Here is a 57671-nt window from a genome sequence, read left to right as displayed (position 1 = left end):
CAGCCGCTGTCTTTCATTGATGCGCTCTTTACCGCGACCAGTGCTGTCTGTGTGACTGGTCTTATCGTGGTAGATACGGCGACTTATTTCACAACTTTTGGGCAAGTCATTATCATGGGGCTGATACAGATTGGCGGCTTGGGTATTTTGACTTTTGTGACGTATTTTAGTTATTTCTTTAAGGGCGGTGTCAGTTATGAGACGCAGGCGAGCATCAGTGAGATGTCTTACATGCGCGGCATGGGTGATGTGGTATCGACCCTCAAATCCATCTTATATGTGACATTTGCCGTTGAGGCAGTGGCTGCGGCACTCATTTATATCAGTATTTATGACATACCAGATATGGATTGGTCTGAGCAGTTATTCTTCTCTGTTTTCCATGCAATTTCTGCGTTCTGTAATGCTGGATTTTCTACATTTAGCGCTGGCATGTATGATGACGCGCTACGTTTTAATTACCCATTACAACTGATTATCGCTACGACCTTTATCTTTGGTGGTATGGGTTTTGTCATTGTGGTCAATGTGCTGCGTTATTTGCGTGATCGTGCCGAGCGCCTGATCTATCGCCATGATCAGCGTTATATTTATCGACCATGGTTGCTCAATATTAATAGCCGCATAACCTTGATTACGACGGGCGCTTTATTGTTGGTAGGTCTCATCGGTGTGATGATATTTGAATATAACAATGTGCTGGCAGACCATCGCAGTTTTTTCGGTAAGCTTGTCACAGGGCTGTTTACTGCTGCCACGCCGCGAACCGCAGGATTTAATACCATCGACATGGGGGAACTCGCGTTTCCCACGATTATGTTGACGATATTTTTGATGTGGATTGGTGCCTCGCCAAACTCGACGGGCGGTGGTATCAAAACCAGTACGTTTGCGATTGCCCTGTTAAACACTTTGAGTTTGGCACGTGGTCAGACCAATGTTGAGGTCTTTAAGCGCCAGATTGCTGACATCTCGATTCGCCGTGCATTTTCTATTATGTGGCTGTCTTTATTGGTCATCGGTATGGGGGTGACGCTCATCAGCTATGATCAACCAGAGCTTGATTTAATCAAGGTGGTTTTTGAATGTTTTTCAGCTTACAGCACGGTGGGATTAAGTCTGAATTTGACGACAGAGTTATCAGATTTTAGCAAAATAGTGGTGTCAGTCATTATGTTTGTTGGGCGTGTCAGCATGTTGACCATCTTTATTGCCCTACTCAAAAATAGACGCCAGCGCAATTATCGCTATCCAACTGAAGAAATCACGATCAATTAAATGGTCGTAAATAAGCCATTTCATCATTAAAAAATACTGAAAAAGGTTAATAAGGTTATGAAATATATCATCGTAGGGTTAGGGAACTTTGGCTCATCGCTAGGCATGGCGTTGACCCGTCAGGGGCACGAAGTGATTGCCATTGACAGCAGCATGCAAAAGGTTGAGGCGTATAAGGAAGTCATCTCTCATACCATCTGTATGGATGCCACGGATGAATATACCGTCAATGGATTACCGATTATCGACACCGATATCGTTATTGTCGCAATCGGTGAAGACCAAGGCGCAAACGTCATGGCGACGGCATTATTTAAAACCCTAAAAGCGAAACGTTTGATCAGTCGTAGTATCAATCCGCTGCACGAAAAAGTGTTGCAAGCTATCGGTGTGGACGACCTTATCCACCCTGAAAAAGAGGCGGCCAATCGCTGGGCCAAACGGCTGTCGCTACGTTATTTCGTCGACTCGTTTGAGCTGAGTGATCATTTCAGTATGGTAGAGATTAGCATTCCCAAGTCGTTGATTGGTCAGACCGTTGATGACTTGCAGTTGGAGCAAAAGTTCAATATTCGATTGCTTAGTACCCTGCGCTATGAGTATTATGAAGACAGCTTTGGTCGTACGCAAAGTAAGCCTAGTATTAAAGGTTTGGCTGCGCCTGAGCAAGTATTGCAAGATAAAGACGTATTGGTCATCTACGGTGCTAACAAACATATCAACGAGTTTCTGCGTAGTGTCGGTGTGAAAATCAAATAAACATTTGCAACAGCCGTGACATGAAAAGGCAAAGGGGAAACTTATGAGTAAGCGCACTATATGCATCTTGTTGCTTGCGACGATGGCATTGTTGTCAGGTTGTGACCAGACGCCGCAAGACCCGAACGTGTTGTATTCAGAAAAACATCAAGACCCCATTCAAGAGCTGGAGATGACAACAGCGGTTGATCGTAGCCAGTTTGCCTATAAACAAACCTTTTATGTGCCCATTTATTCTGACATCTATACCGATAGAGACAATCGTAAAGTCTTGCTATCAGCGACTTTGAGTGTACGCAATACCACGCTAAAAAAATCGCTGTATATCAATAAAATTGATTACTATGGCACTGATGGAACCTTTATAAAATCCTATTTAACCAAACCGATTGAGCTTCCAGCAATGGCCACGCTCAATTATATCGTCGAAAAAGAAGAGGATAAAGCGGATCGGGCGCCAACTTTATCATTGAAGTCGAAGGGATAGACGAGACGGTCAAGCCCGTCATTGAGGCGGTGATGATCGGTAATTTTAGCAATAAAGGCTTTGCATTTAGTACAGAAGGTACGCCAGTGGTGCATTGATTAAGGATAATAAAATCCAAGGAAAGGATATGTCTGCAACCAAAGAAGAAATTGTCGCCTTTATGGCGTTGGAATTTCCACAAACTAAATGTGTCATCGAGCAGTCGGTGACAATCGCTCGACCTTATCACACGATATTGGGATCAATGAATTGCGTCCCGGTGGTACGGTCTCTGGACCAGTATTGATGAGCATCGCTGATGTGGCTCTCTATGTGGCGATACTTGGTAAAATAGGTATTGTGCCATTAACGGTGACGACGAGTTTGACCATTAATTTTTTGCGCAAACCCTCAGCAGAAGCACGTATTATCGCTGAGTGTACGTTGATAAAAGTAGGCCGCACGCTAATCGTTGGCGAGGTTGCGCTTTATTCTGAAGGCTCTCGCGATATGGTGGCTCACGTAGTTGGCACGTATTCCGTACCGCCTCAGCACGTTTAGCTATTTTTAGCCCAGATTTAAAATGAGGATAGACCCTAAAAAGCAGTGCTATAAAAATTAATGTCATAAAATTAACGCTGATAAGGACTGCTACTGTTTGGTTGCCTCGACCTGAATGTTTAAGTGAAGGTTTTTAGTAACGCCAAACCACGCATATTTATCGATATTCCATTTGGTGCGATCAATCATCGCCGTAAAATCCCCACCACAAATATCTTTCTTGAGAGTGGGATGTAGATAACAGTCAAACTTAGTCGCTGTTAAGCTAATAGGGTGGGTTTCGCCATGTAGTGTTAGATGACCGTCTACTTTTGTGACCATTGGGCGTGATTTGTCTTGGCTAAAATACCATTTGTTAGAATCAAAACGTGCCAATGGAAAGCGCTGCATATCAAAGAAGCTAGGTCCTGTCAAAGTCTGGTTAAATGCTTTATTTCCCGTATTTAGAGAGCTGATCGGAATGACCAAGGAGATATTGCCAGTTTTTAAACTTGAGTCATATTGCAGTTGACCTTGGACATTATAAAAGCCGCCCGCAGTGGCAGGAGATTGGAAGCGTTCAATGGCAAAGCGCACATGGGTGCCAGCAGGATTGATGGTATAACTGGCGGCATGGCTGCTATGTGCAGCGCTTATTATTAATAATGGTAGTGTTAATGTCAGTAAAGGGTAGATATTTGATTTTTTTAGAATAAAAGATAGGATGCTCATAGCTACATTCCTTTGCGGGCTATTGATAAATAAAGAACGTCGTCGACGAGCGCAATCCATGCTGTTACTCAATGTTAAGTCAGGCAGCAATAACTATTTATACATTATTTATCAAATGCTTAGTAGCTTTATTTTTATAAGGATACCATTGTTAATTTGGCTATTATTCAACAGCTAAGATTGGGTTTTCGACGATTTTTGAAAGCTTGCCGTATCAGATTTTTTGCCATTAGTATTGATACTGTTGGCTTTGTTCGCTACTGGATATTTAAAAAATAGCGTTGCAAGTGCGCAGGTTATGGTCAATGAAAGAAGCATCGATACTAATGTATGACTAAAAAATGATCACCAAACAGCATCTTATACAGTCCCATCGTCCATCCTACGACTGTGACTATTTCAAATATTCTATAGCGATACTGATGCAGAGTGGGTAAAAAGGCCAAGCCATATAGAGAAAATCCAGCACTGGCATGAGCTGCTGGGAAGCACTTGGCAGGCGTATTAGCAACTATATTTTGCCAAATATTTAGATAAGGCAGTTCGCCACCAAACAGTATTAAATGATTGGGGCAACTGACATGAGTCATATCTTTGAGTAGCGCAATCATACTGGGAACGGCAATTAAAACAAGCAGTAGATAACTTATTTCACGCGTGGATAAAGGCGTGAGCAATTTATCGTACTTAGCATTTTTTATTACCAGATTGATGTCTGAATCCTGTTTATGTCTCAGAATTAGAACGGCTATGAGATAAATGCCAAGCAAGATGAGTAGCAATTTAGGCAAATCATAAAAAATAAAGGCAAAAGGTTGTGTGCCTTTTTCTAGTAGCCAGTGTCCATTAGTGTAAAAAAGCTCGCTAATATGAATGTCTAATTGGCTGTGCTCAAACAGCAGTGTCGCTATGATGGTCAAACATAGGAGTTTAAGCCAGACTCCATTGGCTGAAGATGTTTTCAAAATACAACACTCAATAATGCCATCATCCACAAGATAAATAGCAGCAGTAATGCCAAAAATTGTGCCGCAGAGCCAACATCTTTGGCTATCTTTGCCAGTGGATGCTTGGCGGTCGATGTATGATCGACACTGGCTTCGATTCCAGTGTTAATGAGTTCGACGATTAATGATACGAAAGAAGCGACGACCAGCAGCATTTTGATGCTGATAGTGAAAGGCACAATATAATAGCCATGAATAATATGAGATTGAGCCAAAATACTTGTCGAAAAGCCGCCTCAAATTTGTAAGCTGCTTTAAAGCCGTCCAGAGAGTAACCAGCGGCTTTTATAATACGGTAAAATCCTGTTTTACCCTTGGCGTCACTGGCATAGCTATGAGGTAGCAGTTGTTTTTTGCCTGCTATTGGGCTTAAAACCCCACGACTGGCCGACTGGTTTTCAAGATTAATAGGATTTGCTTTATTCATGTCAAATGCTTCACAGTCTATTAATATCAAGGTATGCGATAAATTTTAACCATTTAATCGTGGAAAAAATAAATGGACGAAATAAATCAGCAGATATTAAGTATAAGCGGGCAGGCATTAAGAAAACGTTAAGCTTTTTTAAAATAGAGATCTTCTCTAATGATAATTGATGATAAAAGTACTGCCACCTAACGGATTGACTTGATGGGTAAGCTGCCAGCCATATGTGTCATGATGCGCTGTACGATACTGAGCCCCAAGCCTGTGCCTTCTACTGGATAATGGGCGTCAGCTGCCGATGACGATTCTGTATCCAATGAGATGTCTTTATACTGCTGCTCTAGACGCTCAAATCTCTCATATAGCAGCGGCATCATCACCTCAGGAATACCTAGACCAGTATCAGTGACGGTGATTTTTTCAGCATCGATAGTGATGATGACCTCACCCTCATCGGTGTACTGAAACGCATTTTTTATCAAATTACCCAGTGCCATTTTTAGCAGTTCAGGTCGTACATGTGCGACATACAGCTGTTCTGCGACTATTTTACAAGTGACTGACTTATGGCGAAGCAAGTAATTTAAGCGCTGTACTTCATTTAACGCGATGTCATTGATAGACGTTGGCGGTGCATCCAGTTTTTCAGGAGCACGAGACAGCAATAATAAGGCGCTGATAATCTCCGAGGTTTCTTTGGCGGTCGTACTGATACGAGTGGCAAATGCGCTCAAGTGAGGGTCGTTTTCTAGTTGTGAGGACAATACTTCTGATGCCCCCATGATAATCGTTAAAGGCGTGCGCAGCTCGTGACTGACATCACCAGTAAATAGCTGCTCGCGTTTGAGGTACTGCTCAAGTTTGTGGTTTTTTTCATCGATTGCGCGTGCTAACACGCCAACCTCGGAAGGCAGATGCGTCAATTCCGTCAAGTTGCGATGATCTGTTTCTACAGCTTGTTTTAAGTCTAATAAAGGCTTAATGATTTGCTTGGAGGACAGCGATGAAAATATCACTGCAATCAATAAGCTCAAAATGACCGCTACTTTTAGGGCGTTGGCAAATATGTCTTCTAAATGCTCAAATATGGCCAAAACAGGGTAATTCCCCATCACCATTTCAGTGTTTTCTAGGTAGGTTAAAATATAGTTTTCTTTGTCTTTTTTATAATTAAAAAAAATGTAACTCTGTCGTCGATTGACCATTTTTAGTGGGGACAGTGACGGGCATCTCTTGTACGGTTTGGGTGGCCAGTTGTTGCAGATTGCTCGGTGCGTTATCGAAGCGATAAATCTTAATACCCGGTTCAGCGCTATAAATAGGCTGATCGCCTTCTTTTTCTTGGCTAAGCTCTAACTGCTGCAATAATCGAGCTTTGACCAGTTGTTGCTCCATTCTGACTTCGGCATACATGAAGATACTGACGAAAGTGGCACACAGTAATAGGGCAAATAACAAGTAGGAGAGTCGAAACTTATTGGCGATGGAGTCGATATTAAACATGGTATTTACTTAGTTGTGAAAGACGATATGAAAGACGATATGAAAGACGTTGAGAGTCAAATAAGGACATCAGCCGCTGATTTTTTAGGCCTTATCTGGATCAATAATCTGATAACCGACACCAGGCAACGTGACTATCATGATTTTATCGAACGGCTTATCTACCTGCGCACGGAGCCCATGCATGTGAGTGCGCAGTGCATCACTGCTTGGTATGTCTTCGCCCCATACTTTTTCTTCCAGCTCGGTTTTGCTAACCACGCGCGGCGCCGCACTCATCAAGGTATGTAGTATTTTGAAGCCTGTTGGTGTGAGTTTTAGCGACTTACCTTCACGTGTAATCGTATGCTCACTATGATTTAAAGACAATGTGCCAACAGTTAAACCATGCTCAAAATGATCATCTTTATGTCGGCGTATGAGAGCCTTAATACGAGATTCTAATTCCACCAATGAGAAAGGCTTAACCAGATAATCGTCAGCGCCACTATCGAATCCTGCCACTTTATCTAAAATCGTATCGCGAGCGGTCAGCATCAATACTGGCGTTTTGTCATGCAGCTCTTCCCTAAGCTTTTTGCACAGTTTAGTGCCGTCCATACCCGGCAGCATGACATCTAACAAGATGACGTCATATCGATTATTCGATGCGAGCGTTAAGCCACTAATGCCATTATGGGCATTGTCTAGCTCAAAGCCTTTCGGCTCAAAAAAAGCATAAATATTGGCGACGATATCGGGATTGTCTTCAATGATGAGTATCTTGTACATGAGGATTATTACCTAAAAGGCGGAGCGATGATAAAGAATTCAATTAGTCACTTTAAAAAAGGTGGGCGCTGCTTTGGTTTCGTCAGTGGTGATACCAAAAAACTGAAGCAAGGTTGGCGTAATAAAATCATGTGATACGGGCTGATCAATCATGTTAGCTAGGCTACTGTTAGCAATAGTGCTGCTATCAATGCCGTTGCCAGTCGGTGACCAAATAATCACTGGCACGTGCTTTTGAGCATTTGGCGCAATAGCGTATGGCAGACCATGCAAGTAAATATTGTTTTCGCCCAAACTTTCTCCATGATCACTAATATATACCATCACCACCTCATAATCTTGCTCATAGGGTTTTAAAGTGTCGATCACGCTATTTAAAAAATAATCTGTATAACGAATGGCATTGTCATAACCATTGATAACCGACTGGTTGTCGCATTTTGATAGCTCATTGGTCATACAGACGGGCTGATATTCTGCAAAATCTTTAGGGTAACGCTTAAAATAGGCGGGTCCATGATTGCCCATTTGATGCAGCAAGATAAGTGTGTCTTTAGGTGTCTCTTTCTGTGAGCTGCCTGACTTAACCAGTTTATAAAAACCATCAAGCATGCCTATGTCTCGACACTCAATATCACAATCTGGATTGAGCACGGCTGTTTTATAATCCTCAAAAGTTACGCGGTCAGCCACTCCTTTGGCGCTAGAGTTATTGTCTCTCCAAACGACATTGACGCCTTGCTTGTGTAGCGTATCGAGCACGTTTTCATTATAGCTAGCGCTATCAGGGTTATAAGTTCTTCTATTGGCGTAGCTAAACATGCAAGGTACTGAATAGGCGGTGGATGTGCCGCATGACGAGGCGTCTTTAAAGCTGTAGATGTTTGATTGTTTTGAAAGCAAAGGTGTGGTGTTGCGCGCATAACCGTTCAAGCCAATATGGTCAGCGCGAACGGTTTCTCCTACTACAAATACCATCAACTTAGGTTTTACAGCGCTGTTGCTAGTGTTGCTAGTGTTAAAAGTAATACTGCGTTTTGCATCTGTGCCATGAGGAATTAGCGTATCGGGACGACGGCGCTCAGCGATATAATCAGTACCCAGTTTGATAACAGAGTAAACAGGGGTAATAGGATTGACATAACTACGGACTATTTTGTGCTGGCGAAAAAAGCTGGCGTATTGATCACCAAATGGCATCAGACACACCGCTATCAAGACGATAGATAATAATAGGGTGACTGATTTTTGAAGGGTTGCTTGTTGCCAAGACAATCGCTTTATACGAATGTTACCAATCATGAAAGCAGGCACTATACCTAGTAAAAACAGGCGAATAAATAGACTGGGTGCCATCAATCCCATGGCTTCTGCTTGATCGGTTTGTAAGCCGTTAATGAGCATATCACGATTAAATATCGTCCCGTAGCGTCGGTAAAGTAACCACAGATAGCTGCAATCAGCACCATTATGATGAGCATTACTTTTGCCGTTGAGCGATAACACAGCAGTGACAACACCAACCACATCAGCCCAAATAATAAGCCTGTGATGGAAAAAATAAAGCCCATGTTTGTGCTCAATGGATAAACGCTGAGTACCTGCTCAAAAAAGCCAATATTCGCCGTCGCTACTAAATACAGAGCCACGACTATGATCAGATGATTGAGATTAATCTCACGATCATAGAGCTTGCTCAGGGAGCGGCTTTTTTTATTAGCTTTAGGCGCATCGATTTTGGCGGCTTGAGATATTGACATACAAGTACTTCTCAACAGGATGGTAAGGAGTGTAATGCCTTACAGTAACAAGTACGCTGTTAAGAAGATGTTAAGGTGGTTGAATTCAATAAGATATTAGGACATATCAACAACCTAAACGATGACACGTCCTAATTTAAACCTGTGCGAAAGAGCGTGCCAACGACAACAAAGGCGACAGAAAACAAAGTGACCAATATGATATTGATTGAAAACCCTTTCAGGGTCTGAACAGACAGTCTGGGTATTCGATAAAAACGAGCGTGCAGGGCAACCAGAACAGTCATTAGCAATAATAGTAATTTGAGACTAATAAGAATACTAAAATCATTATCAAGTTTAAACCATGCAGCAATGTTGGGTAATAGCTGGTAGGCCATCCAAAGTCCAGTGATTATTTGCAGCACCAAAGCCGGCATCCCAACCCTCTCAAATAGCTGCTCAAATTGCATCAGACCATCAATATTTCGGGATGATAGCGCTTTTGGTAAGACCACCAAGATCAAAATCAGATGACCACCTGTCCAGACAGTAGCGCCTAACAAGTGTAGTATGAGTATATAGTTAAGCATAGATAACAATCCTTAAATGCCACTGACATAGGCTTTATGTCGATTAACTGAGGTACTTAATCATGAAACGCGCCGCACAATTACAACCATTATCTCGTCAACATCATCTAGGTCTAAATCTATCTCGCCATGCTAAAGAGTGTGCTGATGGACCTAACGCAATTGCCGAGCATTGGCTAAATATCACGTCTTATATTAACGAGATGCAACAGCATTTTCAGATTGAAGACAATCTAATGGCTCATGCCTTACAGCCTCATCGCAGCTCCAAACCTGAGGTGGCATCGGTACTGAATACACTTGATGCGCAGCACAAGTCCCTGCATGAACTCATGGCAGAGGTTCAAGGTTTGCCGCACTCTCAAAGCAATCACGTCACCGTTGGACAAGTCAAAAAACTCGCCACCTTGCTATACGATCATATTCGTTTTGAAGAACGAGAATTATTTCCTATCGTTGAGCGCTATCTGACAACAGAAGAATTAGAGGTCATTTATGATGCCAGTCCAGACAGTATCAAACGCTCAGATGAGAACCGCTAAAGCGCATTTTTTATCAAAGTTGTCTTACTCTATAGCGAGATAACCTGCGTCAGAAAAATACTGTTGTCCAGCAGGCGAGCGCAAATAGTTTGAAAAATCTGTCGCGGCAGTAGTCTCACTAATCACCAACCCGTCTTGCAAAATAGGGGGATAAGTGTCTGGCGCTAACGTATAGAACTGCTCAGGCGTGGCTTTAATCGCTGTCAGTTGTGATTGAGCGACAAAGCCATAATCGACATTACCAGTGTGCGCATATTGAAACGCTTGCCCGATATTTTCAGCTTGAATAATGCGACTTTGCTCAGTGAGCGTGTCAAAGATATTTTGCGTTTGTAGATAGGCTTGTGCCGACTTGCCATAAGGAGCAAGTTCTGGATTGGCAATGGTGATTTTGCTATCAGACTCCGACATTAATAATGCATTTAAAGTAGTAGTATTGAGTCCTTTAAGGGATTTGTTAACACTATAAAGTGCCAGCTGACCTTGGGTATAAGTAAAGGGCTCGTGGGTTGCTTCGTCAGCAGATTTTGCGTTATCTAGTTTTTCTTTGGCAAGCTTGGCAGGAAATTCTTGATTGGCGGATAAAAATATATCGTAAGGTGCGCCAGAGGTAATCTGCGCATATAACTTACCTGAAGAGGCATAAGTCACGTCAATCGCTTGTGCAGGCAAATTCTTATCCATTTTATAACCCGCAATAATCTCAGGCAATACATCTGATAAGTTGGCAGCCGCTGCGATGCGCAGTGTTTGACTTTGCTCAGTGGCATTGTTGGCGTCCGATTGAACAAGCTCAGCGGTTTGCTCTTTGCTACAAGCGGTGAGCGTTAACGCTAAGCAAGCTGATGATATTGTTATTAGTTTAATCATTATTATAAAACCTTCTTATTATTGCTCTCCAGTGTCGCTCACTGTTATTGCTAAAGGTTAGCTATCGCTTTGAGTAGTCATTTGAAGCGCATTATTACCCATTATTACTAAGCCATTTAGAGGAATCATCTTGGTAATATTCTTGCTTCCAAACCGGAATGTCGGCTTTAATAGTATCCAATATCCAGCGACAAGCATCAAAGGCAGGATAGCGATGGGCAGAAACCACGCCAACCCAAATAGCGACATCACCAATCTCTAATGCACCGATACGATGAATGGCAATGGCATGGGTATCTCAAGCGCTTTTTGGCTTCTTCGATAATGGCGCGACCTTGATTGATGGCAAGATCTTCGTAGCCATAATAGGTCAAACGATTGACGCTACTGGCATTATTATGATTGCGTACCCGTCCTTCAAAGCAGACAAACGCGCCGCAACTGTCATTATCAAGGGTGCTTTTAAGCCGATTTTCATCAATATCGGTATCTAACAGCGCAAAACCATCACGTTCAGCGATGAGGTACGCCTCATCAATGGTACGTTTAATGCTCATCGATTGACCGTGTACATTGTCTGTCATATACCTTTTCTCTTATTGTTTTTAAGATTCTTAGTGATGCAAATGATAGTGTGGTTTTAACCGCCAGCCACTGGGGTGATAAAAACCACACTATCACCCTCATAAATCTCATCTGTCCACTTGGCAAAATAGTCATTGACAGCCACGCGTAGCTCCGACTGCGGACGACTGAAGCGATGTTTTTGGCGTAGTTGTTCGTACAGTTCGGTCAATGAAGTCGACTGAGGCACAGTGATTGTTTCTTCATGACAATCGGCTTCATCAGCTAAGCTAGCGAAATATAAGACGTTAATATTCATCGTGGTGTCTAGCTTAGAATTTGTATTGCTTTCTACTAAAGTGCTCATAGAAATCTCCATTATTTATTCATTACTAAGCTTTTTGTAAATGATATGCATAAAGCCAATTTAAGCATGTTGATAGTCGGACTTACCGCCCGTTTTTTTCATTAAATGAATATTATCAATCACAATGTCATGCGAGATGGCTTTGGTCATGTCATAAATGGTCAAGCAAGCGACACTGACGGCGGTTAATGCTTCCATTTCTACCCCAGTTTTATGAGTAACTTTAACCGTGGCAGTCACAGTAATGCTATGGTTTGCATCATCGTATGCAAAGCTTAAGCTGATTTTATCTAAGGGCAAAGGATGGCAAAGTGGAATCAAGTCGTGGGTGCGTTTGGCTGCCATGATACCGGCAATATGAGCAGTCTGAGTGATGCTACCTTTTTTGGTCATGCCGTCAGCGGATTTGATTTGCGTATAAATGTCTGCAGGAAAAACCACTTGTCCGCTTGCATGTGCTTCTCTGGTGCTAGCCGTTTTACCACTCACATCGACCATGGTGATATCACCGTCGCTGTCTAAATGGGATAAGCCGGATTGGTTGCTTGGTGGATTACTGTTTTTTTGACTGTCGCTATTCATTCTTTATTTCTCTTAAATGGCAGATTTTTCTTAAAGTTGCTTTCTTTAAATAAACCTTTTTATAAGTTGTTCAAAGCTAAACAAGCACGTGCAAAATCTTTAGGCGTATTAAAATTGGTCAAATACTGCCAATCTCTTGCGAAAGGGACGGGCTGCACAATCGGCTGAATAAACTTCATCACTTGCCGCTGCTCATCGTCAATATAATGCTTCAAATCAGGCTCCATATCCAAGCGGTATAGACCTAACAATGGATATAAATGACTGTCATCGGTCAGGCAAATAACAGTTTTATCAGGATTTTTCGTCATATAAGGTTGCAGTTTTTGCCATAAATCGGTGACAGGAATTAAACTGTCACAGCTGATAACCATCAACCAAGATTGCTGCCAGCTTGCTTCTTTTATTAATTGGTTTGAACTTGCTAAACTCTTTAATGATTGCAGCGCTGCTTCAATCGCTACCAACGCGCCACCTGTTTCAATCGTCTTATCATCATTGCTTGACAGAATCTTGTTAGAAAGATCGTTAGCAGATAGATAATCATTAATATGAAAGACTGGCGATGGCGAATTCTTAAGCAAATCTGGATTGATGCTAAAGCCGCGTCCGTTATCGGCAATCATAATAGGTAAGTTGCTTGTCAATGCAGCACTCAATTCAAGCGCTTGTCTAACATGATAATCAAGCAAACACTCGCCTGTCGGGAGTATCAACTCAGCTTTTGGCGTTCCCATACGTTTGGATGCGCCGCCCGCCAAAATTACGATACCTGCTAAGCGATTGCATTCCTCTATGCTGATTAAGCTGTCTGCCACTTCCAGCATGAACTAGTCATGACCTGGGTTGGTACGCATAAAGTGTGGCACAAAGTTACAAGGACGTGTGCGGCTATCGAGCTGCTCTTGTAAGATACCTTCCCACGCAGTGCGACAAGCGCCTGATGAACCGGGTAGCAAAAAATGCCTGTACCATTTGCCATGCCAGCCACGGCGCGAGATTGGATGGTAGACATACCAATATCGTCTTTTGAGATTAAGCGGAACATTTCACCAAAACCATCAACCGATTTATCAAACAATACGCCAACCGCCTCTGGCATACTGTCTCGGATATAAAGCCAGTACCGCCAGTGGTGATAATAGCGTGCACATTTTGGTCGGCAATCCAACCGCTGATGACGGCTCTGATTTTGTAAATATCATCAATAATCAACTGACGATCGGCAAGTTGATGCCCTGCTGCGGTCAGTTGGTCAACCAAATACTGCCCTGAGGTATCTTCTGCAAGAGTACGACTATCAGAAACCGTTAAGATGGCGATATTAAGCGGGGTAAAGGGTGCTTGCAGCTTACTCATGAATAATCCTTAATAAATACGCTTGTTATGGAAATAAAAGTTTTTATTATTGATACATTATTGATTTTATCCACCAATCATCGACAAATTATTCATCATGCCGCTGTTTGATTCGTGAAGATGATGATGTTCAGGTTTGATTGGCATAAAGCTATGCAGGGTATTAACAAGTCCTGCGACATCATCTTGTTCCAGATGCTGACGAATATCGTAGTTACCTTGGTCAAATAGACACAGATGCACCTTGCTTGGCTACTGACCCGCAGGCGATTGCAGCTGTCACAGAAATGAGCAGCGTAAGGGGCAATCATGCCGATACGACCTTTATAATCTGGATGGCTATATTCTATCGCTGGACCATCGTTGCTGCCACGTATATGAGTTTGCCAGCCATTTTTTAATAAGTAATTGGTAATAATATCGGACTGTGCATGCTGCGCAAAAAATAAATCGCTATTATCACTGGTCTGCATAAATTCAATAAAGCGATAAGTGACCGCTCTGTCTTTGATGTATTCGATGGCATTCATCAGATTTTCAAAGGCCGTTTCTGCCATTAAAATACTGTTTATTTTTAGCTTAATATCTGTGGTTGTAAGTAAAGTATCCATATCAGCCAAGAGCTGCGGCAACATGTCAAAGCCAGTCATCTTATGAAAAGTAGCAGCATTAAAGCTATCCATACTGATATTGAGCTGATTAAGCCCAGCTGCTTGCCAGTTAGCCAAATGCTTGCCAAGCTTATAGCCATTGCTGGTCATGGCAACGGTTTCAATGCCTTCAGTGTTTTTGATGGTTTTAATAATATCTACCACATCACGCGTATAGAGGGTTCACCGCCCGTAATTCTGACTTTTTTAGTACCAACTTCGGCAAATCCGCGGATTAACGTGGCAATTTCAGTAACGCTAAGCTCGTTTTGTGGTGGTTTGCCTTGATAGCCGTCTGGCAGGCAATATTCACAGCGAAAATTACAGAAATCAGTAATCGATAGACGCAAATAGGTGAGACGTCGTGCGAAACCATCGGTTAATGGTTGAGAGAGCGTGACCGGAAAATACGTCGACGTGCTAGCAGCTCTCATTGCAACGTTCGATGATGAGTCACCATCAAAAATAACGGGTGCAGCGGCAGGCGAATACAATTGCGCATTACCTAGGGTAGGGGCAAGATGGTTCATAGATGATTACCATTAATATTAAGTATAGTGTGTACTTTTAGGCGTTGCCTCAGGTTGTGAGTGGAAAATTCTATTTAGGTATGATTATGACAGTTTACACGCAAATAACCATTCACCGTAAGTGACCCAAAAACTACCACTAAAGTAGTAGATGCTACTTGGTTATGATTTTCAAAATCAACATACGCCCCAAGCAGTTTCTCATGATTCATGGCTAATCAACAGTATAAAGAATGATTAACTGTGTAACGCTTTATACCATTGATTAGCCATGCAGCTTTTTAACTATACCGTTATTAATGATGCAATTATTTAGCTGTTGTTTAGCTATTATTCAGCGATGCAACCAAGGGAAGGGCTGCACTTTTACGGTTTCACCAGCGGCTACATTGCCAGAATCTTGTGCTAGTACAATGAAGCAGTTGGCGTGGCTTAGTTGTTTGATACGGTGCGATTGTTGCTTGGTAAAGCTTTCAACTTGGAAATCACCAAGTTCGTTTTGGGACAATATGCCTCTTTGAAAATCCATCCGTCCTGCTGATTTTTTGACATCATTTTTAAGCGTTGCAGTGAGACTTAACTGCATAGGTCGCTCTTGTGGCGCAGCGCCTGCCATTTGCCACAAGGCTGGGATCACAAATTGCAGACTACCAACGATGGTCGATAGCGGATTGCCGGGTAAGCCAAAATACAGCACGGGCTTGGCAAGATCTTTAGTTAGCTCGCCAAAGACAAATGGCTTGCCGGGTTTCATCGCCACTTTATAGTGGTTAATCTGCCCAAGCTGCCCAATGACGGTGGTTAAAAAATCATAGTCGCCAACCGATACCCCAGCCGTGGAGATAAGGACGTCGCACTCTTGCATCGCTTGGGTTACGGCGGTGGTGGTTTTATCTAAATCATCAGCAATGATGCCATAATCTCGAATAGTGATGGGCAAGTCAGAGAGCAAGCTTTTTAGGGTAGGCGTGTTCGAGTTATAGATTTGCGCCAAGCTGGTCAGCTCATTGCCAATGGCAACTAGCTCATCGCCTGTTGCGAGTACACCAACGGTTAAAGGCTGATATACCGTCACTTGACCAAAGCCCAAATTCGCCAATAAGCTAATATCAGCAGGATTTAGGCGTTTACCCTTTAATAGAACCGCTTCGCCAACTTCAATTTCTTCGCCTTGTTTACGGATATTGTCATCATGCTTAGCGTCTTGACTGAGGGTAATAGTATAAAGCTGCGATTTATCAATGCTGCCTTTTATGGCGGCAAAGTTGGTGTTTTCTTGCATGATGACCGTATCACAGCTATCAGGAACGACCGCACCGGTAAAGATACGCACCCCTTGTCCTGCTGAAATGTCGCCACTATAAGGACTGCCCGCTTGTGATTCACCCACGATATCAATCGTGCTGTCTGCTGAGAGTAGGCTGTCTTTAGCGATCGCATAACCATCCATCGCCGATAGATTTTGTCTTGGTATAGCAAAAGGCGAGACAATATCTTCTGCCAATATATGATGACGGCTGTCTAATAAATCGTAGCTTGCGACCGCTCTTTTATGTAGCGGATAGTCGTTAGTATTATAAGCTCTATACGCTGCTGTATTTCAGAGATAAGTCCTGCAACCGTAATCATAAACGTCTACTCATTTTATTAATATTGAACTGTGTTATTGATATTGAACGACACATAGCATAAAAAGGGTGCTGTATCACAAGAACCTTTATACCATAGCAGCTACTTTATAACATAAGAATTAAGTGACCGACAGTGGACTGCTTAGCCGCGGAATATATTCTCTTGCTCAAGCGTCATCTCGATACCTTGGATATCAGCCTCATACGCTAAGGTAAACAAGTAATCGCATAATGATTGGTGAAAGGCTTGTTGGCTCAATTTATTATGGATCGCAGGGCTGACTTGCTCATAAGTCATCTGTATCCCAGGTTCTTTATTGAGCACCTCAACGATATGAAAACCGTAACGGCTTTCGATAGGGCTTGGCGCCAGTCCTTTATCGAGCTTAAATAATACACCTTCAAATTCTGGTACGGTTTGACCTTTGCTAATCACACCCAGTTCGCCGCCTTGCTCTTTTGAAGGGCAAGCAGAATGCTGGCGTGCTAACTGAATAACTCGGCATCAGGATTGGCGTTATTTTTGATTTGTTCGATAAACTCATACGCGGTCTTTTTGAGCTTTAAGCGCTCATCGCCATCTTCAGGCGGGCATGCCAATAAAATATGGCGTACAGTCATGATGGGATCAGTCTTAAAGTCAGTCATATTCTGCTTATAATAGCGCTCACAAGTTGCCATATCTGGCATCGTTGCTTGAACGTTTTTGTCTATTAAAGTAGAGATAGCTTGCTCTTCGTCGTTTTCCCATGCCGCTTCACCCAGGCTTGGCTCATCTAAAACTGCCAATCTCAGTAATTCGCGCACAACCAGCGCTTGTGTCGCTAAAAAGACGGCGTCTTCTTTGTTTTCTGCTGGATGATATTGCAGCTCTTGGGCGATATTGGTTCTATCTATCATCACCCATTGACCGTCACTGAAGCAGCTCATCACGCTAGAGGCAATCAGATTTTTATGGTTGCTGCGCTCTTCCGCCATCGCTTTTTCGATGAACTCTTGGTCAGAATGCGGTTTTTGTAAATCAGACAAGGTTGGCATTACTCTAAGAATATCATCACCGCGACCAGTAGGAGTGTGATCGGCATGACTGTGACTGTGACTGTGATTATCATTATCATGGCTGTGATGATTACCACTGTGCACATGAGCGTTTTGGTTGGTCGCATGGTCGGCTGGATTGTAGGTACTGACAGTCATGGCTTTGCTCCACTAAGGATTCTGGTAATAGAAATTCTAAAATATAGGGCGTGTTGATTTATCGTTAAAGGTAGGGTAAAGAGCAGTATCTAGGTGAGGATAGGGTTAAAAATGCCGTTCCATTTAGATACTGCTCTACAGCCTTACTGAGAGTTCTTTTGTCTGACAATTTGATAGCGACGGCCGAAATACCAAATTGGCGCGCTAATGATATGAATAAGCCGTGTAAACGGAAATATCGCAATCAGGGTGATGCCGAGCGCCATATGCAGCTGATAAATTAAGTCAGTTTGCTCAATGCGCGCTGCTGCCTGCAAAGGTCTTAAGATTGTGATGTCCTGTGCCCATCCTGCCAAATTCATCATGGTATAGCCATCTAAATGCTTCACTGACGTAAAGATGGACAGCAGACCTAAGTTCAGCTGGATAAATAACAGCACCAGTACCAGCTTGTCTGAGAACGATGAGGTGTTTGAGATACGGTCATCGGTAAAGCGTCGCCACATGAGCATGACCAAGCCAAACCAACAAAACACGCCTGCGATACCCCCAACGACCACCGCTAATATCTGCTTATGTCCGGCGCTGATAAATCTGTCATAAAGAAAATGCGGCGTCAACATGCCAAATAAATGACCCAGCAAGACCACGATAATGCCAACGTGGAATAAGTTGCTGGCAAGGCGCATGTTTTTGCTTCTGAGCATTTGCGTCGAGCCTGTCTTCCATGAATACTGAGATAAATCAAAACGTACCCAAGTACCAATAATAGCGATGGTCAATGCCACATACGGATAAACGCCAAAAAGGAAAATTTGTAGCCAGTTTAGGTTGGCTAAAGACTGCACACTAGGATCTGCGATATTCATGTCCTTTCTCCTTATTATGATTTAACCGGTTGGTTGGTTTTAAAATCTACCCAGTGCACTGGAGCATCGACCGCATTTGTAGCAGAGGCATTTTTTATACCAGCTTTTGCTGCAAGATTTTGGGTACTTGTTTGTGACGGGCAGCGCTCTTCTTGTTGCGCATCCAAAAACGTCACCACTTCTTCTTCCCATTCTTTATCTAATGCCTCAAAGCTGTCATCACGCTTTTCTTTACTGATTTTTTCTTGGTACTCTTCAACGATATCGAGCGGTTTACCAGCGATTTGCAATAGCGCATTAAAGCAGCCTTTATACAAGCTACCGCGACCTTCTAATCTGGCGGCAAGCAAAGCGAGGATATGGCTAACATCAGCGATATCCATACGAATTTGAATATCGTCTTCGATAATGGTTGCTTGATACGCTAAAAATTCAAGATACAAAGGCAGATAATCAGGCAGCTCTTTGACGCTAATCTCAAAGCCCGCTTCTTGATACTGACCCATCAAATCGACCATCGCTTGACCACGGTCGCGCGACTCGCCATGTACATGCTCAAACAACCATAGTGATAAAGAACGCCCGCGCTCAAACAGACCGTCATAACGCGCTTGCGCCTCAAGAGAGCCGGTATCGATTAAATCTTCAATCAAGTCGATGATTTGTGTCCGTACTTCTGGACTAATCAATGTTGATTTGGCGACAATCTCTGTGCAATCGGCAAGCGTATCACCGAGAAACAGCTCATTACTTGGATAGTCGATAAGTAGACTGAGTACCTTGAGTAGCTTCAAATCCGAGTTGCCGATGGTTGGTTGGGTAATTGGCTCATGCACTGAAGTGCTGTTATTAAGTTGAGTAGTTTGCATCTTATGACTCCCACTTTTGGACAGTATCGATGAAATCGCGGCGATTGGTTTTGCGTTGTCCAAACATGCTATTGTCCGAATGTCCTGAACAGCCTTCGCCAAAGGTGAATCCGCAACCATTGCGTTCAGCAAAAGCGTCACTCAATGCTTCTTCACGATGCGCCGTTGGAATTACAAAGCGATCTTCGTAGTTGGCGATAGCCAAGTAGCGGTACATCTCTTCCACTTGCAGCTTGGTCAAACCCACATCATCCAAGATACTTTGGACTTCTTGTTTTTCAACCAATTGCATACGCTTGTAGCTACGCATAGCCAGTAGGCGCTTCAATGCCAAACGTACTGGCTCTTCATCGCCTGCGGTAAGCATGTTTGCTAAATAACGCAGTGGAATACGTAAGCTGTCGACATCTGGAATCAAACCATCCATACCGACTTTGCCTGCTTCAGCAGCATTTTGAATCGGTGATAATGGCGGTACATACCAAACCATCGGCAGCGTGCGGTATTCAGGATGTAGCGGTAGCGCAAGCTTCCAATCCATCGCTAGCTTATAAACTGGTGAGCGCTGCTGAATCAATGACCGATTGCGGTACACCGTCTTTTAATGCTTGGGCGATAACAGCAGGGTCATTTGGATCTAAAAATACGTCTAACTGTGCTTGATAAAGGTCTTGCTCGTTAGGTGTGCTTGCTGCTTCAGCGATTTTGTCCGCGTCATAAAGCAGTACGCCCAAGTAGCGGATACGACCAACACAGGTTTCTGAACAAACGGTCGGCAAGCCGGCTTCGATACGTGGATAACAGAAGATGCATTTTTCAGATTTTCCCGACTTCCAGTTGTAGTAAATCTTTTTATACGGGCAGCCTGAGATACACATGCGCCAGCCGCGACATTTTTCTTGGTCAATTAAGACAATGCCGTCTTCTTCACGCTTATAAATCGCGCCACTTGGGCATGATGCGACGCAAGTTGGGTTCAAGCAATGCTCGCACAGACGTGGCAAATACATCATAAAGGTGTTTTCGTACTCGCCATAAATCTCCGCTTGAATGTTGTCAAAGTTCTTATCTTTGCGACGTTTTTCAAACTCTGAGCCGAGGATTTCTTCCCAGTTAGGACCCCATTCAATCTTTTGCATACGCTTGCCAGTGATGGCTGAGCGCGGGCGGGCGATAGGTTGATGGTTGCTGATAGGCGCAGTATGTAAATGTTGATAATCGAAATCAAACGGCTCGTAATAGTCATCAATCTCAGGCAGGTCAGGGTTAGCAAAGATATTGGCGAGTACTCTGAATTTACCGCCGATACGCGGATTGATAGTGCCATTGGCATTGCGTATCCAACCGCCTTTCCATTTGGTTTGATTTTCCCACTCTTTGGGGTAGCCGATACCGGGTTTTGATTCAACGTTGTTAAACCACGCATACTCCATACCTTCACGGCTGGTCCAGACGTTTTTACAGGTGACTGAGCAGGTGTGACAACCGATACATTTATCAAGGTTAAGCACCATGCCGACTTGCGAACGAATTTTCATGGATCTGTGCTCCAAATAATAGTAAAAAAGCAGCTTTATGTTCTTTCTAGATATCCTGAAATCAGGATATCTTTTCGATAGAAGAAACAGCTTTACCCTTCAATGCTGGTTGGTAATGGGCGCGGTAATTCGTTATCTGGCTTATCTTCTAGCCAGTCGATTTTTGACATTTTACGAATCACGACAAATTCATCACGGTTACAACCAACGGTGCCATAGTAGTTAAAGCCATAAGACTGCTGGGCGTAGCTGCCAATCATATGTGTCGGTTTCAAAATCGTCCGAGTGACCGAGTTATGGATACCGCCACGCGTGCCTGTTTGCTCAGAGCCTGGAATGTTAACCAATTTCTCTTGGGCGTGATACATCATGGTCATGCCTTCTTTCACCCTTTGGCTGACGATGGCACGGGCAGTGATTGCCCCATTAGCATTGAACAGCTCAATCCAGTCGTTATCGACGATGCCGGCTTTTTGCGCATCGACTTCTGACATCCAGACACAAGGTCCACCGCGACTTAGGGTCAGCATCAGCAAGTTTTCAGAGTAGGTACTGTGGATGCCCCATTTTTGGTGCGGTGTTAAAAAGTTCAGTACAATCTCTTTATTACCATTTGGTTTGGCGTCTTTGAGCAGCTCAGTGGTCTTGGTATCGATAGGTGGACGATACTGCTGCATTTGCTCACCAAACGCCTGCATCCAAGGATGGTCTTGATAAAACTGCTGACGACCAGTAATCGTACGCCATGGAATCAGCTCATGGACGTTGGTATAGCCCGCGTTATAACTGACCTGATCCGACTCAATACCTGACCAAGTTGGGCTTGAGATGATTTTGCGTGGTTGGGCAACGATATCTTTAAAGCGGATTTTTTCGTGCTCGCTAGATTTGGCAAGATGAGTATGATCGCGACCAGTAAATTCAGAGAGTGCAGCCCAGCCTTTTACGGCGACATGACCATTGGTCTCAGGCGCCAACATCAAAATCATTTCAGAGGCATTGATAGCGGTGTTGAGACTTGGTCTGCCTTCAGAAATACCCGTTTCAGTCACGCGGTGGTTTAAATCCCCCAGCTGTTTGACCTCAGTTTTCATATCCCAATTCAAGCCTTTTGAGCCATTGCCCAGTTTTTCTAAGGCAGGACCCATAGAAGTGAACTTTTTATAAGTGCTCGGATAGTCACGCTCAACCACTTTAATCATCGGGCAGTTTTTACCCGGTACAGGTTTTTCGCCAGCCGTTTTCCAGTCAGTGCCACCAAATGGCTGTGCTAACTCACCCGGGGTGTCATGTTGCATTGGCAAGGTGACAACGTCAGTTTCAACACCTAAATGACCTTTTGATACTTCAGAGAAGCTCTTGGCAATGCCTTTATAAATTTCCCAATCGGTCTTAGATTCCCACGCAGGGTCAGTTGCGGCGGTTAATGGGTGAATGAATGGATGCATGTCTGAGGTATTCATATCATCTTTTTCGTACCAAGTTGCAGTCGGTAGCACGATGTCAGAATACAAACAGGTAGAAGACATACGGAAGTCTAATGTGACAACCAAGTCTAATTTACCAGTTGGGCCTTTTTCTACCCAATCGACTTCTTTTGGTTGCAGGTGACCTTCTGCATTTTCTTTATTGAGCAAGCCGTTTTTGGTGCCCAAGAAATAATGCAGCATATATTCATGACCTTTACCGGACGAGCCCAATAGGTTTGAGCGCCAGATAAACATGTTGCGAGGGAAGTTGGCTGGGTTATCAGGTGATTCACAAGCAAAACGTAAGCTGCCATCTTCGAGAGAATCGACAACATACTCTTCCACGCCTTTGCCGCTTTCTTTGGCTTTGGCAGCGATGGTCAGTGGATTGCGGTTGAGTTGTGGTGCTGAAGGCAACCAGCCTGCGCGTTCTGCTTGAATGTTGTAATCAAGCATATGCTCAGGGAAGAACTTTTTATCGACGAGAGGCGAGAGTATCTCATGGGCAGAAATGGTTTCGTGACGCCACTGTGAGCTGTGATTGTAAAAGAAGCTCGTGCCGTTCATATGACGCGGTGGACGATGCCAATCAAGCGCAAAGGCCAATGGCAACCAGCCCGTTTGAGGCGCAGTTTTTCTTGACCAACATAATGCGCCCAGCCGCCGCCAGATTTGCCGATACAGCCACATAGCATCAGCATGTTAATCACGCCGCGATAGTTCATGTCTAGGTGATACCAGTGGTTCATACCCGCGCCGATGATAATCATCGATTTACCATGAGTCTTATGGGCGTTTTCAGCGAATTCACGCGCGACTTGAATGACGCGCTCACGGCTTAGGCCGGTGATGACTTCTTGCCAAGCAGGCGTACCCGGTACGCTTGCATCGTCATAGTCGTCGGTGACATGCTCGCCGCCAACACCATTATCCACCCCAAGGTTGGCAACGGTTAGATCAAAGACGGTCGCAACGATAGCGGTGCTGCCATCGGCAAGGGTAATGGTTTTACAAGGAACGGTTTTTTGCTGTATCGCTTCGCCCGGTACCGAGGTGAAATGTGGATGATCCACATGACCAAAGTAATCAAAGCCGACTTTGCAGGTCTCATTGCTGTCTTTTAAAGTCAGTGTAAGGTCAATCTCTGCGCCTGTCGTACCATTTTTTTGCTCAAGGTTCCATTTGCCTTTTTCGCCCCAACGATAGCCAATCGAGCCGAGTGGAGAAACCAGCTCGCCATTACTATTTAGACCGATGGTTTTCCATTCTGGGTTGTTTTCTTGACCTAAATTATCGATTAAGTCAGAAGCGCGTAGATAGCGACCAGCATGGCGTGCGCCTTCTTCACCTTCTAGCATGACCAGTACGGGTAAGTCGGTATAACGCTTGGCGTAATCCAGGAAATAATCACTGGGCTGCTTAAGATAAAACTCTTTGATAATGACATGACAGAATGCTTGCGCAACAGCCGCATCAGTACCCTGTTTTGGATTTAGCCATAAGTCAGTTAACTTAGAAACCTCAGCATAGTCAGGGGTGATAGAAACGGTCTTAGTGCCTTTATAACGAACTTCGGTAAAGAAATGCGCGTCTGGTGTACGCGTTTGCGGAACGTTTGAACCCCAGGCAATAATATAATCAGAGTTGTACCAATCGGCTGATTCTGGCACGTCGGTTTGCTCACCCCAAACCATTGGCGACGCTGGTGGCAGGTCACAATACCAGTCATAGAATGATAAGCAAACACCGCCGATAAGTGATAAATATCGACTACCGGCGGCGTAACTGACCATCGACATCGCAGGAATCGGAGAGAAGCCAACGATACGGTCAGGACCAAAGGTTTTGGCAGTATAGACGTTACTAGCGGCGATGATTTCATTAACTTCTGCCCACGTTGAGCGAATAAAACCGCCCAAACCGCGCTTGGATTTATACTGTTCTGCTTTGATAGGGTCTTGGACAATGCTGCCCCACGCATCGACTGGATCAGGATACTGCGCTTTGGCTTCACGCCATAATTTGAGAAGCGGCTTACGTACTTTAGGATATTTCACACGGTTCGCTGAATACATGTACCAGCTATAACTTGCGCCACGAGGACAGCCACGCGGTTCGTGGTTTGGTAGGTCTGGACGGGTTTCAGGATAGTCAGTTTGCTGCGTCTCCCACGTGACCAAGCCGTTTTTTACGTAAATTTTCCATGAGCAAGAACCGGTACAGTTGACCCCATGCGTTGAACGCACGACTTTGTCATACTGCCAACGGCTACGATACACATTTTCCCAGTCACGAGACTCATCGCGCGTCTCACCATGCCCATCGGAGAATTCGCCCTTTTTACGTTTAAAAAAACGGAATTGGTCGAGTAAATGGCTCATTTCGCTATCCTCTGTATTATTGCCTATGGGGTATCTAAAGCTGAATGGCGTGGTAAAAACAACCCTTTGCCCAAGCTGTAAATGTTTTTCGATGGTATTATTTTAAGTAAGCCATCGCCCTCTTACTATCCGCTAACATGAGCAGAGCACTACCACCTTAGTAGTAGCGGTAAATGATAAAATTTGCTTAAAAAATCGTTAAGTATTTATAAGTCGGGCTTATTTACAAGCAGAATATGGATTGGTAAAAATAAAAAAGTGCTACTTACGCTGGCAAGTAGCACTATAAAGAGCGATATTTTTAATTTAAAAACCTGTTTTTAGAGGGTGATTTATACAAGGCTGCTTTAGCAAGGAATCTCAGCATTAGGGCGACTGTAATACCACCATGTCAACACAATACAGAGAACATAAAAGACAATTAAAGCGATAAAAGTACCATCAACACCCAGTCCTGAACCAAACATTTTTGGGACAAAGAATGCGCCATAGGCTGCTATCGCTGACGTGAAGCCAACCACTGCTGCTGATTCTTTACGTATCTCGACAAACAACTCCTCTGTACCTGCTTTTTGAGGTTCAAGGCGTTCATGAAAGGTTCTGAAGATAACGGGAATCATGGTAAAGGTAGAGCCGTTACCGATACCCGTGGTAATAAACAGCACCATAAAGGAGATGAAGTATCCGACAAAGCTGCCCTCATGAGTCTCGCTAGGGAGGAAATACATCACCGCCACTACCGCCAATACCATCACAATATAATTCCAAAAAGTCACTTTTGCGCCACTGGTTTTATCAGATATCCAGCCACCTAAGGGGCGAAATAGCGCACCAACTAAAGGACCTAAGAAAGCAAACTTAAGCGCATCAATGGCAGGAAATGAGTTTTTAATCAGCATCGGAAACGCGGCGGAAAAACCAATGAAGGAGCCAAAGGTTGCCATATATAGGATACACATGATCCAGTTATGTTTGCGTTTAAAGATGACGGATTGGTCTTTAAAGGAAGCTTTAGCAGTGGCAATATCGTTCATGCCAAACCATGCCAGTGCTGAAAATAGCAGAATAAAGGTACCCAAATAAAGCCTGCATTTTGTAGATAAAACAGCTGACCGCTTGCAGAGACTTGTGGGTCGCCGCCTAAGCTGCCAAAGGCTGCTACCAATATAATCATCGGTACAACGAACTGCATCACCGACACGCAAGGTTACCCAAACCCGCGTTTAGCCCAAGAGCAGTGCCCTGTTCTGCTTTTGGAAAGAAGAACGAGATATTGGACATGGAGGAGGCAAAGTTACCACCACCGAAGCCACAAAGTAGGGCAATGATGGCAAATATCATAAATGGCGTATCAGGTTCTGAACCGCAAAGCCCATCCATAATGCTGGAATTAATAGGGATAAGGTAGATATTGCTGTCCAACGTCGCCCACCAAAGATAGGCACCATAAAAGAATAAAAAATTCGCAGCGTTGCCCCTGATAGTCCGGGCAGCGCGGCGAGCCAAAACAACTGCCCATCATCAAAATCAAAACCAATCTCTGGCAGACGGACAATTACGGCACTCCATACCATCCATACTGCAAATGCCAATAGCAACGATGGAATGGATATCCATAAATTTCTACGCGCGACTTTTTTGCCGCCTCCTTCCCAAAATTCTTCTACTTCAGGTCGCCAGTCAGTGATGAGCTTACCACCTTTGAAGTTGTAATTATTGCCCATGTTATTCCTCACTTAGTATTAGCTATGCCTAGTTATATTCAGTATTTTTTATCATCAAATGGCTGTCTAAACTTACAGTAAACCGTAGCGCTTACTCCTGTTATTGTTGATGACAAAGAGCCGCCGTACTGGCTTATGAGCGCTATGAATCACTTGCTCTTTCAAAAAATGATAACTCACGGTACTGTGTTATCCCGATGAAGAGTATTCATACATAGTGGTATACTGATGACTAAAAGGGGTATATTGCGGGCAGGTTTATCACTAAGGTTTTGCTTGTCGATGGACTGCTAATGGCGCTGTAGTATTTTTTATGCTGTATGTTTTTTGCTTTTGCGACGTTCAATTTTAAGATCTCAAATCTTTTGTGCAGAAAGTGTTTGATGGGAGCGCTATTAATCATGTCTAATCTACGACGCAGTCTTTGTTCCTTCATACTTGGATTGCTATTACGATCATCGCTACTTTGTTTTTGATGTCAGCGATAGGCAGCGGTGCGCTCGCTTGGGTCGCAAAGTCTGATGCTGAGGCGATTAATACCGCAGGCTCGATACGCATGGCAACGTATCGTATTAGCTTTCAGCTAGCGACTGATTTTGCGGATAACCATCCCTTTAGCTCAAGCCTAAATATCAAACAAGATGGCTTAGCTAGTGACAATGCGCCGCAGGTAGAAAAGCAAGACAGACTGGATTTCTCCAATAAAAGTGAGTCTGAAAAAACAGACATACTGGTTGAAGACATGGAGAGTCGTCTCAACAAATTACAAGCGTATCAACTGACCAGTGCCAACAGAGATAAGGCGATTAGTGCTCAATGGAGCCAGATAAAATCACAATGGTTTCGTGATTTAAAACCAGCATTGTTGGCACAAGACAAGCAAGGCTTTTATAGTGATTCAACCAAATATATTGACGATGTTAATCGTTTTGTTGGCGCGTTACAGGATAGAAATGAGCAGCGTCAGACATGGCAGCAAAACCTACAAATACTCTCACTGATACTGAGCATGATTATTATGCTGATAGGCGTACGGAGATTACAGAACTCAGTGCTAACGCCTATTCAACAACTCATTAAAGCCAATCGGGCGTTTAAAGAAGGCAAATATGATACGAGAGTGTCTATCAGCGGTTATAGAGAATTTGAAGCGCTTGGCAATTCTTTTAACGGTATGGCCAGTACCATTGAGAGGTATCAGCGCTCACTTGAGAGTGAGGTACAGACAAAGACTCAGCATCTGGTAAAAGCCAACCAAGCCTTATCATTGTTTTATGATTTCTCAAAGCAATTGACCAGTAGTCCTGTGAGCTTACATCGGCTTGATGAATTGATTACTGGCTTTGGGTGTATATTCCCATATTTAGATTTTACGCTGTGTATCCAAAGCAATATTCTCACCAATAAAAACTCTATAGCCCTGCACGATGATAGGATGAAGGAGCTATGTACCAAACTCACTTGTGAAAGCTGCTCTATTAAAGAAGACGTTTATACCAAAACGTTTCCGATTATTCATCAAGATATAGAATTTGGTGAGCTAAAGGTCAGACCGAAATCTGTCTTAATGACTAATAAAGCTTATGCAGAAGATAAGAGAAAAAGCGAGGAAGATTCAACACGTATCAAGGTAGTAGAGGTGGATAGTAGTTACTTAATTGCTAAAAATAATGAATTGATTGTTGTGCTGACCAATCTCGTCAGCACCGCCTTATCCTTACGCAGACAAAGGCAGCAAGACCATCAACTTATTCTACTTGAAGAGCGCTCGACCATTGCTAGGGAGTTGCATGACTCTTTAGCACAGTCATTGTCTTATCTAAAAATACAAGTCAGCGTGCTCGAAAAACATCTGCAACTGTCTACTGATAAAGACAGTGGGCTGGTGGTATTTGATGAACAAAGTCAAATCAAGGTTGGGCAGCATATCAGTCAAATAAAAATGGGTCTGAACTCTGCTTATCATGAGTTGCGAGACTTATTGACGACTTTTCGCTTGACGATTGATAGCGGCAATTTTGATGAAGCTTTATATGAGGCGGCTGATGAGTTTGCTGTAAAAGGGCAGTTTGACATAAAGGTCAACAATCAAATCCTATCCTTGAATCTAACGGCAACCGAACAAGTGCATCTCATTCAAATTATAAGGGAGGCGCTGTCGAATATCAGTCGCCATGCCCATGCTAACAGCGTCACTATCGATTTGGTTTATGATGATGAAAGTAATTATGTAGCGATGATGGTCAATGATGACGGCGTTGGTATATCAGGGACTGTCAATCAGACCCAGCATCATGGTCTAATGATTATGAAAGAGCGTGCCTATAAATTAGGTGGTGATTTGATTATCTCTAATAATGTGCCCGCAGGTACCAGCGTCATCGTCAGGTTTGTACCCAGTTTCTTTACGGATTATATGGCTGAGCAAAACTAAGTGAATAGGCTTAGTAAACGCTCTTAACCACTGCATTGTATTTTTTGTAGCATTTTTCAATTTGTGAGTATTTTATGACTACTAAGGTTTATACGTCTGCTTCTCCGGCTCGGCTACTATTGGTCGATGACCATCCTATGCTGCGCCGCGGTGTCGCAGAACTGCTCAGTCTCGAAAGTGATGTAACGGTCGTTGGTGAGGCGAATAACGGACAAGAAGCGTTGGGTTTTTTGGCAAACAATCCGGTCGATCTGGTCATTCTAGATCATAAAATGCCAGTGTTGACTGGTATCGAGACCCTAAGAGAAATTAAAGCCAGAAATATTGACGTGGCTACCTTGCTATTTACAGTTTCTGACAGCGGAGAAGACGTGCAAGAAGCGTTGAAATTAGGGGTGGATGGTTATTTGCTAAAAGATATGGAGCCTGAGTTAATCATCGTCGATATTAGAAAAGTGTTGCGTGGTGAGCTGGTTATTAGTCCCAATTTGGCCTCAATCTTGGCGCAAACGTTACGTACACCAAGCATTGAAGATATCGCTGGCAATCTCACTACTAGAGAGTTGCAAGTGATTCAAATGATTGCTGAAGGCTTAAGTAATAAAATGATCGCCAACAAACTGGATATCGCAGAATCCACAGTAAAAGTGCATGTTAAGCATATTTTGAACAAAACTGGACTACGCACACGGGTAGAGGCGGCGGTATGGACCGTGAATCATTTATCAAAGTAGTCGTTTGTCAAAATGGTTATTTATCGAAGTAGTTGTTTTTTGAAAATATCACTTTTTGAAAGAGCTACTTTTTGAAAGCTTTACTTTTTATAAAAAATCATGGGTCATCTGAATAATCCCTATGACATGTCTAGATAGCTCTCTATATCAGTCAAAAAAAGCCACCGAACATTGATGCTGGGTGGCTTTTTTATTTTATAAGGTAATCAAATTAGCCTTCTTCAGCGGCAATTTGACGATCGACCGAGGACATCTTGTATTCGTCACCAAAGGCATCTTCAGGCTCTTTTAACCAGAAGAAACAAAGTACCCAAGCGATAAATGCACCTATCGCAATGATAAAAAAGAACTGATTTGGTTCGACCAAGGTAAATATAAATAGGTAGAACACAGCGCCAACGTTGCCATAAGCCCCCGCCATACCAGAAATTTGACCTGTTAAGCGCCGCTTAATTGAGGGGATAATACCAAAAGTTGCACCTTCTGCCCCTTGCACAAAGACTGAACATAGAATCGTAAAGACGACCGCGATAAACAATGGCCACTCTGCATTCAGCAATCCCATCAATCCAAAGCCGATACCGATACCGAACATGTATACCAACATCACCAAGCGACGATTGCCAACCTTGTCAGAGATATAGCCGCCAAGTGGTCGTGCCCATAAGTTAACAAAAGCAAAGGTCGATGCGACTAACCCTGCGACGGTAGGGTCGAGCTTCCACGTTGCGGCAAAGAACATTGGTAGCATAGAGACGACCGCCAGCTCTGCGCCAAAGTTAGCAAAGTAGGTGACATTTAGGGCGGCAACAGAGGTAAAGGGGTATTTGTCATCCTCAGGGATACCCGCTTTGAGCATGGGTACATTGACACTGATGGCTTTATAAATTTGATAAATAACCACCACAGCGATGAGAGTATAAAACCCCCAAGCGCCTGTTTCGCTCAGGAATCCCATGTTTTTAGTGCGATAAACCAATACGCCCAATACGCCATATAAAGGAATAATAAATAGGCAATATAATAATAAATCTCTCCAACTTGATACCTCTAAAGCACCCGCCTTACGTGCTTTTTTATGGGTATCTTGTGTAGGACCATCGGTGATCAAAAACCAATAGGCCACCCCATAAGCGGCCATCAGTAAGCCAGATAATGCAATTGCCCAGCGCCAACCGTCATCACCACCAAAGAACTGTAGCGCAACCGTGGGAATGGTAATCGCTGCGGCAGCTGAACCAAAATTACCCCAGCCGGCATAAAATCCTTCGGCAAAGCCAATGTCTTTTGGCTTAAACCAAAGGGCGGTCATGTGAATGCCAACGACGAACCCTGCGCCCACGATAGACATAAATAGGCGAGCGACGAACAGCTGCATCGCGGAATCACCAAACGCGAAGAACCATGTCGGTATCGCCATGACGACCATCAGTATGGAAAACACGCGACGCGGACCGAAGCGATCCAATGCCATGCCGACTACCACTCGCCCTGGAATGGTCAAAGCAACGTTGGCAATGAGAAATAATTTGATGTGTTCAGAAGTTAAATAGCTTTCAGCCTCTAGCATAGAAGTGGCTAGTGGCGCCATATTGAACCAGACGTAAAAGGTCAGAAAAAAAGCAATCCACGTATAGTGGAGCGCTCTTATATCACGGCGTTCAACCTCAAGTAGCTCTTTTGCATGCATGACAAGTATTCTCCACCGTCGAACTGGATAGTTTAGATGGAGTTAATGTAGCAATAAGTAAGCTCGCTAACCATTAGGCGAAAGCAGTATGAATGTCATTTCACATACTACTTAATAGGGATTAAAAAGTGGCTTTAATATCCTATATATTGATGGTTAACTAAGATGATATGAGGATAGCAATACATTTGAAAATATGATGCGCTATAGTAATAATAATCATTACTGTGCGTGCTTTTCTCGTTTATCAATAGAATTTTATTCACAAGTAAGCTGTTAATAAACAGGATTGGGATACCCCCATCAAATTAGCCAAGGAGTTACCATGAGTCATACTGTCGCCTCAAAGCCCGTCATACCCAGCCATTGGAAAATAAAGCGTTCGACCCACTTTTTTACTAAAGATAAAGTCCCAAAAGCCTTGTTGACTCATCACAATACGGCAGAGGCGTATACGGCCAAATTTGTGTCATGCAAGGCACGGTAACCTTTTATGGCTTTGCTGATGAAGCCGCTACTGAACCTGAAAAAACCATTGTTATTAAAGCAGGGCAGTTCGCTGTCAGTCCGCCTCAATATTGGCACCGCGTAGAATTAAGTGATGATGCCCAATTCAATATTAATTTTTGGACAGAAGCGGATACTGGTAATAAGTCGCTGTTCAATAGCTCAAAGATACATAGCAAGCCTATCGAAAAGTTGTTTGATCAGTCGGATGAATCATAAGGGCTATATATATGAATCAGCTATTAAAAATATCCTATTTATAAGCAAAAAAATAAGGCCACGAATGGCCTTATTGTATTAAGAGTTGTGATAATAAGGATAATCATTATAGCCAATTTCGGTGCCACCATACATCGTGGTAGGATCTGCCTCATTGAGTGGCCAATGATTGGCGATGCGCTCAGGTAAATCGGGATTAGCAATAAAGGGACGACCAAAAGCAAATAAGTCACTATAACCTTTAGCTAGCATATGAACCGATTTTTCCGTCGTGTATTTACCCGCATAGATAATACGTCCTGAAAACTCAGCTCTGACGGCCTGATAAAAAGTCTCTGGTAAATCAGGAGCATTGTCCCAGTCAGCTTCTGCAATAGATAAATAAGCGATACCCGCTTGTTCAAGTACTTTAATCGCTTCAATATACGTATGATGTGGATCTGATTCCACTAGCCCTAAATACACGCGAGTCTCATCTGTGCTAGCAAACAGCGGTGCGAAACGTACGCCTAAGCGATCAGCGCCAACCATTTCACTGACGGCAGCCACGATTTCTTTTAAGAAACGCAAGCGATTGGTCAATGAACCGCCATATTGGTCATCACGTGTGTTGCTATGTTCAGAGATAAACTGATTCACCAAATAGCCATTGGCACAATGCAGCTCGACGCCATCAAAACCTGCCTCTAATGCATTGCGTGCGGCTGCCGCATACATAGCGACCAGTTCACTAACTTCATCAGTACTGAGTGCGCGTGGCTCACTAGGATCGGCTAACGCACCTGCACCTGGTGCTGTTTCTATAAATACTTTTACATTGTCAGCAGTGATAGCTGATGGTGCAACTGGCTGAGCGCCTTGTGGTTGTAAGCTGGTATGCGACACGCGACCCACATGCCAAAGCTGAGCGAAAATGATACCACCTGCTGCGTGTACCGCTTGAGTGACCTTTTTCCAGCCTTCGATTTGGGCATGCGAATGTATGCCTGGCGTCCACGCATAACCTTGACCCCTCGGCTCAATTTGCGTGCCTTCAGTGACCATAAAACCAGCTGATGCGCGCTGGGCATAGTAGCTTGCCATTAATTCATTAGGAATATTGTCCGGTTGCGTGCTGCGAGAGCGTGTCAACGGTGGCATGACAATACGGTTTTTTAACGTATATGGTCCAAGTGTGACAGATGCAAATAATGGGCTGGTATCGATATTAGATGGTTCCATAAAACTCTCTTTTAAAACAAATGGACGGGGTTATTGTTTAAACCACTGAGCTTGTTTTGATGCTTTATTACTGCGTAAGTAAGGTTGGTAAGCATAGAGTTTTATAGATACAATTGGAAACAGGATTTTCTTGTTTAAGATACAATTATTAATGGTATATGTTATGAATGGAATTAACCGACTCGATATCAAGCAGCTGCGAGTGCTACATGCGTTGCTTGATCTAAAAATCTCTCACAAGTCGCGCGCAAAATGGGGCTGACACAGCAGGCAATCAGCGAACAGTTACGTAAGCTGCGTGATTTGTTTGATGATCGTTTGTTTATTCGTCAAGGCAATAGCATGGTGGCAACCCCCAAAGCGCTATCGATGCAGCAACCCATTAGTCGCATATTAGAGCAATTAGAAGCACTGTTAGAGCCGGATGTGTTTTCGCCGCAGACTTATAAAGGCGTATTTACGATTAGCGCGACCGACTATGCGACGCAGGCATTATTACCGCAGTTGTTTCATATAACACGCCGCGACGCGCCTGATTTGAAGTTAATCGTGCGTGATTTTGCCTCAGACAATGTCAATCAGCTTATTACGGCAGGCGAGCTTGATCTGCTGATTACTTTCCCAGAATTTATCCCTGATAACTTGGCTTATGTGACGCTGCTTGAAGAACAACATTTCTGCATTACTGGTTGCAATAATAATTTTACAACAGAGCCGCTGTCACTGGCGCAAATTGCTGCACACTCGCAGTTGGTGGTGTCACCTTCACGCGCTAACTTGCGTGGTTCTCATGACCAATGGTTTGCAGAAAAAGGTCTTAAACGAAACATCGTTATGTCCGTTCCTAGCTTTTCTGCGGTGCCAGATATCCTTTATACAACCGATATGATCGCATTTTATCCCTCGCGTTTATTGCCAAACAGTCGAGTTAAAGAGCTTAAAGTGGAAGCCCTGCCACCCACATTTAAGGTGATAGCAGCATGGCACCCACGTACCAGTCACAGTGGTATACACCGTTGGCTGATTGAGCAGTTACAGCAGTTATCCAAGTCTGACTAGAGCATGTCCTCATTTCTATCTTCGTTTTTAAAATGAGGGCAGGCCCTAGAGCGTTATCGTTTTTATTTTTCGTCATTAGTTGTACTAAAGCCATTTTTATCAAAGCTGCTTTTATCAAACTAACATTACTGATGCCAGACCTACTTATGCCAAAGCCCTTTGATTGCTTCCCATTGCTGAGTAAATATTGAGTCATTGCCGTTGGTGGATTGATTGGCTTTTGGCAATATGTGCTCGTAATAAGTACCCTTAAGAAGCTTAGTTAATAGACCTTCGCCGATGAAACCTTTACCATCGTTGAGTGTATTCGCGGCTTTTAGTAATTGACGGATATCGTATTGTAATGGGTTAATATCGGGGACTTGTTTTTGCACGTTTAGTAGCTCATAAACTGCGACACGAGCAGTACGAACAGAGCTCTCCATGGTAAATACCACATCATTATGTGTCTCGACGAACTGACCGACTAGACCCATATTGACACAACCATCAGGGACTATCTCAGGACGATCGCCTTTAGCACGAGGCATAAACATCGAGGTGATGTAGGCATATAAGCCGTTCTGACGATGGTATTGGCCATGATATTCTCTATATCATCGAGGATACCAAGGTGATGACAGAGTTCGCTCAAGATCTCTTTGCCTGTACATTCTGGGATGGGTTTTTTGACATAATTGCCTTCTTTATCCATAAACAAGGCATATAGCCATACGACTAGCGTGTCTTTTGGCTGATCAGGGAAATGCGGTTGACGGTTACAAGTAAAGCTCATCAACCAGTTTGAATCCGTAATCGTAATGATGCCACCGGTCACTGTTTTACCCGTATAAGGATCGTTGACAGACAGCGTTTTGAGCTTATCAATAAAGGCAGACGGCTGGCAGGTCAAAGTCGCCGACATCCAAGCAGATTTATCCACATGCTGATTAAATTTTTCTGGGTGACCAAAGACGGCAGATTGCTTAGCCAGATTATTCCATACTTTCCAACCAGACGATTGCCCCATACTGTCTTTTGTGAAGTCCAGCGTCGGCGCAGTATTATCATCACCATAGCGGGTATCTTCGGTCATGGAGCCAGTCGTCACGATGACGTAATCATTGCTACCCATAGGAATGGTGGTTTGCTCATTCGCTTTCTCCGTGATGATGGCTTTGACCTTTTTGGTGCCTGTTACTTTATCAGCATGCTCAAACTCAATGTCTAAATTGGTAACGAGCGTGTCATACTGAAACTGCACGCCTTTATCTTTTAAATAATTTTGTAGTGGCTTAACAAAGCTATCAAATTGGTTGTATCTTGGGAATACCAGTGCAGACATGTCGTTTAGACCGTCCAATGCATGTAAAAAGCGATGTGTATAAAGCTTAAACTCAAGTAAGCTGTGCCAGTTTTCAAAAGCAAACATGGTTCGCCAAAATGTCCAGAAGTTGCTGCTCAAAAAGCTGTCATCAAAATATTCTTCAATAGTGATATCGTCTAGCTCTTCCTTGGGTTTTAATAGCAAACGAATCAGAGCGAGTTGATTGACTTTACTCAATCCCAGCTGACTGAAGTCTTTTATCTCACCTTGCTTATGGATCAGGCGTGCAATAGAGTAATTGGGATCGGTGTCATTTGCTATGCGATACTCATCCAAGGTGCTATAAGGCGCAGGCATTTCAAGAGCAGGGATATCTTGGAATAAATCCCAAAAGTTTTCGTAAGTGAAATCCATTTCACGACCGCCGCGCACCATATAACCCGTCTCAGGATTGCCGCTACCATCTAAGGAGCCACCTGCCACGTCAAGATGCTCTAAAATAGTAATGTTTTCAGCGGATACTTTGCCATCTCGGATGCAGTAATAAGCACTGGCCAAACCTGCAATACCGCCCCCAACAATATAAACCTTACTGTCCTGATAAGCATCAGTGGGCGTCCCAATATTGCGCTGATAATTACCAATTTGATCAGGGAAGGGTAAGCGTTTGCCTGGTATGTTTGCTACACGGGTTTTACTGGCATCAGGCTGGTGGATAAATGTGTCGTGGTCTACCGGATTATTGGTTTGAGTCTTTATGATTTTCATAGGTTCATCCTTATTTAGTAAGACTGATATAAAAGGTTATTTGACTATGGCGTATCCTCAATTCAATCGATTACTTTCTAAATGGGCTAAAAATGGCTAAATTTTGCCAAACATCGTCAAATAGCTTATCAATATCTCGATATTATTTGCGCTACTTTCCTTGTTTGACGGCAATTTATCTCATGTTTATCACCATTTTTAAAATGAGGACACGCCCTTAAATGAAGGGTTTATAGACAGACTATAGGGTGTTTTTATTAAACAAAAATGACATCGGTTGAAAGTAATATAAGTACTTATTTGCCAAATTATGCGTTATCCATTGGCTAATGGCTGGCTATTTATGATGTGCTAACCGCAAAAAATTCTATGCCATTACGTAGGTGCTGTTTCATACGCTCCAGCAACGGCGCAACCTTGATAGCTTTTATTATCATAAGTTAACGTCACCGTAAATTCATTCTGATAGCCATTATCATCGGTACAAATCTGGCTATTTATATTCATAATAATAGGTTTGCCGCTAACGGTACTCACGTATTCCACACCTTCGGCATAGGTCGAACGAGAGACAACGATGGTCGTTGGTTTCAAAAAATCTGCTTCAATGCTGAGTTGGTTGCCATTAATTACTGTGCGCCAACTTTTTTCTGTATTACCAAAAGCGGTGAATGCTGATAACGGTTCTTCGGTGCTGGATGGCTCCAAGCTTAGCTGTTCGTCAGCGTTCTCTTTTGTCGTATTGGTAATGACCGCTGTTGATTCTTTTGCCGTGGTTGGTTGATGACTACTACAAGCCATTAGTGAAAGACTGCTTGCTAAGCACAAAGTACTAAAAAACAAAGAACGCATCGCTTTTCCTTTAATATTTAAAAGAGAAAGACTTTGTGAGCGTCTTTCTTTATGGTTAGTTGAATAGCTGTATGAGCGAGTGATATCAAGCTCTGAGTGTACAGCAGACAGGCTTTGCAATCAGTGATAAGTGACGGAGATCCGCGACATTATATAAAATACAAACACGCCCTCTATATTAGTATTATTAATATAACATATGTATAAAATTTCACAGTACAGAACAAGATAAACTTGGTAGACTCTATAATCATAGAGATATTGATGACATAAATAGAAAAATTAGCGACTGACTTGAATATGAAGAAGCCACTTAAACAATAAGTGGCTTTTTTGTGCCTTGCAATGGCTGATAGTACAGCTATGCGCTCAATAAGCTGCATGATGTTATTGATAATAAAAAGAGAGCAGCGCTAAATGAGCACAAGGTTGTATCTACCAACGGCAAGCTAATTGTTGTTAATTAAAAGATACTGGTCAACAGATAATAAAACAAAACTTTTGTCATCATATTGTCATGATGGCATCGTATCCTTGAGCCCACTATAAATGGTGGTTGCGTATCACTGATGTCTTTATTCATTAAGTGATGCATTGATGATGGTAGATGCATCAATATAAGGTTTATCTATGAGTGTTGCTGGTCGGCTTGGTAGTATTTCCACACGCATGCTGATTATTCTAGCATTGGCTTTTTTACTAATTATCCTAATGGTGTACTGGGTCATCGAAACCCAAGCTAAGCCTCGTATACTGGAGATGACTTCAGAGACAGTGGTTGAAACGGGTAACGAAGCCATTAATAGCATTATGGCGAATATCAGCCATGTCGACGGACTGGCAAAGGCAGCCAGCGCGATGGCGGGCGGCTTGCCAAAAGAAGATAGTCTTTATAGAGAAACTTTTGGTAATCTCATGCAACAGACCGATCAACGGATTGTGGGCGGTGGCGTGTGGTTTGATCCAAATATGTATGCTCAAAACCGAGAGCGCCAGTCGTTTGTGTGGGCGCGGGATGACGCAGGCAACATGCAACCGTTAGAGCAGTATAATCAAGTGCGCCAAACGCCGAATCCCTATTATCGAGAGTGGTGGTACATTCCTGCGATGTACGCACGTCATGACCACTGTGTCTGGAGCCGTGCGTATGTTGATCCGCAAAGCAATCAGCCGATGATGACGTGTGCCAAGGCATTGTATGACAGTCGCAATCAGGCTTTTGATGGAGTGGTGAGTTTTAATCTGCTATTAGATAACCTCGATGAGGCTATGAAAAAGTGGCAAGATAAGCTGGGTGGTTATGTCTTTTTGGTAGACTTGGACAATCGGTTTTTGACCTTTCCTGATCAATCTATGGTCACGCAAGCGACTGAAGATAATCCCCAAGGCGAGATGGTAACCGCGCATCAATTGGCCGAGAAACATTCAAGCTTTGCCCCTATTGCGGACAGCTAGATAGCATTAACCAAACACTCATCGATGAGGCAGTTGCCAGAGATGAAAGTCGTTATACGCTCGCGGCACGTAGTATTTTGAGTACGACCAATCTGAATAAAATCAGCGAACAAGAATCCAAGTTGCTGTCAGCATTGCTGCTATTGAATATTGACCAAACGTTTAATCTGGTAGACAGTCACTTGATTGAGACCATCGCTGTGCCCAATGATTTTTTGCTGCAGCAGTCCGCCACCGCCTTTGTGTTTCGTATGCCATTTACCTATTGGAAGATGGTCGTCGTCAAGCCCAATAATGACATGATGAGCGTAGCAAATGCGTTGTCGAACCAGCTGATTCAAACCATGCTACTGGGTTTTATTCCTATCTTGTTGTTGACCGCGTGGGTGTTTCGCCGCTACTTTACACGACCGCTAAAGCACATGGCACTAGCAGTGGCTGATATGGGTGCATTAATTGAGCAAAAAAAATATCAACAATTAAGCGCCCTTAAACTGCCACACTCAAATGTCAGTGAGATTCAAATCATTAGCGAGCAGACCAATCAACTGATTGACCGCGTCGTCGAAAATGAAGGCGCACTTGCCGAAATCAATGTCCATCTAGAAAAACAAGTCGCTGCCCGCACCCAAGACTTGCAGCAAGCCATGGAGGAGTTAAAAGCCTCACAAGTGCATCTGGTGCGCTCCGAAAAAATGGCTACATTAGGTCAAATGGTGGCGGGCGTGGCGCATGAGGTCAACACACCGCTGGGATACGTGCGAAGTAATATGGAGCTGGTCGGTGATAATCTCGTGCGTTTTAATGAATTGCTACAGCATACCGATCAATTATTGCAGGCGTTAAAAGCGCCAACTATCAATCAAGAGCAAGTCAAGATACTGATAGAAGAGACTTTACAATGTTGCGAGGAAATCAAAGAAGATGAAGTCAGTGAAGATTTGGCAGATTTAATCAAAGATGGACTGTATGGCGTCGATCAAATTGCTGAACTGGTCGTCAGCTTGCGCGACTTTTCTCGACTAGACGAATCCAAAGTAAAAGATGTCGATATCAATGATTGCATCAATACCTCATTGATTATGGCTCGCAATAATTTAAAAACCTTAGACGTTAATACCAATCTAGCGGAGCTGCCGCTGATTCAATGTAATCCTTCACAAATTAACCAAGTATTACTAAACCTATTTAATAATGCCGCGCAAGCCATGCCGCCAGATCATAAAGGGACATTGCAAGTCAGCTCGTCTGTCGATGAGGCGCAGCAATATATCGTGGTACGCATTATAGACAATGGTGTCGGTATCGCAGAACCCATTTTAACGCATATCTTTGAGCCGTTTTTTACCACTAAAAAAGCAGGCGATGGCACAGGGTTAGGATTGGCTATTACGGCACAAATCATCGAACAACATAGTGGACGCATTGAGGTTAGCTCAGTCGTTGGCGCGGGCACGACGTTTACCCTCATGCTACCGATACAGTCTATCGTTCATGAAAAGAAACCTTCGCAAGCCTTATTTGAAAGTTGAGAGACTTCCAATAACTTATTTAAAGAGAGCGTCATGCAAAAACCAAAAATCGCTTTTATCGATGATGAGCCGCGTATCTTGCGTAGCTTAAAAATGCATTTTCGCCAGTCACATGACGTATTTATTACTACCGATGCCACTGAGCTAATGGAATATGTCAGCCAGAATGAAGTACAAGTGGTCATCAGCGACCAACGCATGCCAGATAAGCAAGGTACGGAAGTATTGAGTGACATCAAAGCAGCTTCACCAAATACTATTCGTATCTTGTTAACTGGTTATGCGGATCTGAATGCCGTGATGGATTCTGTGAATGAGGGCGAAATTTATCGCTATATCACTAAGCCATGGCAAAATGACGAACTCAAAAAAATTGTTAATAAAGCCACAGAAATTGCTCATCAAACGCAAGAAATCACGCAAAATTCTATTAAAAATGATGCAACTCAAAACCGTGTTAATAGTGGCACGGTTAGCAATCGCAATATATTGGTATTAGACGATGATGAGAGTGTCTATCAACAAATAAAAAGTCATTTTAAGAGCGCTTATACCGTGAGCTGGGCGAGTAACCTTGAAGAGGCCGCAAAGTTATTACAAAAAAAACGCTTTGGTGTCACGATTACAGATTCGACGCTCAATAAAGAAAATATTACGCCCATCGTTTATGCCTTAAAAAATATCCAGCCAGATCTGATGGTGCTGATGTTGACTGAATTCAAAGATGCCCATATGGTCATTAATTTAATTAATAGGGGTCAGGTATATCGCTGTCTACCACGTCCGACTAACTTCTCTATCATGAGTATCAGTCTTGATCGGGCTTTTGATCATCACGAAAGATTGGTGCAGCAGCCGATACTGGCAGCTCGTCATCATGTTGAAGAAGTGCCGGAGTCAGAGGCTTTTAACTTTTCTGAAAGGTTGAAAGGTTTCTTTGCTAAATTCAGAGGTTGGCGCATTAGTAGATAAAAAAATAGGGCACGCTAAAAATGCCCTATCTATGATCTAAACGTATCATTCTCCCTTATTTACATGAGAGACATTTTTATTGCTCGTGATTCATTTGCTCGTGATTCATTTGCTCAGGATTCATTTGCTCATGATTCATTTGCTCATGATTCATTTGCTCATGATTCATTTGCTCATGATTCATTTGCTCATGATTCATTTGCTCATGATTCATTTGCTCATGGTTCATTTGCTCATGGTTCATTTGCTCATGGTTCATTTGCTCATGGTTCATTTGCTCATGGTTCATTTGCTCATGGTTCATTTGCCCGTGTCCACCATGCATATTGGCCATGACCATCGGCACCGCTATAACGCTAAGCCAGATAGCATCATGATTGCGCCATTCACTTGCCTTAGGCGCAAACGCCCGATTTGATTGCGCATCCAGTTGACCGTTTCGTGCGTGGCGACGAGCATGGGTACGGTTCCTAGACCAAAGACAAACATTAACACGGCACCTGTGAGTGGGTCATGACCGACGACCGCAATAAGTAATGCGCCATAAACGAGACCACAGGGTAAAAATCCCCATAATAAACCTGCCGTCAATGCTCGAGGAAAGGTGTTTAAGGGGAAGACTTTCTGCCGCAGAGGTGATAAAGCTTGCCAAAAATGCATACCAAGACGTTCAAGCTTATTTAAAAAAGGCAACCCTAGCATGGTTAATCCTACAAATACCAAAACCAACCCTAGTAGAATGCGAGGTGTGCTATTGCCAACCATCAGAGGGGTTAATACCGTAGTGCCAATCACGCCAGCAATTAAGCCCAGTAGGCATAACTGAGTAAGCGCCCCAAATGGTAAGTCGCAATGAGACCGCGTTTTTTTGCTGGACTGGTTTCTTTCATCGATAGTCCGAATGCGGTGACGATACCGCCACACATACCCAAGCAATGTGGCGAACCAAAAAATCCCATTAAGAATGCTGCAATTAATAGTGCCATAGTCATGAAGGTGCTTCCTAAGATATAAAATAAATAAAATCCGTTGAAGGTTTAATCGTTATGCTAGTCAGTTAATGACCTATCTTAATGACACCTAAAACTTATAGTTGACACCCACATACAATGATCGTCCCGCGCCAGGAACGGCAGTACCCCAGTTAGAACCGCTACCTATTTCGCCATTCATCGACATGGTTTTGCCTTGACCCATGTATGCGCCCCCTAGAGGTAGGTCATAGTTTTTATCGAATACGTTATCGATACCAGCCTCAATCGCTACCTCTTTAAACTGATAGCCTGTACTGAGATTTAAGAGACCATAACCCGCCGTTTTAATTTCGTTACGAGGGGTTGAGATATCATTTTTAGCCGCGACGCCCACCACTTCGATTTGGTTTGTCCAACCGTTATTTTCCCGATTCAGGCAACACTGCCATTGAATGGCATGATGTTATATAAGTCTGAGCCGCTATCTTTATTTTTCCCCTTGGTATAGCTTAAGGAGCCTACTATATCCCAGTACCCCCAAGCATTTGCTGCCAGCTGCCGATTGGCTGAGATATCCATGCCATATATCTCAGCATCTTGGTTGGTATAGCGCAGCACATTATATTGATTCGCTGTTTGAGTGCTAGCTGCTGTGTTTGCCATGGGGTTCCACTGTACGACATCGACATAGTCATCAATTTTTGAATAGTAAGGAGTGGCTTTGATGCCCCAGCTATCATCAGCACCGCGCCAGTCTAAGGTGGCAGATAGGGTGTTGGATTTTTCTGGGCGTAGATTAGGATTACCAAAATAGCCATTGCCGTCACCAACGGTATTATTCATGATGGCCGCCATTTTCCAAGTGGACCAGGTATAGCGTTCATATAAGCTTGGCGTGCGTTCTTTGTGCGACAGACCTAAGGCTAGGTTTTTTTGTGAATCAATGTCGTAGCGCGCGAGTGCAGTAATATCAAAGTTGTTATCGGTGGTTTGGCGGTCACTGGCATTAAAGTTAGCGCTATCTCGCAGCTGATTGGTCATATTGTTTTGACCATCGATTTGATAGCCATGTACTTCATCAGCACTGGTACGTACGTTTTCATAGCGAGCGCCAAGCTGGGTGATCCAGTCAGATGAGATGTCTTTTTCCCATTCGCCATAGATACCGATGCGCTGACGCTGACCATTGTTGATATTTTGAAAGTCGTTTGGCGACATCATACCGTCGCCAGATGCCGCCCACGTATCATTGAGCGTGTAGTCTTGATATTCAGCACCTATATTGAGCGTGCTTTGATTGGTTAAATCAATAATACCTTTAAGATTGGCACCGATGGTCTCGCTACTGGTGTACATCGGCATACCTTTGGCATTACCATATAAGAACTGTTTGTCTTCCCCAAAATTCATATAGTGATCGACATCTTCATGATAGGCCTGTGCTTCTAACTGTCCCCAATTTAACTCGCTTTTGTAGCGCAAATTAATGCGGTCAAGCTGATTGTCGAGCATGTCCATCCGCTGATTTGGATATAACTCTTTTGGGACGTTTTGCCACAGATAAGTGCCTTGTAGCAGATGATTGCCGTTCTTATAAGCCACATCTACTGACTGGTTTTTGCTTTCATAGGCGGTTGAACCAACTTCGTCCTTCGCTAATGTTTTACCAGCGTTCCCTGTCTCTGTATAAGATTTAAAATCACCACCAGCTTTATAATTATCCGCCTGCGCAAAGCTGCCTTTATAGGTGAGGCTAAGCTGATCGTTTGCCGCTGTGGTAGATAAATTGGCACCATAAGCGTCACCATTACTACGATAAAATGTGCCAATTTCACCTGAAGTTAGTATTTCGCTATCCGTTGAAAACATAGGCTCTGCTGTTTCGACGACGATGGTGCCGCCAATGCTATTACCACCGACACTCACAGGCGTCACACCTGCATAAACGGTGGTCTTGTCTATAGCGCTTGGCGCAATATAAGACAAGGGTGAGTTCATACTGTTTGGACAGGAGGCGATTGAGTCAACGCCATCCACTAAGATACGCAGACGGTTGTCCGCCAAGCCTCTCATCACGGGCAAGTTTGAGATGCCACCGGCACTTTGGACATTTAGACCGGGTATTTTTGTCAGTATGGTGGCCGTATCACTGCTTGCCACTTGTTTACTGTTAAGAAGTTTTTGATCAAGGGTGGCGGCTGTCCCAAGTGCATTGGTACTAGAGCGCTTATCCGCTGCTGTCGCATAAACGACGATTTCTGGCAATTGAATATGTGGCTCATCATCAGTAGTAGGCATGTGCGCCTTTACGGTTGTGGAATCCGCATAAGCGCTACTGATATGCAATAAAGACAAAGCTAAAACACTTAGTTTTAAAATAGGTACAGCGTTTATTGATGAAGATAACATCTTACTTTCCTAGAAATTCGCAAAAATATTTTATGAAATCGGTTATTCAGTTTTTACCAAGAGGCAATGTAAGCCAAGCCATTTATGGACTTAGACTAAGCACTTGCCGAATATTTTCCGATATAAATAGATAGCATTTTGAGCACAGTTTTGAGCGCAATGTTTTAGGCAAGCGCATACAAGTGCCTCAATCAGAGCGTCAAATGAGCGCGTTGATTGAGAGCATTGTCACTAATGCTCTAGGGCGTGTCCTCAATTCAATCGATTACTTTCGAAATGAGCTAAAAATGGCTAAATTTTGCCAAACATCATCAAATAGCTTATTAATATCTCGATATTATTTGCGCTACTTTCCTTGTTTGACGGCAATTTATCTCATGTTTATCACCATTTTTTAAAATGAGGACACGCCCTAAAAATATCGGACTATAAATGTAGATAGTTATGTGGGTGTGACTGGAGGAGCGCGTGCGAGGGTCGTAAAAAATTACTAGGAGAGTAGGTATGTGAGCGATACAAAAACGTAACTGAGACAGTAGACAGCTCAATCAAAGCCGAGTCAGTATGTGTAAAAGCGACTGGCAATAGTGCCGCAGACATGGCAGTGCAAAGGTCACAGCCAGTGTATTTTACGGCATCAGGGTTAGATTCAGAGCTTGCAACCTTATCTTTGCTATATAAGGCTTCCTGTGAAGGTGCTGCGTCAACCGTTATGACTGGCTCAACGGTCGTAGGCGATGCTAAAGATAAGGATGTATTATGATGAAGTAAATGACGAGCGGCACTATCAATGGGTATGTTGTGATTCGTTTGCGCAATATCAGTCTGTATTTGCTCATACTGCTTAGCTGCCGATACAATCGGTGCAAGCTCTGCACAGATACCATGACCTAAGTGGGCATTATCATCCCACAGAGGTGTGAGCAACAGCGTGATATGCATGATCCAAGCAAAACATGCGACCAACATGCCGAACCACATCGTTACCGGTGATGAATATCGTAAAACAAGCTTACGGCGCTTAGTAGACATGATAGGGTCATCGTATTACCAGCATGCTGATGATGCATAGGTAACATTTATAAGTAAGGAGGTGTGCTAACTTAAAACGTCAGTTTAAAGCATTTTAGAAAGAATACTTAACAAAATAGACATTATTATTAACAATGCCATTCTAAGACAAGGGGTATGCTCTTTACAAGTCTTGTATAGAGATATATCGGGCATTCTAGAGAAATCGGTCACAGCGTCGTCATGTTTGCCCAGCCTGCTATTCGCCGTACTATTATTTGCCGTATTATCCTTTGCTGTACCTATTCATCTTGTACTGAAAAGACTATATGACTGAAGTAGCTAGACGATAGCCAAACAAATGGGAAAGAGCTAATAAGACCCAGCGGAAAAGATAGGCTAATGTAATGCGGAGTGCGATTTTTTGTTTTACGCGACCAATATTGATGGTGCTAGCGACTTAAAAATAGTGAAATTTTTCGGTAAAAAAGAACAATTTAACAACTATTGCTCTCTATACTGTTTTTCTCGATGATATCGATTTTTCTCTCTAATTCTATAATCTGTAACTTACAGCTCTTATAGTGATCTTCTTGATTGCCCTCTATATCCTTAAGGGTTCTTTGATAGATACGGTCATACAGTGAGGTTAGGGCTTTTTTAATTGCTTTGATTTCTTTCGAGGATAAATCCATTTGCTTATCAAAATCAGGTGCTTTTATTTTTGCACATAGCTCAAAAAGTGTGAGATTAAAATCTTGATAGTATTGCTGCACTGAGTTTTCTTTTGATTGATCGCTATATTGGATGTTTTTTTTCATCAGAATGAGCAAAGCACTATCAATCAAGTTTTTTTCATAATCTGTCAAACATAAGTAATGGTTCATTACATTGATTCTCAGTTATTTCAAAATTGCTATTCAGAAGACCATAAGTGTGGCTACTTTAAAAAAATCCCAAACCCAGCGACTCTTGCAAAATACTTATCTAGCCTGCTTAGTTTGGTCTTCACTTTTTAAAAGACTTTATTGTGATGCGGCATATCGTCAATGGCTTTGAATAATCAACGCATTTTATAGGGTGAAAATGAAAGTATCGTGACAACGTCTACGTTTGATAAAAAATATGCCAAAGCGAGTCATCATAATCTATATATAAGATATCTTTTCATTCGCTATTACTTGCCCGTCTAGAAAAGCGCCAATATGACGCTTATAGCGTACCACTTAAGAAACCTTCCCTCATTAAGGTTACCTTTCTTTAATCTTCATAAATCTACTTAACGTTTGAATCATTTATCATTCTCGTTGTCGATAGAGCAAATTTTTATCACGTGAATGCTTTACTTGATATTGAGTAAGGCAGTTTCAACCACAACTCATAACTAATATGACTTTATACGAGAAAAAATAATGAAAAAAATAATGATAAGTTCAATTTTAGCCATTACTGCTTGCTTCACAATGGTTAGCCAAGCAAGTGCTGCGCCGCAAATTGCTAAACATCATGTTGTTAAAGTGAAGCATCAAAAGGTCAATGCAAAGTTTGATAATAAACATCAGCATGTTAAAAAAAAGGCAGTAGTGTCAAAGCATCAATCAAAAAAACCAGCGGCTCATCTCAAAGCAAAAAGCAAATATCAAGCTAAGCATAATCATGGACATCGTTCTTAATCGTTCAGCTTACTGATATAAAAATAGCGCCCATACTAGGCGCTATTTTTTGTTTCGTTGTTATGTAATAAGTGCTATGTGACGAAAGCTATGTAACAAGGCTATATGATAAAGGGCATGTCACCAAGATAATAGCTACTGACTGTTTAAAGTAACCGTCTTACTACTACCATTACTACTAGGCTGACTCAGTGTCACTTTGCTTGCTAAGATATCGCCTTTGGCATTGATCTTGTAGCATTCTGATGAAGTGCCTGCAGGGTCAAAGCTGAGTAATAGATTGCTTGAGGTTTCTATACAGAACCATGCGGTATTATTCGTATCACGCGACAAAGACCAGTCTTGGTTATAAGTCCCTATCTTGTTACGCATGCTGCTATCGGCATAGACATTTTCCGTCAGTAGCTTACTAGAAGCGCCCACCGTCGCCATTTTAGGAATGGTGGTCGTCTGGTTAGATAGTGAGTATTTACCTGTACCGTCTGTAAAACCATGGAATATCAGTGGATTCAGGGTGAAGTAATTGATAGCGACTGATTGATTGGTGATTTGATTATTCATCTTATTAATGGTGTTTATTTCGGTACCTTGTACAGACTTATTATTAAATACCATACTGCCCTTAGGCGTCACTTGAATCTCTGCTGACACGCTTTGACTGCCGACAACCGCAACTAATTTATCACTGCGTTGTTTGGTATAGATGTTGAGCATGGCAGTCTCAACAGGGTATTGAGTGACGATACCATTGACATTATTGTTTTGACCCGTATTCCCTGTCATTCCACCAGCACAAGCGCTTAAACCCAGTGCTGCTGCAATACATAAACTTAGTGTCTTCATTATTTTGTCCTCAACTTTTAAATGTATGATTCGATATCTACTATAATCGAATTTTTAAACAATGACATCTGCTAACTGTCTTAGACTTTGCTATTTTTAGTCCGCCCATACCAACGGTACTTCGTGCAGACACATCCTAGTTATGATTTGGATTTATAATAAAAATTATTTGGTTGAGAAAACCTGCAGGCAACAAAAAAGCCGGACAACTTAAATTGTCTGGCTTTTTGTGCAGTATTTCTTATCAAGTGTTCTAGTTAGCTAACCTTTACCCATCAATCTATAGTCGCGATACTGCTACCGCTTAGAACTTCGACCTTTTGCAGGGCGCTTACCATTTGTAGCAGGTTTGCCATTGCCCACAGCCTTCTTGCCATTACCAAAAGGACGTCTATCTTTACCTTTAGAACCCGCTAGTTTTCTAGCATCATCCTTGGCGTATTTCTTGTTGCCTTTGCTGCCCCCGCTGATTTTGAAGACGTTTTTGTCTTTGATGAATCATCAGTACGAGCATTTTTTCGTGGCGCATTACGAGATTTCTTGCCCGGATTACTGGCATCTGAAGAAGAACCTTCTATGGACTTAAGTAAAACAGACAACTCTTTTTCGGTTAAATCTCGCCAGTCTCCAACGGGAGTACCTTTAAGACTGACATTCATAATCCGCGTACGCTCAAGCTTCACCACTTCATAGCCAAAATGCTCACACATACGACGAATTTGACGGTTTAAACCCTGCACTAGCGTGATGTTAAACACGGTGGGTGCCACCTTAGTAACTGGGCATTTCTTGGTCATCTTCCCAAGCATTGGCACGCCACCAGCTAAACCCTCAATAAAACTATCCGTTATCGGCTTGTTCACCGTCACCAAATATTCTTTCTCGTGGTTATTACCTGCACGAAGTACCTTATTAACCAGATCGCCATTACTGGTCAAAAAGATTAAACCCTGAGAGTCTTTATCCAACCGTCCAATTGGAAAAATACGTGTACTATGTCGAACGAAATCAACGATATTATCTTTTTCTGAAGCTTCTGTAGTGCTCACAATACCCACGGGTTTATTCAAGACAATAAACACAAAATCATCCGCCTCTCGCGGCTCAATGAGTTGCCCGTTGACTTTTACCGTATCTCCAGCAACCACTTGATCGCCTACTTGAGCACGCTTACCATTGATGTATACATTACCTTGTTCAACAAAGCGGTCAGCGTCTCGCCTGGAGCAAATACCGCTTTCGCTGATGTATTTATTTAAACGAGTTGAGGAAGCGTTAAACATAAAGCACCGTTTTACCTGATAAGAAGCATTTTTTTTACTAAGAAAAAAGCCTAAATTAAAGGGGTTATCAACAAAGAGATGGCTCACATTATATAGGAAATTCAATATCCATTTCGGGAGAGAAGGGCAAAACCTTAGAAATATATTCAGTATCGTATTTGCGCCTATTAAAATCAATATTATCCCAATTTTGTTTCTACGGATTTGACGGCAGGGGTCAGTCATACTTTATTCACTGATTTTTATCGCAAGCTGAGTACTAAGAAATGGGCAATGATGACCAAGTGTTCTATAGACCAGTACTACGAAGTATCAATGACTTGATAGAGAAGGGGATGTTAGAAAAATATGATGCTTCTGGGCGTAGTACAAATTACGAGGTTGCCTTGTGAACAAACTTGCTAGGGGTTTGAATTTTACTGTCCAGTTGGTTAGTTAGACTCTCTCAAGCTAGTTTCTACAGGATTGATAGCATAGGTAAAGGATAACCAAGCTGAGTACATTTCAAAAAATGTATCATGTGCATGTGCTGAATTGGTAAAGATAAGCGATGTAAACTCACTGCGATTATCTATGTAAATTTGCTGTGAATAGTTGCAGTATCGAATGAAAGGCTTATTAAAACAGCACATTCAGGTTTCTTATTATCATTATTATGCCACTGATAACCATTAGCATGAGTAGCATTATTCTAAACTGACTAATACTCATACCGGCCAAAAAGCGTTTGCCGATGATATTGCCAATAACGGCACCTAATCCTAAAACAATGCCATATACCAGAGCTTGACGGTGAATATACCAAAAAAAGAATAGCTGCCGATTTGTACCATACCTACAAAAAAAGAATTAGCCGTTTTGGTAGCAATAAGGTTTTCTTTTTCTAGTCCAGCATTCATATAAAAAGGGTTAAGTATAGGGCCGAGACCGCCCACTAATGTGCTCATGAAAGCAATCATAAAGCCCAAAGGTATAAAACCTGCTTTTGGCATATCAAAAGTTTTATTTACCTTACCAAACTTATATTGGAATATAGTAGACACCAAAAACACGCCAACCAATAACTGAATCCAGACAGCATCTAAACGACTAAAAACAAATGCTGCTAGCCACACACCTACAATGGCACTTGGTACGTAATATTTGGTCAACGACCAATCAATATCATTCCAGAATAGATATAGTCGAGATGTATTGCTAATCAAAGTAGCCAAATTGATCACAGGTGGTGCAACCGCTGTCCCTATCATCCAAGAAGTGGCTGGTATCAGTAACATGGCACCGCCACCACCCGATATAGTAGAGATGATAAAAGCGGCCATGCCAGCGAAAAACAAGCCTACTAAATGCCAACTTGGGATGGATTGTAGTAAATCTAAAACAAGGAGCACTATAAAATCCTATTTCATGAGTGACATCAAGTGGTAGTAGTCAACTAAATCTGGCTAACTGATAAGAGGTTTTATTAGAGTAGCATTTTCATTCCTCTAGCAATTTCAACGCGTTCATTGAAAGTATCGGGTGTAACTATTTTCTAAAAAAATGGTGGTCATACATAGAGTATAACCACCACCGGAGAAGTATTTTGAGAACAGAGTAACTAAAACTTAAATAGCAGGCTTAAATTTTCTACGGTAGATACTACGTATAACTGGCATGAATACCATCAAAATAGCCAACAACCATAGCACTACTGTGATAGGGCTGCTCCATAAGATACTAAGCTCGCCTTGAGAGATAGATAGGGCTCGTCTTAAATTAGACTCCATGAGCTCACCCAATACATAGCCCAAAATAAGCGCTGATAAAGGGAAGTTTAGTTTACGTAAGAAGTAACCGAAGACACCAAGTGCCACCATAAATACCAAGTCAAAAGTCGTGCTATGGATAGAATATACGCCAACGAAACTGACCGCAGCAATGGCTGGTATCAAGATGTAGTTTGGTACATCAAGCAGTTTAGCGAACAAACCTACCAAAGGGATGTTCATGATTAGCAAAATAACGTTACAGATAAATAATGAGGCAATCAGACCCCATACGATATCTGGCTGCTCAGTAAATAACTGTGGACCCGGTGTGATGTTATATAACGTCAACGCACCCATCATACTGCTGTCGTACCAGAACCCGGCACACCTAGCGTCAACATTGGCACAAATGAGCCACAAGCTGAGGCATTATTTGCTGCTTCTGGCGATGCAACACCGCGAAGATCACCATCACCAAAGGTTCCAGTATCACCAGCGATTTTACGTTCACTAGCATAAGTCATTGCACTGGCAATCGTTGCGCCTGCACCTGGTAAGATACCAACAACAAAGCCCATTAGACCACTACGTAGCATGGCTCCAAAAGCAAAAGTAAACTCTTTAAAGTTTAATAGACTGCGCTTACCTTGTTCAATAACCTTGTGTCCCGTCGTGGTTTTTTCGAGCAAGATTAGAATTTCACTCACACTAAAGAAACCAATCACAATGGTAGTAAATTGAATGCCATCAGACAGATTAACCGAATCAAAGGTAAAGCGGTAAATACCAGTAACAGCATCAACCCCAACAGTTGCTAGACCAAGACCAATCAACGCGGCAATACCCGTTTTAACTGGCTGATCACCTACCAAACCACTGAGGCAGGTAATAGCAAATACCATCAGTACAAAGTATTCAGCAGGTCCAAATGAGATTGCCCATTTGGCTAATAACGGCGCAAATAGCACCACACCGATTGTCGCGATAGTGGCACCGACGAAAGAGCTGACAGCAGATAAAGACAGTGCAATACCAGCCTTGCCTTGTTTTGCCAATGGATAGCCATCCAAAGTCGTCATAATGGCGCCAGCATCACCGGGTACGTTAATAAGAATGGCAGAAATACGACCACCATATTCACAGCCAAGATAAACGGCTGCTAGCAAAATGAGCGCACTCTCAGGCGGTAAACCAAGCGCAAAAGCGAATGGCAGTAATATCGCTACACCATTAATCGGGCCAAGACCCGGCAACATGCCCACAATCGTACCTAAAAAAGCTCCGATGAGTGCCAGCAGTAAGTTTTGGGGGTAGATGCAACAGCAAAGCCATGCATCAAAAAATCAAAAGTATCCATATTGGCTATCCTATTATCCCTGACAACAATCCGAGTGGTAATTTGACATCTAAAAATAGGTCAAATAAGACATATAAGCCAATACTGATTAACACTGAAAAGATAAAACTCTTTAGAGGATTACCTGCAAACAGTAAACCTACGGCGAAAGACATCAGAATAGTGGCAAGAATAAAGCCAATACTTCAAAAATGAGACCATAGACCAATAAGGCAAGCGCACATAAAATAAGATTACGGATGATCGTTTTATTTAAACCCAATTCAATCGCTTTAGTAAAACTGGCGGGACGAAAAGCAACGACTAAGCAGCCAAAGGCAAGCAGGGAAAAGATTAAAATAGGGTAAGGACGAGGACCAATTGGGTCATAAGCAATAGGGGCAACATAACCAATGGCTAAGTATATTAAGAATATACTGACCAGTGCCATCAGCCCGGAAAACAAACGTTCCATTGTCATAAGGAGCATTCCTTGAATTTTGGAGCAAAAGGCTGACAGATAGATATCCTGCCAGCCCTTTGAGAAATACCAAAATATTTGATATTCAATTGCTAAAGGTTATTAAATCTCAACGTAACTATTTGGTTGGTGCTGCTTCAACAAGACCATATTCAGCAGATAACTCGCGTAGTTCGCCCGTACGTTTATAAACGTAGCTTGTAGCTCATCGCCAGTCATAGAGAAAGGCAGCAATTCTTGTTGCTCACGTATTTCAGCGAATTTCGGATCAACAAGCATCTTATCGAAAGCCTCTTTCCACCAGTTATAAGCACTAGGGCTTACGTCTGGACCCATGTAGTAACCACGAACGACTGGCCACGTCACATCATAACCTTGCTCTTTCGCAGTAGGAATATCGGTCATCGTGCCGCCCAATCTTTCATCTGAAAATACTGCTAATACACGTAATTTACCTGCATTGGCTTGCGGCATAATCTCAGCAATACCAGCACTGACAACAGTAATATGATTGCCCATCACCGCTGTGATCGCCTCGCCGCCACCTTCCATGGCAACATAAGTCATGTCACTAGGCTTGACACCGATGGCTTTGGCTAAAATAGCGGTTTGCATCCAATCTTGACCGCCAACACTACCGCCAGCACCAAAGCTGATCGCTTTTGGATCTTTTTTGAGCTCAGCAACTAAGCCGGCCAAATCTTTAATAGGAGAGTCTGCATTGACCGCGATAGCGCCATAATCAGTACCAACACCCGCGAGCCATTTCACATCTTTTTCAGTGAACTTACCAAATTTACCTTGCGATAAATTAAGGATAGAGCCGGTAGAGAAGGCAATAATTGCATCGCCATTGTCCCGATCATTGGCAACGATTTTGTTATAAGCAACCGCGCCGACGCCACCTGGCATATAGGTGACACGCATAGGATCTTTTAAGATGCCAGTATCTCTTAAGCCAGCTTGGGCAAGCTTACAAGTCAAGTCAAAGCCGCCGCCCGGTTTGGCAGGCGCAATACATTCTGGACGTGAAGGGGCAGTGAGCTCAGTTGAGCCATCTGCGGCAGTCGCATCTGTACTGGCAGTTTCGTTTGCATTGTTACAAGCGGTCAAAGCTAGGACAGACAGGCCAAGAGCCAGATAGGATAGTTTTTTCACACGACACTCCTTGTGTGTATTTTACAGTAAAATTCAATAGAATTTTGGCCAAAATATAAAGTTATTACAGGTGAAGGTAGCATTCGATTAATGTGTCTCATTAACTTCATAAACGTATGCTTTTCATTACTATGCAAAAGTAACAGAATATTTTAAAAATAACAAGAAACATATGTATGTATATATGAATTTTATAGTAATATATTAAATTGAAGGCGGCATAAGGTCTCCTGTTATAGCAATATGCAGGATGAATAAATGATATTGATTTCTTCGAAAAAAATATTTAAATTAATTAAAACAAATAGATAAGATGATTTGGTGATGGCGAAGATTATTGAGACATCCTAAAAATAACGTTGATATCAGTACCATTACGAGGCTATGACAACGATTTAAGAAGTTATGAATTTAGTGAGAAAAATAGATATATTGGGATCAAAATATAGTAAGCATATTTAAAAATATTAAAAAATCACGGTATATTTTACCTATGAGAAGTTAAAATATCAGCTGGATAAGTAAAATTGCGAGTATTCCGATACCAATATCTAAGGGCACTGCCTTGAATAGTAGCGCATTAAAAAGCTTGTCTTTGTTTATAACGACTTGAGAAGCGCCTAACATCAGACTACCTCCTGATGAGAAAGGCGAGAGTGATGAGCTTTGCGCCCCCACAACAATACAGGTAAATAGTAATAAAGGGCTCAGTCCAGAGGCAACTGCTAGGGGCAGGACCATAGGAAATAAAGTAGGGGCGACTACCCCGAGCGTACTAGCAAATATTGACATAATGGCGCTAATAACAAAGACTAAAATCGGTATCATCCAGATAGGTACATTGGTACTTAGCCATTCTGTCAGATCATAAATAACGCCTATTTCTACTCCGAGGCTGATTAACATACCAACACCACAAATCATAATGAGGGTATTCCAAGGTATTAGAGCAATCACTGCTTTTTCATCGCCTAATTTTAAAAATAAGCTCACTAAAGCAAAAAATATGGCGATAAAACCAATGTCAATCCGAGCGTTCAAAAACTGAATCGCTGATACTTGTGGCATGAGTAGATTTAAAATGGGCACGATAAGTACAATAGCCATCATAATAAAGATCAGTATAAGAGACTGTTTTTGTTTACTGTTAAAGGGTTCTGGTATGGTCGTCTGAATCGATATTTTGCTATTTTTGGTATTGATAAAGCTATAAGCACCCAATACAATCATAGGCATGATAAAAGTGACAGCGAACACCCCTAACACATAAGTAAAGGTATTGTCATTTGCGACGCCTGCGCCGCGCATCAGCTCTCTAAAAATAACACCGCTTTGTGAGGTGATAAAGTTAGCACCCGCTAAGGCACCATAGTTCACCGATAAAGTAGCAATGACAAGATTCAAGTTAGTGCGTTTAGACAACAGCAGGATCATTGGTGCCATCGTCGCTAAGACGGTGTAATAGCCGGCTCCTAGGCCTGCAATAATCGTGGCAACAAGGAAAATAACCAAAGGTAAGAATGCGGGAAAGTGACGGCACTTATAGATTAAATGATTAGATAGCTTCTCTAAAGCACCGTTAGCTAGGGGAAAGTTATAGAAAAGCGTCACTGCAAAAATAACAAAGAAAATTTTGAGAGGCCATAGCTCAACAATTTCATGTGCCTTCATCCCCATACCGAAACAACCGATCAGATATGAAAATGCAATAGCAAATAGGCCAATATTAATCTTAGTGGTATAGCCCAAAATGATACATATCACGATGGCGGCGAGAATATAAAGAGTCACGACTACTCCTTGACCTTAACTGTATGAGTTCTATAAAAAACCATAGCAGTTTTTACAGAGTAAAGAGCATTGCGCTAATATTGACGGATAGCTTTTTATATCAGAAGCTCATCTGAGCTTTAAAAGCGTATCATTGAGTGGAATGATAGCAAAAAAATTGGCGTTAATTAGGAAAGATTAATCATAAAAATATAATAATGCTTTAATATTAATGTGATACCTATCGAATGCGCTGAAAGCTTAAGAGAAGTTGATCAGGGATAACGTGGTTTTACAGCAATGGCAGTGCTTGACGAGATTGAAACAGTTAATAAAAACCTTTCCAATGTGGTGAAAAAAATGCTAAATAATTTCAAAGAATTTAAAATGCCACGTTATGAGCAAGTGCGATGGCATATACAGACGTTACTGACAGAGAGTAAGTGGGATGAAAACACGCCCTTACCGACGGAACAGGAATTTGCAGATAAGTATGAAGTATCTGTAGGAACTGTCCGAAAAGCTGTCGAAAAATTGGTAGAAGATGGGGTGTTAATAAAGCAGCAAGGCAAAGGCACCTTCTTAAAACGTCCAGATTTTGCAAGCTCATTATTAAGGTTTTTTAAGTTTCGTGATAAAGATGCCCGCTATGTCACACCGACGGGCATAATTAAAAAAATCATGGTTGTAGACGGTATTGATGACATTAATAAAAAACTAAATATAGGTAAAAACAAAGCGCTCATTTATATAGAACGTACGCGTATGGTTGAAGACAGAGTCTTGTTAAGTGAAAAGATTTGGTTACCTAAGAGTCGCTTCCAAGCCTTTGTAACCCTAAATCCTGAAGATTTCGAGAATCTTCTCTATCCGTTTTACTATACAAAGTGTGGTCAATTCGTATCGTCTGCTGTAGAGACGCTGTATTTTATAACCGATCACAGTGATGATTATCTGGCAACAATAAGCAAGAAAACTTAGTTAAGGTATGCCGCATTGCGAAGAATCTAGAAGGCGATCCTATCGAATATAGAGAATCATATGGACTGGCAGAAAAATTCAGTTATGAGATTAATATTATTTAGCGGTCTATCAAAGTAGTGGTCAACTCATTCAGATTATTTGCAAAGGGGTTACGCAATTAATAATATGTAAAACTGATACAGTGTTTATAACAACTTTATTTAAGGGGCTGTCCTAGATAAGTAAAATAATCTAGGATAGTCATATGAGAAAGAGTAGATTAAGTTGGTACAAACAAACTAAGCTTCTCAAA

44 protein-coding genes and 14 pseudogenes (1 of these 58 running past the window's edge) are annotated in these 57671 nt (G+C 42.5%); 16 read left to right on the top strand and 42 right to left on the bottom strand.

Annotated elements, in window-relative coordinates; genetic code table 11:
• From TT12_RS11865 to TT12_RS11850, 5 genes and pseudogenes are all read left to right on the top strand, one after another.
• Positions 1-1278: the 3' portion of a TrkH family potassium uptake protein gene (locus tag TT12_RS11865; protein ID WP_243443656.1), read on the top strand. Its footprint begins 141 nt before the window's first position; 1278 of the gene's 1419 nt are visible here — the last part of the coding sequence; its start codon lies off the left edge, out of view; it ends in the stop codon at positions 1276-1278.
• A gap of 57 nt (positions 1279-1335) precedes the next feature.
• A complete protein-coding gene (locus TT12_RS11860; RefSeq protein ID WP_045455117.1) occupies positions 1336-2037 on the top strand; it encodes a potassium channel family protein in 702 nt (233 codons plus the stop codon).
• A 43-nt stretch (positions 2038-2080) separates the two neighbouring features.
• The gene (locus TT12_RS11855) at positions 2081-2524 is read left to right on the top strand and encodes a DUF3124 domain-containing protein (protein WP_279378889.1); all 444 of its coding nucleotides are present in this window, start codon (positions 2081-2083) and stop codon (positions 2522-2524) included.
• Positions 2503-2622 carry a DUF3124 domain-containing protein gene (locus tag TT12_RS18590; protein WP_306304347.1) on the top strand — a complete coding sequence of 40 codons (120 nt, stop codon included), beginning with the start codon at positions 2503-2505 and terminating at the stop codon, positions 2620-2622. The genes TT12_RS11855 and TT12_RS18590 overlap by 22 nt, the downstream gene beginning before the upstream one ends.
• A gap of 29 nt (positions 2623-2651) precedes the next feature.
• Positions 2652-3064, top strand: a pseudogene (locus TT12_RS11850) (PaaI family thioesterase).
• Positions 3065-3154: 90 nt separating this feature from the next.
• Here TT12_RS11850 and TT12_RS11845 read toward each other — a convergent pair.
• The 9 genes and pseudogenes from TT12_RS11845 to TT12_RS11815 all read right to left on the bottom strand — a co-directional run bounded on the left by TT12_RS11845 (position 3155) and on the right by TT12_RS11815 (position 9815).
• Positions 3155-3775, bottom strand: coding sequence for a YceI family protein (locus TT12_RS11845; protein ID WP_045455113.1), 621 nt, complete (start codon positions 3773-3775; stop codon positions 3155-3157).
• Between the two features lie 323 nt (positions 3776-4098).
• Positions 4099-4740, bottom strand: a complete 642-nt coding sequence (locus TT12_RS11840) for a PAP2 family lipid A phosphatase (protein ID WP_243443655.1) — start codon at positions 4738-4740, stop codon at positions 4099-4101.
• A pseudogene (locus TT12_RS11835) lies at positions 4737-5209 on the bottom strand (diacylglycerol kinase). Before TT12_RS11835 ends, TT12_RS11840 begins: the two are co-directional and overlap by 4 nt.
• A gap of 188 nt (positions 5210-5397) precedes the next feature.
• The gene (locus tag TT12_RS11830; RefSeq protein ID WP_243443654.1) at positions 5398-6321 is read right to left on the bottom strand and encodes a sensor histidine kinase; all 924 of its coding nucleotides are present in this window, start codon (positions 6319-6321) and stop codon (positions 5398-5400) included.
• Positions 6322-6379: 58 nt separating this feature from the next.
• Complete coding sequence (locus tag TT12_RS17630; RefSeq protein WP_243443653.1) at positions 6380-6712, bottom strand: hypothetical protein; 333 nt, start codon at positions 6710-6712, stop codon at positions 6380-6382.
• 84 nt (positions 6713-6796) lie between these two features.
• Positions 6797-7483 (bottom strand): response regulator transcription factor, encoded by a 687-nt coding sequence (locus TT12_RS11825; RefSeq protein ID WP_045455111.1) that lies wholly within the window; start codon positions 7481-7483, stop codon positions 6797-6799.
• 39 nt (positions 7484-7522) lie between these two features.
• Positions 7523-8887: a phosphoethanolamine transferase gene (locus TT12_RS11820; RefSeq protein ID WP_502685184.1), complete on the bottom strand. Its 1365-nt coding sequence runs from the start codon at positions 8885-8887 to the stop codon at positions 7523-7525.
• The gene (locus tag TT12_RS19450) at positions 8839-9243 is read right to left on the bottom strand and encodes a hypothetical protein (protein WP_502685183.1); all 405 of its coding nucleotides are present in this window, start codon (positions 9241-9243) and stop codon (positions 8839-8841) included. Before TT12_RS19450 ends, TT12_RS11820 begins: the two co-directional genes overlap by 49 nt.
• Before the next feature lie 131 nt (positions 9244-9374).
• The gene (locus TT12_RS11815) at positions 9375-9815 is read right to left on the bottom strand and encodes a CopD family protein (RefSeq protein ID WP_045455109.1); all 441 of its coding nucleotides are present in this window, start codon (positions 9813-9815) and stop codon (positions 9375-9377) included.
• 62 nt (positions 9816-9877) lie between these two features.
• On the opposite strand from TT12_RS11815, the gene TT12_RS11810 reads away from it, so the two are divergent.
• Positions 9878-10357, top strand: a complete 480-nt coding sequence (locus TT12_RS11810) for a hemerythrin domain-containing protein (protein ID WP_045455107.1) — start codon at positions 9878-9880, stop codon at positions 10355-10357.
• 24 nt (positions 10358-10381) lie between these two features.
• Here the strand turns inward: TT12_RS11810 and modA are convergent, their stop codons facing one another.
• From modA to TT12_RS11740, 15 genes and pseudogenes are all read right to left on the bottom strand, one after another.
• Positions 10382-11227, bottom strand: a complete 846-nt coding sequence (gene modA, locus TT12_RS11805; protein WP_045455102.1) for a molybdate ABC transporter substrate-binding protein — start codon at positions 11225-11227, stop codon at positions 10382-10384.
• A 94-nt stretch (positions 11228-11321) separates the two neighbouring features.
• Positions 11322-11811 (bottom strand): annotated as a pseudogene (locus TT12_RS11800) (molybdenum cofactor biosynthesis protein MoaE).
• A gap of 56 nt (positions 11812-11867) precedes the next feature.
• Positions 11868-12158, bottom strand: a complete 291-nt coding sequence (locus tag TT12_RS11795; protein WP_045455098.1) for a MoaD/ThiS family protein — start codon at positions 12156-12158, stop codon at positions 11868-11870.
• Between the two features lie 60 nt (positions 12159-12218).
• Positions 12219-12740, bottom strand: a complete 522-nt coding sequence (gene moaC / locus TT12_RS11790; RefSeq protein WP_045455093.1) for a cyclic pyranopterin monophosphate synthase MoaC — start codon at positions 12738-12740, stop codon at positions 12219-12221.
• Between the two features lie 59 nt (positions 12741-12799).
• Positions 12800-13567, bottom strand: a complete 768-nt coding sequence (gene mobA / locus TT12_RS11785; protein WP_045455090.1) for a molybdenum cofactor guanylyltransferase — start codon at positions 13565-13567, stop codon at positions 12800-12802.
• A gap of 3 nt (positions 13568-13570) precedes the next feature.
• A pseudogene (gene moaB / locus TT12_RS11780) lies at positions 13571-14099 on the bottom strand (molybdenum cofactor biosynthesis protein B).
• Positions 14100-14165: 66 nt separating this feature from the next.
• Positions 14166-15279, bottom strand: a pseudogene (gene moaA, locus TT12_RS11775) (GTP 3',8-cyclase MoaA).
• Between the two features lie 334 nt (positions 15280-15613).
• A pseudogene (locus TT12_RS11770) lies at positions 15614-16908 on the bottom strand (molybdopterin molybdotransferase MoeA).
• A gap of 144 nt (positions 16909-17052) precedes the next feature.
• A complete protein-coding gene (locus TT12_RS17625) occupies positions 17053-17346 on the bottom strand; it encodes a peptidylprolyl isomerase (RefSeq protein WP_243443652.1) in 294 nt (97 codons plus the stop codon).
• Positions 17347-17396: 50 nt separating this feature from the next.
• Positions 17397-18107, bottom strand: coding sequence for a hypothetical protein (locus TT12_RS11765; protein ID WP_243443651.1), 711 nt, complete (start codon positions 18105-18107; stop codon positions 17397-17399).
• A gap of 143 nt (positions 18108-18250) precedes the next feature.
• A complete protein-coding gene (narI, locus tag TT12_RS11760) occupies positions 18251-18976 on the bottom strand; it encodes a respiratory nitrate reductase subunit gamma (RefSeq protein WP_045447153.1) in 726 nt (241 codons plus the stop codon).
• Between the two features lie 14 nt (positions 18977-18990).
• Positions 18991-19845, bottom strand: coding sequence for a nitrate reductase molybdenum cofactor assembly chaperone (narJ, locus tag TT12_RS11755; protein ID WP_201605037.1), 855 nt, complete (start codon positions 19843-19845; stop codon positions 18991-18993).
• Position 19846: 1 nt separating this feature from the next.
• Positions 19847-21383, bottom strand: a pseudogene (gene narH / locus TT12_RS11750) (nitrate reductase subunit beta).
• A 92-nt stretch (positions 21384-21475) separates the two neighbouring features.
• Positions 21476-25233, bottom strand: a pseudogene (locus tag TT12_RS11745) (nitrate reductase subunit alpha).
• Positions 25234-25580: 347 nt separating this feature from the next.
• Positions 25581-26957: pseudogene (locus TT12_RS11740) on the bottom strand (NarK family nitrate/nitrite MFS transporter).
• Between the two features lie 424 nt (positions 26958-27381).
• Here TT12_RS11740 and TT12_RS11730 point away from each other — a divergent pair.
• Complete coding sequence (locus TT12_RS11730; protein ID WP_045455084.1) at positions 27382-29391, top strand: histidine kinase; 2010 nt, start codon at positions 27382-27384, stop codon at positions 29389-29391.
• Positions 29392-29465: 74 nt separating this feature from the next.
• The gene (gene narL / locus TT12_RS11725) at positions 29466-30125 is read left to right on the top strand and encodes a two-component system response regulator NarL (RefSeq protein WP_045455081.1); all 660 of its coding nucleotides are present in this window, start codon (positions 29466-29468) and stop codon (positions 30123-30125) included.
• Between the two features lie 211 nt (positions 30126-30336).
• Here narL and TT12_RS11720 read toward each other — a convergent pair whose 3' ends face one another.
• Positions 30337-31815 (bottom strand): MFS transporter, encoded by a 1479-nt coding sequence (locus TT12_RS11720; RefSeq protein ID WP_045455078.1) that lies wholly within the window; start codon positions 31813-31815, stop codon positions 30337-30339.
• 325 nt (positions 31816-32140) lie between these two features.
• On the opposite strand from TT12_RS11720, the gene TT12_RS17620 reads away from it, so the two are divergent.
• Both TT12_RS17620 and TT12_RS17615 read left to right on the top strand, forming a co-directional pair.
• Entirely contained in the window at positions 32141-32302 is a 162-nt protein-coding gene (locus tag TT12_RS17620) for a cupin domain-containing protein (RefSeq protein ID WP_243443650.1), read from the top strand.
• On the top strand, positions 32287-32541 hold the full coding sequence (locus tag TT12_RS17615; protein WP_243443649.1) for a TehB-like domain-containing protein: 255 nt from the start codon (positions 32287-32289) through the stop codon (positions 32539-32541). The genes TT12_RS17620 and TT12_RS17615 overlap by 16 nt, the downstream gene beginning before the upstream one ends.
• 78 nt (positions 32542-32619) lie before the next feature.
• Here the strand turns inward: TT12_RS17615 and TT12_RS11710 are convergent, their stop codons facing one another.
• Positions 32620-33747 (bottom strand): alkene reductase, encoded by a 1128-nt coding sequence (locus tag TT12_RS11710; protein WP_243443661.1) that lies wholly within the window; start codon positions 33745-33747, stop codon positions 32620-32622.
• Between the two features lie 267 nt (positions 33748-34014).
• Between TT12_RS11710 and TT12_RS11705 the strand changes: the two genes are divergently transcribed.
• Complete coding sequence (locus TT12_RS11705; protein ID WP_243443648.1) at positions 34015-34821, top strand: LysR family transcriptional regulator; 807 nt, start codon at positions 34015-34017, stop codon at positions 34819-34821.
• 140 nt (positions 34822-34961) lie between these two features.
• Here the strand turns inward: TT12_RS11705 and TT12_RS11700 are convergent.
• Positions 34962-36895: pseudogene (locus TT12_RS11700) on the bottom strand (oleate hydratase).
• Between the two features lie 375 nt (positions 36896-37270).
• On the bottom strand, positions 37271-37747 hold the full coding sequence (locus TT12_RS11695; protein WP_201605031.1) for a hypothetical protein: 477 nt from the start codon (positions 37745-37747) through the stop codon (positions 37271-37273).
• A 630-nt stretch (positions 37748-38377) separates the two neighbouring features.
• On the opposite strand from TT12_RS11695, the gene TT12_RS17610 reads away from it, so the two are divergent.
• The 3 genes from TT12_RS17610 to TT12_RS11685 all read left to right on the top strand — a co-directional run bounded on the left by TT12_RS17610 (position 38378) and on the right by TT12_RS11685 (position 41706).
• Positions 38378-39202: a PDC sensor domain-containing protein gene (locus tag TT12_RS17610; protein ID WP_243443647.1), complete on the top strand. Its 825-nt coding sequence runs from the start codon at positions 38378-38380 to the stop codon at positions 39200-39202.
• A 77-nt stretch (positions 39203-39279) separates the two neighbouring features.
• A complete protein-coding gene (locus tag TT12_RS17605) occupies positions 39280-40734 on the top strand; it encodes a sensor histidine kinase (RefSeq protein ID WP_243443646.1) in 1455 nt (484 codons plus the stop codon).
• A 33-nt stretch (positions 40735-40767) separates the two neighbouring features.
• On the top strand, positions 40768-41706 hold the full coding sequence (locus TT12_RS11685; RefSeq protein ID WP_045455070.1) for a response regulator: 939 nt from the start codon (positions 40768-40770) through the stop codon (positions 41704-41706).
• Positions 41707-41782: 76 nt separating this feature from the next.
• Here the strand turns inward: TT12_RS11685 and TT12_RS17600 are convergent, their stop codons facing one another.
• The 6 genes and pseudogenes from TT12_RS17600 to TT12_RS11665 form a co-directional block, all read right to left on the bottom strand.
• Positions 41783-42040 (bottom strand): hypothetical protein, encoded by a 258-nt coding sequence (locus TT12_RS17600; protein ID WP_243443645.1) that lies wholly within the window; start codon positions 42038-42040, stop codon positions 41783-41785.
• A 14-nt stretch (positions 42041-42054) separates the two neighbouring features.
• A pseudogene (locus TT12_RS17595) lies at positions 42055-42632 on the bottom strand (sulfite exporter TauE/SafE family protein).
• Positions 42633-42786: 154 nt separating this feature from the next.
• Positions 42787-43077 (bottom strand): TonB-dependent receptor, encoded by a 291-nt coding sequence (locus TT12_RS18585; protein ID WP_207804065.1) that lies wholly within the window; start codon positions 43075-43077, stop codon positions 42787-42789.
• Positions 43078-43112: 35 nt separating this feature from the next.
• Complete coding sequence (locus tag TT12_RS11675) at positions 43113-45089, bottom strand: TonB-dependent receptor plug domain-containing protein (RefSeq protein ID WP_207804064.1); 1977 nt, start codon at positions 45087-45089, stop codon at positions 43113-43115.
• Between the two features lie 426 nt (positions 45090-45515).
• Positions 45516-46121, bottom strand: a complete 606-nt coding sequence (locus tag TT12_RS11670; RefSeq protein ID WP_207804063.1) for a hypothetical protein — start codon at positions 46119-46121, stop codon at positions 45516-45518.
• Between the two features lie 476 nt (positions 46122-46597).
• On the bottom strand, positions 46598-46948 hold the full coding sequence (locus TT12_RS11665; protein WP_193216949.1) for a hypothetical protein: 351 nt from the start codon (positions 46946-46948) through the stop codon (positions 46598-46600).
• Positions 46949-47512: 564 nt separating this feature from the next.
• Between TT12_RS11665 and TT12_RS11660 the strand changes: the two genes are divergently transcribed.
• A complete protein-coding gene (locus TT12_RS11660; RefSeq protein WP_045455060.1) occupies positions 47513-47773 on the top strand; it encodes a hypothetical protein in 261 nt (86 codons plus the stop codon).
• A 135-nt stretch (positions 47774-47908) separates the two neighbouring features.
• Here TT12_RS11660 and TT12_RS11655 read toward each other — a convergent pair whose 3' ends face one another.
• The 8 genes and pseudogenes from TT12_RS11655 to TT12_RS11625 all read right to left on the bottom strand — a co-directional run bounded on the left by TT12_RS11655 (position 47909) and on the right by TT12_RS11625 (position 56416).
• A complete protein-coding gene (locus TT12_RS11655) occupies positions 47909-48616 on the bottom strand; it encodes a hypothetical protein (protein ID WP_045455056.1) in 708 nt (235 codons plus the stop codon).
• 413 nt (positions 48617-49029) lie between these two features.
• Positions 49030-49899, bottom strand: a complete 870-nt coding sequence (gene rluF, locus TT12_RS11650; RefSeq protein WP_045455053.1) for a 23S rRNA pseudouridine(2604) synthase RluF — start codon at positions 49897-49899, stop codon at positions 49030-49032.
• Between the two features lie 761 nt (positions 49900-50660).
• Positions 50661-51290, bottom strand: coding sequence for a sulfite exporter TauE/SafE family protein (locus tag TT12_RS11645; protein ID WP_243443644.1), 630 nt, complete (start codon positions 51288-51290; stop codon positions 50661-50663).
• A gap of 216 nt (positions 51291-51506) precedes the next feature.
• Positions 51507-53007, bottom strand: a pseudogene (locus tag TT12_RS11640) (tripartite tricarboxylate transporter permease).
• Between the two features lie 5 nt (positions 53008-53012).
• Positions 53013-53162: a hypothetical protein gene (locus TT12_RS17590; protein ID WP_243443643.1), complete on the bottom strand. Its 150-nt coding sequence runs from the start codon at positions 53160-53162 to the stop codon at positions 53013-53015.
• Complete coding sequence (locus TT12_RS11635; RefSeq protein WP_243443642.1) at positions 53162-53467, bottom strand: hypothetical protein; 306 nt, start codon at positions 53465-53467, stop codon at positions 53162-53164. The genes TT12_RS17590 and TT12_RS11635 overlap by 1 nt, the downstream gene beginning before the upstream one ends.
• Before the next feature lie 118 nt (positions 53468-53585).
• Positions 53586-54625: pseudogene (locus tag TT12_RS11630) on the bottom strand (Bug family tripartite tricarboxylate transporter substrate binding protein).
• A gap of 501 nt (positions 54626-55126) precedes the next feature.
• A complete protein-coding gene (locus TT12_RS11625; RefSeq protein WP_045455050.1) occupies positions 55127-56416 on the bottom strand; it encodes an SLC13 family permease in 1290 nt (429 codons plus the stop codon).
• A gap of 339 nt (positions 56417-56755) precedes the next feature.
• Here TT12_RS11625 and TT12_RS11620 point away from each other — a divergent pair.
• Positions 56756-57480 (top strand): annotated as a pseudogene (locus TT12_RS11620) (GntR family transcriptional regulator).
• Positions 57481-57671 lie beyond the last annotated feature (191 nt).

This window comes from Psychrobacter sp. JCM 18903 (genome assembly GCF_000586475.1).
Lineage (GTDB): Bacteria > Pseudomonadota > Gammaproteobacteria > Pseudomonadales > Moraxellaceae > Psychrobacter.
The sequence above is the reverse complement of the archived record's forward strand: the minus strand, read 5'-3'. Positions and strand labels throughout refer to the sequence as shown.

Bases quoted from the DNA above. Each gene is read 5' to 3' on its own strand.
- TT12_RS11860 (WP_045455117.1), top strand. From the start codon at position 1,336: ATGAAATATATCATCGTAGGGTTAGGGAACTTTGGCTCATCGCTAGGC.
- TT12_RS11855 (WP_279378889.1), top strand. From the start codon at position 2,081: ATGAGTAAGCGCACTATATGCATCTTGTTGCTTGCGACGATGGCATTG.
- TT12_RS11845 (WP_045455113.1), bottom strand. From the start codon at position 3,775: ATGAGCATCCTATCTTTTATTCTAAAAAAATCAAATATCTACCCTTTA.
- TT12_RS11830 (WP_243443654.1), bottom strand. From the start codon at position 6,321: ATGGGGAATTACCCTGTTTTGGCCATATTTGAGCATTTAGAAGACATA.
- TT12_RS17630 (WP_243443653.1), bottom strand. From the start codon at position 6,712: ATGTTTAATATCGACTCCATCGCCAATAAGTTTCGACTCTCCTACTTG.
- TT12_RS11825 (WP_045455111.1), bottom strand. From the start codon at position 7,483: ATGTACAAGATACTCATCATTGAAGACAATCCCGATATCGTCGCCAAT.
- TT12_RS11820 (WP_502685184.1), bottom strand. From the start codon at position 8,887: ATGCTCATTAACGGCTTACAAACCGATCAAGCAGAAGCCATGGGATTG.
- TT12_RS19450 (WP_502685183.1), bottom strand. From the start codon at position 9,243: ATGTCAATATCTCAAGCCGCCAAAATCGATGCGCCTAAAGCTAATAAA.
- TT12_RS11815 (WP_045455109.1), bottom strand. From the start codon at position 9,815: ATGCTTAACTATATACTCATACTACACTTGTTAGGCGCTACTGTCTGG.
- TT12_RS11810 (WP_045455107.1), top strand. From the start codon at position 9,878: ATGAAACGCGCCGCACAATTACAACCATTATCTCGTCAACATCATCTA.
- modA (WP_045455102.1), bottom strand. From the start codon at position 11,227: ATGATTAAACTAATAACAATATCATCAGCTTGCTTAGCGTTAACGCTC.
- TT12_RS11795 (WP_045455098.1), bottom strand. From the start codon at position 12,158: ATGAGCACTTTAGTAGAAAGCAATACAAATTCTAAGCTAGACACCACG.
- moaC (WP_045455093.1), bottom strand. From the start codon at position 12,740: ATGAATAGCGACAGTCAAAAAAACAGTAATCCACCAAGCAACCAATCC.
- mobA (WP_045455090.1), bottom strand. From the start codon at position 13,567: ATGCTGGAAGTGGCAGACAGCTTAATCAGCATAGAGGAATGCAATCGC.
- TT12_RS11765 (WP_243443651.1), bottom strand. From the start codon at position 18,107: ATGACTGTCAGTACCTACAATCCAGCCGACCATGCGACCAACCAAAAC.
- narI (WP_045447153.1), bottom strand. From the start codon at position 18,976: ATGAATATCGCAGATCCTAGTGTGCAGTCTTTAGCCAACCTAAACTGG.
- narJ (WP_201605037.1), bottom strand. From the start codon at position 19,845: ATGCAAACTACTCAACTTAATAACAGCACTTCAGTGCATGAGCCAATT.
- narL (WP_045455081.1), top strand. From the start codon at position 29,466: ATGACTACTAAGGTTTATACGTCTGCTTCTCCGGCTCGGCTACTATTG.
- TT12_RS11720 (WP_045455078.1), bottom strand. From the start codon at position 31,815: ATGCATGCAAAAGAGCTACTTGAGGTTGAACGCCGTGATATAAGAGCG.
- TT12_RS17620 (WP_243443650.1), top strand. From the start codon at position 32,141: ATGAGTCATACTGTCGCCTCAAAGCCCGTCATACCCAGCCATTGGAAA.
- TT12_RS17615 (WP_243443649.1), top strand. From the start codon at position 32,287: ATGCAAGGCACGGTAACCTTTTATGGCTTTGCTGATGAAGCCGCTACT.
- TT12_RS11705 (WP_243443648.1), top strand. From the start codon at position 34,015: ATGGGGCTGACACAGCAGGCAATCAGCGAACAGTTACGTAAGCTGCGT.
- TT12_RS11695 (WP_201605031.1), bottom strand. From the start codon at position 37,747: ATGCGTTCTTTGTTTTTTAGTACTTTGTGCTTAGCAAGCAGTCTTTCA.
- TT12_RS17610 (WP_243443647.1), top strand. From the start codon at position 38,378: ATGAGTGTTGCTGGTCGGCTTGGTAGTATTTCCACACGCATGCTGATT.
- TT12_RS11685 (WP_045455070.1), top strand. From the start codon at position 40,768: ATGCAAAAACCAAAAATCGCTTTTATCGATGATGAGCCGCGTATCTTG.
- TT12_RS17600 (WP_243443645.1), bottom strand. From the start codon at position 42,040: ATGGCCAATATGCATGGTGGACACGGGCAAATGAACCATGAGCAAATG.
- TT12_RS11675 (WP_207804064.1), bottom strand. From the start codon at position 45,089: ATGTTATCTTCATCAATAAACGCTGTACCTATTTTAAAACTAAGTGTT.
- TT12_RS11670 (WP_207804063.1), bottom strand. From the start codon at position 46,121: ATGTCTACTAAGCGCCGTAAGCTTGTTTTACGATATTCATCACCGGTA.
- TT12_RS11660 (WP_045455060.1), top strand. From the start codon at position 47,513: ATGAAAAAAATAATGATAAGTTCAATTTTAGCCATTACTGCTTGCTTC.
- TT12_RS11655 (WP_045455056.1), bottom strand. From the start codon at position 48,616: ATGAAGACACTAAGTTTATGTATTGCAGCAGCACTGGGTTTAAGCGCT.
- rluF (WP_045455053.1), bottom strand. From the start codon at position 49,899: ATGTTTAACGCTTCCTCAACTCGTTTAAATAAATACATCAGCGAAAGC.
- TT12_RS17590 (WP_243443643.1), bottom strand. From the start codon at position 53,162: ATGTCTTTCGCCGTAGGTTTACTGTTTGCAGGTAATCCTCTAAAGAGT.
- TT12_RS11635 (WP_243443642.1), bottom strand. From the start codon at position 53,467: ATGACAATGGAACGTTTGTTTTCCGGGCTGATGGCACTGGTCAGTATA.